Raw genomic sequence first — 56793 nt, forward strand, 5'->3', positions numbered from 1 at the left:
GATCATCTGATCGGGGCCTTCGGCGTTTCCGGGGTAGCCGGCCGTCCGGCCCTCTCGTTGGAAACAATGTCTTTCCCAGCCCGGCCGTATGGCCGGGCTTTGTCGTTCCATGGCCTTAGACGGCTCCGGTCAGGCGCGAGCGAGGTCGAGCAGATGGTGCGCCGCGGTCTTCGCGCCGTCGGTCCGGATCTCCCCGGCCAGCCCCGCCGCGTTGCTCGCGATGTCAGGCCACAGTGCTTCGCTCAAGGCCACGGTCAGGGATTCGGCCGTCGGGACACCGGGCGGGTGCGCGATGCCGATGCTCAGCCGGTGCACCCGCTGAGCCCAGTAGTACTGGTCATACATCTGAGGAACCACCACCTGGGGCGCACCTGCCAGGGCGGCCGCCGTCGTCGACAACACGTCCGAGCCGGGCTCGGCAGGCAGCAGGTCCGCCCAGCCCCGGGACAGGATCGCCCGCCGCCGGGTCGCCCTGGCCGCTTCGAGCATCGCCTCGGCCAGCCCTCGGGGAGCGCGGATGCTGCCGAAGCCGAAGTACACCGGCGGGTCCCCGGCGTCCAGGAACGCCGACAACTCGGGAGACAGGGGCCGGTGGTCGGGGAGCATCCACGCCCCGGTCTGCACGACCCCGCTGCCGGGCTCGGGCCACGGCCCGAGGGTCGGGTCGGCCGCCAGCAGGGGATGGTCGGCGAAGATGTGGCCGCGTACGTCGGACACGGGGGTAAGGCCCAGGGCGGTGCGGTGGTTGTTGAGCGCGGCTGCGAAGCCGGCCGTGAAGCGGGCGGCGTCTTGGTCCCACAGCGCCCGGTTGTCGCCGTCGACGGGCGGTCGGCCGGGGGAGGGGGCCGGCGAGTGGTGGACGGAGGGCAGGACGATCGGGCAGAAGGCCGTGAAGACGTATGGGATCTTCAGGACCTCGGCGACCGAGCGGGCGGCCACCTGGATGGCGGTGGCGGCCACGATGAGGTCGCAGTCCTTCGCGACCGCCATGACGGTCTCGAACTGGACCGTCACGGAGGCCTCGGCCAGGCGGCGGAGCTGCTCCGGCGACGGCGGCGTGGCGTTGGCGGGCGGAGTGGCGGCGGTCAGGGTGCGCAGCTCGGGGCCGATCGGGGTGACCGGCATGCCGAGGCTCTCGATCCAGCCTTGGAAGTCCGGTGGGACGCACAGGTGGACCTCCTGGCCGAGGGCACGGAGGTGCGTGGCGAGCGCCACCAGCGGCTGGACGTCGCCCCGTGAGCCGATGGTGGACAGCAGTACGCGCATGGGTGTCTTCCCCCTGGAAGTGGTTCGGGCCACCGATTGTGAGGGGTCACGGGGGTCTTGCGGCAAGCCGGGGCGTCCGCTATAGGTTGAAAGTGGCGGGGAGTATGAGGTGCCCCCGCAGTCTTCGCCTTCGGTGCTCATTCGGGCATTCCTGCATATATGGCGCTCCGGCGGGCATGGGTAGTCCCCATGATCCACGCAATTCGTCCGGGGGATCCGGTTGGTCACGCTCTGTGGTCGAAGTTCGTTGTCCAGCGAATTGATTCGGCGCTCGAATAATCCGTTTAGCGAATGCCGCATTTCCGCCACAATGGTGCTCATCGTCGATCTGGTTATCTGACCTTCCAGCAGGCGGAAGCTCGTCGGGTTACCCTTGAATGGCTGGTCGGTAAACGAATCTACGGTGCGGGCGCGCATGTCACGGGGCTACTGACGACCCGCGACAAAGAGAATCCCATGTATAGGCGTGTCGAGTCGCCATAAGAGAATGGTCGGTTAGCGTCCCTTGTGTCGGGACAAACCCGGAAAGGACGAAGCCGATGGGGGCAGTGCGCAAGGTAGCGACATACCTTGGCCTGGGCGGAGCCGAGCAATATTCGGAAGAGCCCTATGGGGAAGAGGAATACGACGACGATTGGATGCCGGCCTCCGAAAGGGCCGCGAAACGCTGGCAGCCGGCGGGCGAACCGTCGCGAATCGTGATGGTACGTCCGAGGAAGTACGACGACGCGCTCACCGTGGGCCGTCACTTCCGCGACGGCCACACGATCGTGATGGACGTCGCGACGATGTCGACCCTGGAGGCGACCAGAATGGTCGACTTCGCGGCCGGCCTCGCCTATGGCTGTGAGGGTCGCATCGAGCGGATCGCCGACAAGGTGTTCCTGCTCACGCCGTCGAACGTCGAAGTGACCACCGCTTAACGGTCACTTCGCCGAGCGGGTGGAGAGGCGACGCCGAGGCCTCTCACCACCCACCCCTCGCCGGCCCCTCCGCCGGCCGCACACGTACGTCCGTCCGACACCAGGGCATGTTCCGACCAGCCCCGACCGACCATTTCGACCCGGCTTGCGAAGGGATTCCGCAGGCCGGGTCTCTCATTTCCCCGGCCTTTTCCCGGAAAATCCGGATTCGCTTATCCGGCGCGTGGCCCGCGCTTCAGCAGTCGTCCCACTTCGGCGACGTCGGAAATCGCCTGGTCTCGGCGTGTTCTGGCCTCACGGGCATATTCGTGCAGGGCCCAGACCGCCGATGTGGCGAGTTCGTGGAGTTCGGCGACTTGGGCGTTGACCAACGCCAGATCGGCCTTCTCCCGGCCGCGGAACCGCCACAACAACCACGCCCCCAAAGCGCCCATTCCCACTCCGACGACCGCCAGGATCATCGAGAACACGAAACCGAGCGTGAAGACGACCAGGCCGCCGAGCGCGGCCAGATAGCCGGGCGTGGGTGAGGGCCGCCGGGGGATGTAGCCCGCCATTATGCGACGCTCCGCGTCGGCCATCGCCTCGCCGTCGGGGCCGTCGGGGCGCAGTGTGATCGAGTGGCCCAGGATCGGCAGCACCAGCGCCTCGGGCTGCTCGGCGTCGGTGCGGTCGGCGAGGTGTGCCGCGGCCGTGCTGATCGCGGGGGCCGCGACGTGGAGCGCGAGGGCGGCGAGGTAGGGGTCGGCGCCGGGCTTCAGGTCGTCGAGCAGGTGGCCGTTGAGCGAACTCAGCGGACCGTCGGCCTCGGGGGAGCCGACCAGGGCCGACAACACCGCCATCGGCTCGGTGTCGGGCCACACAGCGCGCGACTGGGGCAGCGCGCCCGTGGGCGGCGGTACGGAGGTGATCTCCTCGCAGCGGTGCCGGAGCCTGGCCAGCCGGGCCGCGGCCTGCACGGGGCCGCCCAGCGCCGGGATCTGGGCCAGCTCGGGGAAGTCGGCCAGCGACGGCGGGACCACCAGGCCCGGTTCGGCCGGCACGAGCGCCTTCAGCCACACGTCGTCGTCGTGGAGCACCTCGACCGCGTCGAGCTTGCGCAGCACGAAGATCTTCCCGGCCGGACCGTAGGCGCCGCGGGCGGCGGCCAGCCACAACGCGCGCTGGCCCGCCGTCACCGGGCGCTCGGAGGAAAGGTCGCCGAAGGCGGTGCCGAGCCACGAGGCGTGGATGCGGTCGCCGTGGCCGCAGACGGCTAAGGCCAGGCACAGGAACAGCGCCGTCTTGGCGCCGTCGAGCTGGGCCGCCTCCGACAGCGGCTCCATCGCGTCGTCGCCGCTGAGGATCAGCGCCAGAGCCCGCACGGCCGGGGAGAGCCAGTAGCCCGGGACGTCGATGGCCCCGGGCGGTGGCGGTGGCGCGCCGCCGTCGGCGGTGAGGTGGACGAGCAGCGCCTCGGCGTAGCGGTGCAGCTCGGTGGCGTCGGCGCTGCCGGACGACTCCGGCAGGGCTGTTACATCCATGCTCACGCGCTGACTCCCCCACGGCAGGTGGACGTCTGCTTTGCGTTCCGCAGACGCTCCCTTGACCGCGCCCACACTAGACGGCCGTGACCTGTTCGTGTTCTGAGGCGCGCCGATCCGTGGATTTCACATCCGCTCGGGCGCGGCGATCCCCAGGAGGTCGAGCCCCTGCAGCAGCACCCGGAGGGTGAGCTGCGACAGCGCGAGCCGTGACTGGCGCTCCTCCTCGGAGCCGGCCTTGAGCACCGGGCAGTTCTCGAAGAAGGTCGTGAACGCGCTGGCCAGGTCGAACAGGTAGGCGCAGAGGCGGTGAGGTTCGTTGCGCGCGCCCACCTCGGCGACGATCGGCCCGAAGCCCAGCAGTTCGAGGGCCAGGGCGCGTTCGGCCGGGTGGGTGATGACGATCGGGCCGTAGGAGGCGGCCGGGTCGTATCCGCCGCGCCGGAAGATGGAGCGGATGCGCGCGGTGGCGTACTGGAGGTAGGGGCCGGTGTTGCCGGTCAGGGCGAGCATGCGGTCGAAGTCGAAGACGTATTCGCTGTCGTGGCTGACCGACAGGTCGGCGTACTTGACCGCGCCCATGCCGACGGCGTGGGCGATCTCGGTGCGGGTGGCCTCGTCGTAGTCGCGGTCGCCCAGGACGGCGGCGGCCCGGGTCTCGGCCTCGTCGAGGAGTTCGAGCAGCTTGATGGACTTGCCGGCCCGGGTCTTGAACATCTTGCCGTCGCTGCCGAGCACGCTGCCGATCTGGATGTGCTCCGCCGAGACGTGGTCGGGCAGCCAGCCGGCCATCTTCGCCGAGGCGAACAACATCTGCATGTGGAGCGACTGGGTGACGCCGATGACGTAGAGGATGCGGTCGGCCTTCAGGTCCTGGACCCGGTAGCGCATGGTGGCCATGTCGGTGGTCGCGTAGCCGTAGCCGCCGTCGGATTTCCTGATCATGAACGGGAGCGGAGCGCCCTCGCGACCGGTGAAGCCGGGCGGGAAGACGCACAGCGCGCCGTCGCTGATCTCGGCGATGCCGCGTTCCTGGAGCTCGTCGCAGACCTGGGCGAGGGCGTGGTTGTACATGCTCTCACCGGCGATGTCGTCGTCGGTCAGGGTGACGCCGAGCTGGGTGTAGACCTTGTTGAAGTAGCGGACCGTGGCGTCCATGAAGATGCGCCACAGGCGCATCGTCTCGGGGTCTTCGGCCTGCAGGGTCACCACGCGGGCGCGGGCCCTGCGGTTGAACTCGGCGTCGGTGTCGAACTTGGCGCGGGCGGCCTGGTAGTAGTCGTTGCCGTTGCCGGCTTCGAGCTGCGCGACCGCGGCCTCCTCGCCGATGTCGAGGAGGTGCTCGATGAGCATGCCGAACGGGGTGCCCCAGTCGCCGAGGTGGTTCTGCCTGACGACGCGGTTGCCGAGATGCTCCTGTACGCGGACCAGCGCGTCGCCCACGACGGTGGTGCGCAGGTGGCCGACGTGCATCTCCTTGGCGGCGTTGGGCGCGGAGTAGTCGACCACGACCGTCTTCGACGGGAGCTCGCGCGCCACGCCGAGCCGGTCGTCGGTGAGCAGGGCGCCGGCCTCGGCGGCGATCCAGGTGTCGTGGAAGCGCAGGTTGAGGAACCCCGGGCCGCTCACCTCGACGGTGCCGGGCAGGTCGAGGTTGGCGGCGATCTCCTGGGCCACATCTCGCGGCGCGCGTCGGAGTCGCTTGGCCAGGCTCATCGCGACGTTCGCCTGGTAGTCGGCGAACTGGGAGGGCCTGATCAGCGGATCCTCGGCGGCGTATTCCTGGCCGAACGCGGTGGCCAGCGCCTGCTGGACACGCTCGGCGAGCACGAGTTGTGGGTCGGTCATACACAAAGCCTAGCGACGCGCAACCGCCGTCGTCGCCAGGGTTACCGCCGGTCGGAGAACCACAACCGGTGGGACCTGGGGATGGCCGCGATGCGCTCGCCGACCTTGCCGACGACCCCCTCCGCGGCCAGCCGGGCGGCCAGCTCGCAGGCGGCCGCGACGCCCTTGGCGCGGGAGGAACCGTGGGCGATCACCACGCAGCCGTTGAGGCCGAGCAGGACCGCGCCGCCGTGGGCCTCGGGGTCGAGGCGTTCGTAGAGGCCGCGCAGGCGGGGACGCTGGAGGAGGCCGCCGATCCTGGCCACGGCGCTGCCGTCGACGGCCTGGCGGAGCTGGCCGAAGGCGTAGCGGACGCTGCCCTCCATGGTCTTGAGCGCCACGTTGCCGGTGAAGCCGTCGGCGACGATGACCTCGACGCGGCCCGACAGCAGGTCGTGGCCCTCGACGTTGCCGGCGAAGTGGATGCCGGGGGCGGTCTCCAGCAGTTCGTGGGCCCGTTTGACGACCTTGTTGCCCTTCTCGGCCTCGGCGCCGATGGTGAGCAGGCCGACGCGGGGGTTGTCGTGGCCGAGGGCGGTGGCGACGTAGGCGACGCCCAGGTGGGCGAACTGCACCAGCATCTCGGGCTTGGCGTCGGCGTTGGCGCCCGCGTCGAGCAGGATCGTCGGGTGGGGGACGGTGGGCAGGGCGACCGCGATGGCGGGGCGCAGCACGCCCGGCTGGGTCTTGAGGCGCAGTTTGGCGGTGGCGACGACGCCGCCCGTCGAGCCCGCCGACACGACGGCGGACGCGTCGCCCCTCCTGACGAGGTGGCAGGCGACGGCGATGCTGGAGCGAGGGCGGCGGAGGCTGGCGAGCGCGCCTTCGTCCATGGAGATCGCCTCTTCGGCGCGGACGATGGGGATCTCGGAGGCGGCGCCGTACCGGGACAGGAGGTCGTGGAGCGGGCGGGGCTCGCCGACCAGCACGACCGGGACGCCGAGCTCCCTGACGGCCGCCACGGCCCCCGCCACGATCTGTTCTGGCGCGTGGTCGCCGCCCATGGCGTCGAGCGCGACCGGCGACGATACGGCCACAGCGCCATCCAATCGATCCGGGAATCTCAGTGAATGGTAGGCGGGGCGGGCTGATGCGCCGTCCGTCGGCTCGCGCTATCGGCGCAGATTCGAGTCCCACACCTTTCGGGACACGATGACCTTGGAGAAGGCCGCGTTGCCCGTCACCCGGATCACCGGGCCGTCGTCCTTCTCGCCGCCCGAGACGATGCGTTTGGCGAAGACCGCGTTGCCGTCGTCGATGACGTTGGCGTTGTCGGGCACCCGGATGATCACCTTGCTGAACGCGGCGCCGATGTCGACGGTGATCTCCCGGCCGGGCAGCACGGCGTCGCTCAGGTCGATGATCAGGGCGCCGAAGCGGGCCCGGAGCCGGAGGTGGCGGCCGGGCACCCAGCGGCCGTTCTTGATGACCTTGCTGAACGCGGCGGTGATGCTCTTGCGGCCGACGTCGGCCGGGGCGGCGTTCGCGATGGTGGAGGGCAGGTCTTCGGTGATGGGGACCAGTTCGCCCACGGTGACCGCGCCATAGGTGGCCTCAAGGCGGTCGGCGTGTTCGGCCGTGGTGAGGCGGCCGGTGGCCAGGCCCTCGGCGATGATCGCCGCGACCCGGTCACGGTCGGCGTCGGAGGCGCGCTGACCTGGGTCTTCTGTTGTCACATGTCTCAGATTACCCCTATTCGAGATATGTCGCGAGAGGGGAAATCATGACTACGGTCTTTACCAAATCCTGAATTCGGCTGTCGGGACGGTCCGATACCGGTATAGAGGATGCCCAGACGCCTGACAGGCCTCCTTGGTTTACACGAGATCGGAAAAACTACCGAGAAGGGAAGGCCGAGTGATCTTTAACGAGGGAACCCGCGGCTTCCGGGCTTACACGACGAAACATCTCGACGACCTGCTTCGCGAGAAGGCCGGGTTCGGCGAGGAGGCGCGGTTGCGGATCCGCGCGGTGGCGACGGTGCTGCCGTTCCGCACCAACGCCTATGTCGTCGAGGAGCTCATCGACTGGTCCGCGGTCCCGGACGACCCGATCTATCGGCTCGTCTTCCCACAAGAGGACATGCTGCCCGAAGCGGATGTCTCCCGTCTGGCGAACCTCATCAGGACGAACGCCCCGGTCAAGCAGTTGACCGCGGCGGCCAACGAGGTGCGCATGGGCCTCAACCCCCATCCGGCCGGGCAACTCGACCTGAACGTGCCCAAGATCGGCGACGAGCCGGTGCCGGGGATGCAGCACAAATATCCCGAGACCGTGCTGTTCTTCCCCAAGCAGGGGCAGACCTGCCACGCCTACTGCACCTACTGCTTCCGGTGGGCCCAGTTCATCGGCGAGCCCGACCTGAAGTTCGCCTCCGGCGACGTCGACGCCCTCGTCGGCTACATCCGCCGCCACCCCGAGGTGACGTCGGTGCTGTTCACCGGCGGCGACCCAATGATCATGGGAGAGCCGGTGCTGCGCCGTTACGTCGAGCCGCTGCTCGACCTGCCGCAGATCGACTCGATCCGCATCGGCACCAAGTCGCTGGCCTACTGGCCCGGCCGGTTCGTCACCGACCCCGACGCCGACGACACGCTCAAGCTGTTCGAGCAGGTGGTCAGGTCGGGCAAGAACCTCGCGTTCATGGCGCACTTCTCGCACCCTCGGGAGCTCGAACCCCAGGCGGTGGGTTCGGCGGTGCGGCGCATCCTGGACACCGGCGCCACGGTCCGGACCCAGGCCCCCCTCATCCGCACGATCAACGACGACGCGGCCACGTGGGCGCACATGTGGCGCCGGCAGAACGCGATGGGCATGGTGCCCTATTACATGTTCGTCGAGCGGGACACCGGGCCGCAGGACTACTTCGCGGTGCCCCTCGCCGACGCGTACGAGACCTTCAGAGACGCCTATGCCCAGGTCTCCGGTCTCTGCCGGACGGTCAGAGGGCCCTCGATGTCGGCCACCCCCGGCAAGGTCTGCGTCGACGGCGTGACCGAGATCAACGGGCAGCGGGTGTTCGTGCTCCACTTCATCCAGGCCCGCGACCCCGCCCTGGTCGGCCGTCCCTTCTTCGCCCGCTACGACCCCAGGGCCGTCTGGCTGACCGATCTGCGCCCCGCGTTCGCCGACCGGTTCCCGTTCGAGTCGGCGGCTCCGGTCGCGGCCTGACCCCAAGGAGACGGAAAACAATTGCCCTCGGCCCGGGAGCCGCGTTTACCGTGCCTTTCTCCCGGGCCGGATGTGAATTCCCATCATGTGCCGCCAAGTCGGGCGCCCTCCAGCCCTTCGGCGTTGTGACTCCCGGTCACCGGGCCGTTTCCCATGGTGATAGAAATTCGGCCTAGCCAATCGGCCGGCGCGAACCCGCGCCGGTTACGCGGGGGTTCTCGGTTCCCGTTCCCTGACCTGGGACGGGGCTCAGGAGGCATTTACATGAAGCGCATGATCAAGGCAGCACTCGTCGTCGCGACCTTTGGCGTCGCGGCTATGTTCGCCGCGCCCGCTCAGGCCGCGGACAACCCGATCTCGGGCCTGCTGGGCGGCATTCCGCTCGTCGGCGGCCAGCTCCCGGCCCTTCCGGGCGCCGACCTCGCCGGTGTCGCCGGCGCCGTGCCGGCCCCCGCCCCTGTCGCGGGCTGGAGCGAGCTGGTGCAGGCCACCCCGATGACCGCGCGCGGCAACGACGTCTCGACCCAGCTCGCCCCCGCGCTGGACGCCCTCACCGGCGCCGCGGGCCAGGTCGTCGGTGGGGCCGACCAGATCAGCGGTGCCAGCAAGGACCTGACCGGCTCGGCCACCCAGGTGAGCAAGGCCGCCCAGAACCTGTCGGGTGCGGTCAGGAACGTCGTCTCGGGCACCCGCTAAGTGCCTCTCGGACACGTTGGCGTGGCCACGTCAACGTTTCCGTACCTCTGACACATGAGAACGGCCGGTGCCTTCGGGAGGCACCGGCCGTTCTCAGTTTGCCCAGGGGCGCACCGACGTGCGCCTGGCGATCTGTGCCTGCAGTCTGGCCATCTGCCAGTGCAGTTCGATGAGCTGCTCGGTCAGCAGGGCAGGTGGAAGTTCAGACGGGTCTTCGTCGGCCAGATGATCGATGGCCGTCACCAGCTCACTCATCCCGCCCTCCCAGTGCATCGGCGTTCCTTAGATCGAATCCCCGTTCGAATCATAATGGAACACCGGGCGCAGCGGCATCAGCTTTCGTACACCGGTGCGATGAATCCCCGTGCGAGGGTGTGGGCGGTGATGTTGAAGCCCACCACGGCCGGGTTGGCGTCGGGGTCGACCCCGAGCTTGTCGGTGTCGAGGGCGTGCACCGCGAACAGGTAGCGGTGCGGCAGCCCGGGGGGAGGGGCGGCGCCGCCGTACTCCTTCAGGCCGTAGTCGTTCTTGGCGTGCACGGCGCCCTCCGGCAGCCCCGCGAAGCCGGGGCCGGTGCCGGCGCCCTCGGGGAGCTCGGTGACCGACGCCGGGATGTCGAACACGAGCCAGTGCCAGAAGCCGCTGCCGGTGGGGGCGTCGGGGTCGAAGCACGTGACCGCGAAGCTCTGGGTGCCCTCGGGGGCGCCCGACCACGTCAGGCGCGGCGAGACGTTCTCGCCGGAGAAGCCCCAGTCGTTGAAGACGTGGCGGTCGGGCAGCGTCGCGCCGTCGGCGAGCCCGGGGGCCTCGACGGTGAGCGCCGGGACCTCCGGCAGGTGGTCGTAGGGAATGGGTGCTGGCGTCGGCATGGCGCACTCCGCTCGGGATAGGTCGCGATCTTCCTGCGGGCCTATCCTCTACCACTCATGCCTTGTTGTAGGCGCCGATCACCTCGGTCGGGTCGCCGTCCATCTTGATCTTGCCCTTGTGCAGCCAGATGACCCGGTTGCAGGTCTCCTCGATGACGTCGAGGTTGTGGGCGACCAGGAAGACGGTGCCGGCCGACTCGCGCATCTGCATGATGCGCTTCTGGGAGCGCTTGCGGAACTCGCGGTCGCCGGTCGCCAGCGCCTCGTCGATCAGCAGCACGTCGTGGACCTTCGCCGACGCGATGGCGAACCGGAGACGGGCGCCCATGCCCGACGAGTAGGTGGACATGGGGAACTGGACGAACTCCCCGATGCCCGAGAAGTCGACGATCTCGTCGTACTTGGCCCGGACCTCCGAGGGCGTCATGCCCATCGCGTAGCAGCCGAGGGTGATGTTGCGCTCGCCCGTGAGCTCCTTCATCAGGGCGGCGTTCACGCCCAGGAGCGACGGCTGGCCGTCGGTGTAGACCGCGCCCGAATGGGGTGGCAGCAGGCCGGCGATGGCGCGCAGCAGGGTCGACTTGCCCGAGCCGTTGCGGCCGATGATGCCGATGGCGTCGCCGTGGCGGGCCACGAAGGAGACGCCCTTCACGGCGTGGACCTCGCGCATCTGCGGGCGGCCCTGACGCTTGACCAGCCGCAGCAGGGCGGTGGCGGCGTTGCCCTTCTCCTCGGCCGAGGTCGCGCCGTAGACCTTGTAGACGATGTGGAGGTCGTCGACGATGACGGTCGGAGTGCCGGTGGCCGACGACTTCTTGGTCGCCTCCTGCTCTTCGGCGGTCAACGGCCACACCCTTTCCATCGCCATCGGCTTCGCCTCAGCCACGTCCGTACCTCTCTTCGGCGCGCCAGAAGTACCAGAATCCGATGACAAGGGCGAACACGGCCCAGAATATGGCAGTCGTCCAGGCCCATTGGGGCGGGGTGTGGCCCTGGATGAGCAGGTCACGCATGAGCTCGATGTAGGCCGCGGCCGGGTTGAGCTCCATGATGTACTGCACGAACGCCAGGGACTCGGGCAGGTCGGCGACCCGGTCGGGGATGCTGAAGAAGACACCCGAGGCGTAGAGCCAGGTTCGCATGATGAACGGCAGCAACTGGTTCATGTCGCGGGCGAAGGCGCCGACGCGGGCCATGAAGAGGCTGGCCCCGATGTTGAAGGTGAGCTGGAGCAGCAGCGCGACCGGGATGAGCAGCCAGTAGAGGGTGAGCGGCTCCCCGGTGAGGAGCACGATGCCGATGAGCACCAGCATCGACCACAACAACTGCTGGAGTTCCTGCACCGCGTAGGCCAGGGGCAGCGCGGCCCGGGGGAAGTGGAGCGCCCGGATCAGCGACAGGTTGTTCGAGATCGACTTGGCGCCGCCGCTGACGGTCCGCTGGGTGAAGGTGAAGATGAAGACGCCGGTGATCAGGAAGGCCGTGTAGTTGGAGATGTCCTTCTTCTGATCGAGGATGACGCCGAACATCAGGTAGTAGACGCCGGCGTTCAGGAGCGGCGTGAGGAGCTGCCAGAGCTGGCCCAGCATCGACTGGCTGTATTTGGAGACGTTGCGCGAGGTCGCGTACTTGAGCACGAAGTGCCGGCGGGCCCAGAGTTGCCCCACGTAGAAAGGCAGGCTCGGGCGCGCGATCGCGCGACGGAGGCCGTGACGCTTGGCGAGCGCGGCCAGCGATTCCGTCGCTGCGCCGCCCTGCGCGTCCGCGACGGCGGAATCCGGCTGGCTCATGGCAAGGACTCTATTGGATGCTGGTGAACGAGAAGCCTGCGATGGTCATCCGTTGGCTCCTCGTGGGTTCGGGCGAAGCCGCCGGTGGCGGGGGTGCCACGGCTTGGTCAAAGGTAGCCCACCAGGTCCTGATATGGGGACAACGCCACGATCGGTACCGCAAAGGTCGTACCGTGGCTCCACCAGTACCGGGACATGTGTACCTTTGTGGGAGTTTTGGAGCCGTTTAAGAGGTTTGAGGCGACCTTCTTGGTATGCGTGTGACGCCCGACTGACGCACGTGTGACCGAACTGCAACGCAGCAGAGACAACACTGCGGTGTGTGGTGAGGGATGCTCGCGGACGACTGGCAGGGCGTCAGCTCGTTTGACCGTGTCTGCAAATCCGAGGTCCTCACGAGGGGCCGAGGGGGTGCCGGCCTGGACATCTCGCAGCTCAGCGCCAACGCCCATCCTTTGAGGGAGGATCTACTCACTATGCGCGTATTCAAGGGCGCACAGATCATCGCCGGCACTGCCGTGCTGGCGCTCGGCCTGGCCGCCTGTGGTGGCGGCGACGAGGCCCCCGACCCTGCCGCGGGTGGCGAGGGATCCGCCGCCGCGCCGATCGTCATTGAGATCGCCGAGCCGCAGCACGAGCTCGTCCCGGGCAACACCGCGGAGACCAGCGGCGCCGAGGTGCTCAACGCCCTGTTCATCGGCCTGGTCAACTACGACGCTGACAAGAAGCCGATCAACCAGATCGCCGAGTCCATCACCTCTGACGACCAGATCAACTGGACGATCAAGCTGAAGGACGGCTACAAGTTCCACGACGGCACGCCGGTCGACGCCCAGAGCTTCGTCGACTCCTGGAACTACACCGCCAACGGCGCCAACGCGTACGAGGCCAACTACTTCATGGGCTCCATCGCCGGCTACGCCGAGATGAACCCGGCCGACCCCGACGGCGACGGCCCGCAGGAGGCCCCCGCGGCCACCGCGACCACCCTTTCGGGTCTGAAGGTCGTCGACCCGCTGACCTTCACGGTCGAGCTGACCAACCCCTTCTCGGGCTTCCCGACGATGCTGGGCTACACCGCCTTCTACCCGATGCCCAAGGCCGCCTTCGGCCCTGACGGCAAGGTGACCGCCGCCTACGGCGAGTCGCCCATCGGCAACGGCCCCTTCAAGATGGCCAAGCCGTGGAAGCGCGGCGTCGAGACCAAGATCTCGCTGGTCCGCAACGACGACTACACCGAGGCCAAGGCCAAGGTCGAGGCCGTCGACTTCGCGATCTACACCGACCTGAACACCGCCTACCGCGACCTGCAGGCCGGCAACATCGACATCATGGACCAGCTCCCGGCCGAGGTCATCGCCTCCGCCAAGGCCGAGCTGGGCGACCGCTACATCGAGCAGCCCTCCTCGGGCATCGGCTACCTGGGCTTCCCGACCAAGGTCGGCGCCGACTACGCCAAGAGCCCCGAGCTGCGCAAGGCCATCTCGATGGCCATCGACCGCAAGACCATCACCGAGCAGGTCTTCTCCGGCACCCGTGTGCCGGCCGACGACTTCATCTCCCCGGTCGTCGCCGGTTACCGTCAGGGCGCCTGCGGCGAGGCCTGCACCTACGACCCGGTGAAGGCCAAGGAACTGTGGGACGCCAACGGCGGCGCGCAGGCCGGCACGATCGAGCTGGGCTACAACGCCGACGGCGGCCACAAGGAGTGGATCGAGGCCGTCGCGAACAACCTCCGCACCAACCTCGGCGTGAACGTCGAGCCGAAGCCGGTCGAGAAGTTCGCCACCATCCTCGACGACCTGGGCGCGGACAAGTGGAAGGGCCTCTTCCGGATGGCCTGGATCATGGACTACCCGTCGCCGGAGAACTACCTCAAGCCGATCTTCGCGGCCAACGCCAGCTCCAACTACTCGGGCTTCAACAACAAGGAGTTCGAGGAGCTGCTGAAGAAGGCCGACTCGGCTCCCACGGTCGAAGAGGGCATCGCCGCCTACCAGGCCGCTGACGACATCCTGCTGAAGGAACTGCCGTACATCCCGGTCTACTTCTACCAGACCAACGGCGCCTTCTCCTCGAACGTGAAGAACGTCAAGATCGACCCGTTCGAGCGCATCGACATCGTGAACGTCGAAAGGGCCTAAGACGGCATCCAACCCGGGCGGCCGAACCCCTTGAGCCGCCCGGGATGGACCTTCACTCTTGGGGCAGCCCTACTTGGTTGCAGTGGGGCTGCCCTTCGTCATGATCGGGAGACCGAATGGGCCGCTACGTTGTCAGGCGCCTGCTCCAGGCGATCCCTGTGCTGCTTGGCACCACGTTTCTCATCTTCACGCTCGTCTACTGGCTCCCCGGCGACCCCATCCAGGCTCTCGCGGGAGACCGGGCGGTCGACCCGGTGTTCCGGGCCACGATGCGTGAGATGTTCCACCTGGACGAACCCCTGGTAGTCCAGTACGGCTACTACGTCCAGGGCATCCTCTCCGGCGACTTCGGAACAACCTTCCGAGGGTTGCCGGTCTCGACCATTTTCGAGGGCAAGTTCCAGATCACCCTGAACCTGGCCATGACGGCCCTGGTGATCGAAGCGATCGTCGGCATCGGCCTCGGCCTCGTCGCCGCCCTGCGCCGCGGCAAGGCCGCCGACACGGCGATCCTCGCCTTCACGCTGCTGCTGGTGTCGATCCCGACGCTGGTCAGCGGCTTCGTGCTCCAGCTCGTGCTGGGGCTGCAACTGAAGACCTCCACGGGCATCGACTTCTTCCCCGTGGCCGGCACCTCCGAAGGCTGGCGCAGCTACCTGCTGCCGGGCATCGTGCTGGCCGGAACGTCGATCGCCTACCTGACCCGGCTGACCCGGACGAGCCTGATGGAGACACTGCGGGCCGACTATGTGCGGACTGCGGTCGCCAAGGGCATGCCGCGGCGGAGAGTGCTGGGCAGACACGCCCTGCGCAACTCGCTGATCCCGCTGGTCACCTATCTGGGCGCCGATCTCGGCACCCTGATGAGCGGCGCGGTGATCACCGAGACCATCTTCAACCTCAACGGCATCGGCCGCCAGCTCGTCGACTCGGTCTACTTGTCGGAGAACTCGGTGGTCGTCGGCATCGTGACCGTACTGGTGCTGATCTTCATCGCCGCCAACCTCGTCGTCGACCTCCTGTACGCCGTCCTCGACCCCAGGATCCGCTATGAGTGACACGCTCACCGAGCAGAAGCCCAAATCGGTCAAGCCGCCGAAGCAGAGGAAGCCGGCGAGCCTGTGGTCCGACGCGTGGTACGACCTGCGGCGGAGCAAGGTCTTCATCATCGCCGCCGTCATGATCGCGATCCTCGTGGTCATGTCGATCATTCCGGGTCTGTTCTCTTCGGTCAACGCATTTGATCCGAGCACGTGCGATCTGACCAAGGCCCGCCAGGGCGTGAGCGGGGCCCACTGGTTCGGCACCGACAACCTGGGCTGCGACACCTACTCGCGGGTCATCTACGGCGCCCGGATCTCGATCATGGTCGGCGTGTTCTCCACGCTGGTGACCACGCTCATCGGCGGCATCCTGGGCCTGCTGGCCGGGTTCTACGGCCGCTGGACCGACACGATCCTGTCCCGCGTCGCGGAGGTCTTCTTCGCGATCCCCTCGACCCTGGGCGCGCTGCTGATCCTGGCGCTCGTGGGCCGCGACAACGCGGGCATCTGGACCGTCGTGCTGGCCCTGTCGGTGCTCGCCTGGCCGATGGTGCTGCGCATCATGCGGGCGGCGGTCATGTCGGCCAAGAGCCAGGACTACGTCCTCGCGGCGAGGGCGCTGGGCGCCGGTCCCGGCCGGCTCATGAGCCGGCACATCCTGCCGAACGCCCTGGCGCCGGTGATCGTCGTGGCCACCATGAACATGGGCGTCTTCATCGCCGCCGAGGCCGCGTTGTCGTTCCTCGGCGTCGGCATCCAGTCGCCCGACATCTCGTGGGGTCTGATGATCGCCGACGCGCGCAACCGGTTCCTCCAGGCACCGGAGGCGCTGTTGTTCCCGGCCCTGTTCCTGAGCCTCACGGTGCTGGCGTTCGTCATGCTCGGCGACGCCGTCCGCGACGCTCTCGACCCGAAGCTTCGATAGGAGGGGTGGTCAGTGAAGAACCCGTCCGTCGACACGCACCTGCTTCCGGCCGACAGCGGCACGATCGGCACCGAGCCGCTGCTCGCGGTCGACAACCTGCACGTGGAGTTCTCCACGCGGCAGGGCGTGGCCCGCGCGGTCAACGGCGTGTCCTACGCGCTCAACGCCGGGGAGACCCTCGCGGTGCTGGGCGAGTCGGGCTCCGGCAAGTCGGTGACGGCCCAGGCGATCATGGGCATCCTCGACATGCCGCCGGCGCGCATCCCCAAGGGCGAGATCCGTTTCCGGGGGACCGACCTCCTCCAGTTGTCGGAGGCCCAGCGCAGCCAGATCCGCGGCCAGCAGATCGCGATGATCTTCCAGGACGCCCTCTCGGCGCTCAACCCGGTCTTCACCGTGGGCTGGCAGATCGCCGAGATGTTCCGCGTCCACAAGGGCATGTCGAAGAAGGCGGCCTACGCCAAGGCCGTCGAGCTGATGGACCGGGTCCGCATCCCGGCCGCCAAGCAGCGCGTCAACGACTACCCCCACCAGTTCTCCGGCGGCATGCGCCAGCGCATCATGATCGCGATGTCGATCGCGCTGGACCCCGAGGTGCTCATCGCCGACGAGCCCACGACCGCTCTGGACGTCACCGTGCAGGCCCAGATCATGGAGCTGCTGGCCGAACTCCAGCGCGAGAGCAACATGGGCCTGATCCTGATCACCCACGACCTCGGCGTCGTCGCCGACGTCGCGGACAAGATCGCGGTCATGTACGGCGGCCGCATCGTCGAGAACGCCCCGGTGCACGACATCTACCGCAACGCCGCGCACCCGTACACGAAGGGCCTGCTCGAGTCGATCCCCCGGGTCGACATGAAGGGCCAGGAGCTGTACGCCATCAAGGGCCTGCCGCCCAACCTGCTCGACATGCCGACGGGTTGTGCCTTCCACCCCCGCTGCCCGTTCCGCCAGGACGACTGCGTGACCGACGTCCCGGCGCTGCACGAGATCAGCGGCACGCGCAGCAGCGCGTGCCACTACTGGAGGGAGGTCCTCGATGGCACCGCAGGGTGACCCCATCCTCGAGGTCCGCGACCTGGTCAAGCACTTCCCGCTGACGCAGGGGATCGTGATGAAGCGCCAGATCGGCGCGATCAAGGCGGTCGACGGCGTCAGCTTCGACCTGCGCCGGGGCGAGACCCTCGGCGTGGTCGGCGAGTCGGGCTGCGGCAAGTCGACGCTGGCCAAGCTGCTGATGGCGCTGGAGAAGCCGACCTCGGGGTCGGTCAAGGTCAACGGCGAGCTCGTCGACGTCCACAAGGGCAGCAACCTGAAGCGGTTCCGGCGCAACATCCAGATGGTGATGCAGGACCCGTACACGTCGCTGAACCCGCGTATGACGGTCGGCGACATCATCGGCGAGCCCTACGAGATCCACACCGAGGTGGCGCCGAAGGGCGACCGCCGCAAGAAGGTGCAGGACCTGCTGGAGGTGGTCGGCCTCAACCCCGACCACATCAACCGCTACCCCCACCAGTTCTCCGGTGGTCAGAGGCAGCGCATCGGCATCGCCCGGGGGCTGGCGCTGCAGCCCGAGATCATCATCTGCGACGAGCCGGTCTCCGCGCTCGACGTGTCGATCCAGGCTCAGGTCATCAACCTGCTGGAGCGGCTGCAGTCGGAGTTCGGGCTGGCGTACATCTTCATCGCGCACGACCTGTCGGTGGTGCGGCACATCTCCGACCGCGTGGCGGTGATGTACCTCGGGAAGATCGTCGAGATCGGCAAGGACACCGAGATCTACGACAAGCCGAGCCACCCCTACACGCAGGCGCTGCTGTCGGCCGTGCCGGTGCCCGACCCGGAGGGCCGGGAGACGCGCGAGCGGATCATCCTCCAGGGTGACCCGCCGTCGCCGGCCAACCCGCCGTCGGGCTGCCGGTTCCGGACCCGGTGCTGGAAGGCGCAGGAGATCTGCGCCGTCGAGGAGCCGCTTCTCCAGATCCGTCCCGGTACGGACCACGAGAGCGCCTGCCACTTCGCCGAGGTCCACGACGTGGTGCACGCGTCGTAGGAAATCACCGTGAGTAATGGGAAAGGCCCCCGCTGGATCCAGGCGGGGGCCTTTTCGCAAGTGGCGCGTGAGAACTAGCGAACCGACACGGCGCTGACCGGCAGCAGGCCGGTGACGGAGCCGACGCCCGGGACGCTCGGGACCGAGGGCACCGGCAGGCCGGCGGTGGCGCCGCCGACGACCTGGCCGACCACGCCCGGCAGGCTCTTGACCAGGCCACAGACCGGCGCGAGCAGGGTGGCCAGCACGGGGAGGCCGGTGAGGTGCTCGGGCGACGACACGCACTGCGTGTTCAGCAGGTTCGTGACGGGCGTGTCGGCGTGCGCCATGCTGGCGGGGGCGACGACGACGAGACCAGCGGCGGCCGAGGTGACGACGATGCGGCGGATCATATGTGTTTCTCCCTGAGGTAAGTCCGGGCGGCTGAGCACGCGGATGACTACTCTGTGTAGTCAGAGACATGTCTACCCGGTCTTTCGTAAGGGGAGGACCCCCCATCCGGTCAGGGAGCGGCAAGGAAGCCGCAATGGTCAGGCGCGAAGCGCCAGCCTCGCCACCAACGCGGCGACAAGGAGCAACAGGGCAGACCAGATCAAGGGCCCCAAACCGGTAGATTCCGAAGGGCTCGCGACGCTCGCCTGCCGGGGTCGCGCCACCATCGCCGCCCGCCGGGGCGCCCCGGCCACCAGCAGCGCCCGCCGCGCGTTGGCCACCCGGTGCCCGTAGGCGTCGTCGCGCCGCCCCGTGTTGTGCCACACCGCGCCTTGGAGGATCGCCCGGCGCACGTCGCTCACGCCCATGCCCGGATGCCGGGCCTTCACGAGGGCGGCGATGCCCGCCACGAACGCGGCGGCCGAACTGGTGCCGTCGCCGACCACATAGGAGCCGTGGGCGTCGGCGCTGACGATGCCGGTGCCGGGAGCGGTCACCGAGACGTAGCCGCGCCGGTTGGAGAAGGGCGCCGGGGCGAGCCTCTGGTCGACCGCGCCGACCGCGATCACCCCCGGGTAGGCGGCCGGATAGGTCGGCCGGTTGGCTCCCGCGCCGTCGTTGCCGGCCGACGCCACCAGGACCACACCCTTCGACAGGGCGTAGCGGACCGCCGCCGCCTCGTCGGCGTTGCCCTGGTAGCTGCCGTCGGCGCCGCCGAGAGACATGCTGACCACGTCGGCCCCGTGGTCGACGGCCCACCGGATGCCCGCGGCGACCGCGCCCCTGACCCGCCGCGCGACGTGAGGGTCGGCGCGGGCCGGGTCGTGGGTCTCCAGGGTCACCCGGATCGAGAGCACCGTCGCGCGGGGGGCCACCCCGACCACCCCGAGGTCTCCGCCGGGGCCGTGGCCGCGCCCGGCGATCAGGCCGGCCATCGACGTGCCGTGATGGCCGATGCGGGTGGTCCCGGCCCCCGTCAGGTCGGGACCCTCGACGACCGCGCCGGCCAGGTCGGGGTGGCGGGCGTCGACGCCGGTGTCGAGGACGGCCACCGTGACGCCCTCGCCCCGGCTGAGCTCCCATGCGGCCGGTACGCCCATGACCTCCAACGGCCACTGCCGCTCCCGGGCCGCCGCCCCCGCGTCGTCGCCGAGCGCGGGGGGCACGACGACGAATCCGGCGAGCAGGCAGACCGCGGCAAGCAGCACGAACGGCTTGGCCAGGAAGGTCACGGCGGCCTATTCTGGCACGCTCACGCCCGCGAATCTGACCTTTCCGTGAACATTCAAATACAGTGCGTTATGTCCGGGCGGGAGAAAGACGTACGTGCGCACCCGGCGGCAGGCCCAGCCGCTGGGCGGCGTCGCCGGCGTTGACGGCCACGGCCACCAGGCCGGCCGAGTCGGTGAAGGCCACCAGGTCGCCCGGCGGAACCGCGGCGAACGTGTCGCGGTAGGGCACGGCGAGCTGGCGGCGGCCCAGCCAGACCGCCAGGGTGTCGCCGTCGCGCACGCCGAGGAAACCGAGGTCCGCGGCGGTGATGGAGAGCTGGACGTTGCCGTGGCGGTCGACCGACAGCACCTCGCCCTCGCACGCGCCGTCGCGCAGCCGGGAGGTCGGCTCGGGCAGCGTCACCAGCTCGCGCGGGGGGATGGGAGTGCCGAGCCCGGCCAGTTCGCGGCCCGCCACCACGTGGGCGGCGACCGGGCAGAAGATGTCACGCCCGTGGAAGGTCCGGGACACCGGCTTGAGCCAGACGTCCTCGTTGGTCAGCTCGTAGGCCCCGGTCGCGCCGCCGACGGCGTGCACCGCCCACGAGAGCACCCCGTTGTCGGGCCCCACGAACACCCGCCCGCCCGCCTCGATCGCGACCGCTCGGCGGGTGCTCGACCCCACCGACGGGTCGACCACCGCGATGTGCACTCCACGGGGCAGGTAGGGGATCGTCTGGGCGAGGATCGCGGCCCCGCGCCGCACGTCGCCCGCCGGGACGAGATGGCCGACGTCGATGATCCGGGCCTCGGGGGCGATGCCGGCGATAACGCCGTGACACGCGGCCACGAAACCGTCTTCGAGACCGTAGTCGGTCAGGAGAGTGATAACAGGCGTCACACCTGGTGACATTACGTTGCCGCCCCGGAAGATGGCGACAGTTAGCATGGCCCGTGTGGACGGTCTCTCCCCTCAAGACAGGGACATCCTCGCGTTCGAGGGCGGCTGGTGGCGTCACCCGGGGGCGAAGGAGCAGGCGATCAAAGACACCTTCGGCATGTCCACCACCCGCTACTACCAGGTGCTCGCCGGTCTGATCGACCGCCCCGAGGCGCTGGCCGCCGATCCGGCGCTCGTCAACCGCCTGCGCGAGCGCCGCGACGCCCGCCGCCGTGGACGCGGCCGGTCGGTCTGAGTTCAGATCGCGTTAACCTGCGATTGACAGAGTGACCATCGCGCGACGAAAGGGGCGAAACGTGGGGGACATGCCGGACGTCCGGACCGAAAGCGGCCGGGCCGGCCTTGAGGCGATGGTGAACGACCCGGGCGGCGCGGTCATCGGCCTCGACTTCGACGGCACCCTGTCCCCGATCGTCGCCGACCCCTCCGCCGCCTGGATCCACCCCGCCGCGCCGGCCGCGCTGATCCGGCTGGCCGAGGTGGTGCGCCGCGTCGCGGTCGTCACCGGCCGCCCGCCGGGCACCGCGCTCGCCCTGGGCGACACCCCCGACGGCCCCGACCTGGTCGAGGTCCCGGGCCTGGTCATCCTGGGGCAGTACGGCATCGAGCGCTGGGAGGGCGGGGAGATCACCTCCCCGCCGCCGCCCGCCGGGCTGACGAGGATCCGCGCCGAGCTGCCCGGCCTGCTGGCGGGCCACGAGGGCGTGACGATCGAAGACAAGGGGCGCGCGCTGGCCGTCCACACCCGCGGTTGTCCCGACCCCGACGCGGCGCTGGAGGCGCTGCGTCAGCCGCTCGGCGAGCTGGCCGCCGCCAACGGGCTGGTGGTCGAGCCCGGCCGCAAGGTGCTGGAGCTGCGCGGCCCCGGCGTCGACAAGGGCAAGGCGCTCAAGGAACTGCTCATCGCCGAGCGGGCCCGCTCGGTCATGTTCGTCGGCGACGACCTGGGCGACCTGGCCGCCTTCGAGGCGGTCGCCTCGGTGAACATCCCGGGTGTGCGGGTCTGCTCCGGCTCCGCCGAGGTGACCGCGCTGGCCGAGCAGGCCGACGTCGTGGTCGACGGGCCCGACGGCGTCGTGGCGTTCCTGGAACAGGTCCTCAAGTCGATTGCAAGCCGCGAGCAGTAGCGTCGGCGCCATGATCTCCAGAACACTGGCGGTGGCCGCCGCCGGCCTGACGCTGGCGGCACTCGTCCCCTCCCCGGCCGCCGCCGCTGCCCCCGGCACCAAATCGGTCCACCTGCGCAACGGCCTCACCGTCAAGATCCCGGCGACCTGGAAGGTCTACAAGGTCGCCAAGGACTACACGCGGGTGGTCACCGGCGCCTGCCCGACCGCGGGCACCAGGAACTTCGGCTACCGCGACTCCGGGTGCCGCAGCTTCTGGGTGTTCGGCCCGGCCGCGATCAGGGTCGGCCACGAGACCTTCAACGCCTACGAGCCGAGCCGCCCCTACAGCCCGGCGACCGACGTCGGCCCGTGCGTCTATGACAAGAAGTTGTGGATGGGCTCGTTCAAGACCAAGCCCGTCGTCAAGGGCTACCGGCTCGTCGGCGCGGGCCACAACGCCCACTACCGCGAGTGGAAGGGCAGTTGCATGTACGGGCCGCCCAAGTACGATTTCGCGGGCGGTTTCACCCAGCGTGAATGGTATCTGCCGACGTCCAAGATCCTGATCGTCGACCAGTGGAAGACGCCGGGCCTGGCGTCCATCCTCAGAAACTCGACCTGGAACTGAGCAGGCCGCCGGCCGCGAGGCCGAGCAGCGCGGGGGCCAGCAGGAACGCCGCGTGGGTGCCGAAGGCGTCACCGAGGGCGCCGAGCACGAACGGCCCGGTGCCCGAGCCGACCCCCGCCCACACCGACGCGATCCCGCTGGCCTGGTCGGGCCGGCCGCCCGAGGTCTCGATCATCCGGGTCAGGCCCAGCGGGAACAACATGCCGATCCCGGCGCCGCTGATCGCCAGGCCGATGTAGCCGACGGCCACGACGGTCGTCGACCAGAAGATCGCCCAGCCGACCAGGGAGACGGCCATGGTGCCGAGGAAGACCTGCCAGACCGGGTAGCGCAGGGTGAGCGCGGCGCCGCCGAATCGTCCGGCGGCGATGCCGCAGAGCATGGCGGTCAGGCCGGTGGCCGCCTCGGCCAGGGTCAGGCCGGTCCGCTGCGAGAACAACTCGGCGGCGAAGAGGTTGAAGGTGAACTCGGTGGCCACGCAGCAGAGCAGCACCGCGCCGGCGAAGTGGAAGCGCCAGCTGAAGGGCTTCTTCGTCCGGGCCGCCGCGTGCTCGGCCGGGGCCTCGGGGAACCAGTTGCGGCCCATCGTGAACGCGAGCACGGCGGTGGCCACGACCGGGATGAACATGGCCGCCCGCCAGCCGAGCACCGACTCGGCCAGCAGGCTGAACGCGTAGGTCGCCGGGATGCCCGCGAGCACGCCGACCGCGTTGGCCTCGCTGATCGACGCCGGTCCGGCCGGGCCGTGGTGGTCGCTGAGGGCGGCCATGGAGACGTACAGGGCGATGGCGGCGAAGCCGCTGGCGATGGTGTAGCCGGCCAGGGTGAACGGGAGTGTCTGGCCGAGGCCCACCAGCAGCATGCCGGCGTTCATGCCGCCGATCCCGATCCATACGGCGGCGCGCCGGCCGTGGCGGCGGGTCAGCCAGGGCAGCGCCAGGCCGGTGAGGATGCTGCCGACGGCCATGCCGGTGCCGTGGAGCCCGGCGACCGCCTGGGTGACGCCGAGTTCGGCGCGCAGGGTGGGGAGCGCCGACGAGAGACCGTAGAGGTAGGTGGCGAAGGTCGCCAGCATCAGGTAGACGAACCAGGTGGGCCGGTCCCTCGTGAACGTGATCGCAGGCGTGGACACCGGCATTTCCCCCGATATGAATCGTTATATGGGGAACCGTACAACGTCACGTCAGGGCGGCCAACTGGTCGGCGAACCACCGCTCCGGAGGCAGCGCGGTGGCCGCCCGGCGCAGCCGTGTGCAGCGTTCGGCCCGTTCCTTGTCGGGCATGACCAGGCCTTCGTGCAGGGCCGCGGCGGTGCCCGAGACGTCGTAGGGGTTGACCAGAAGCGAGTCGGGGCCGAGCTCGGCCGCCGCGCCCGCCTCGCGCGAGAGCACCAGCACGCAGCGCGGCGACAGGATCGGGCCCTCTTTGGCGACCAGGTTCATGCCGTCGCGGATCGGGTTCACCAGCAGCACGTCGGCCATCCGGTAGGCGGCCAGGGAGCGCGGATAGTCGTCTTGCATGTTGAGGATCAGCGGGTCCCAGTCGTCGGTGGCGTACTCGTCTTCGATCTCCTTGGCGCAGCGCTGCACGGCCGCGGTGTATTCGCGGTATTCGGGCAGGTCGTGGCGCGAGGGATAGGCGAAGGCCAGATGGACGACCTTGCCGTGCCACTCGGGATGCTCGGCCAGGAACTCGCGGTAGGCGAGCATGCCGCGCACGATGTTCTTGGACAACTCGGTGCGGTCGATGCGCACGATCAGCCGCCGGTCGCCCACCTGCTCCTTTATCGCCAGCATGTGCGACTCGACGTCGGGCTCGAAGGCGCGGGCCACCAGCGCGTCGCCGTCGACGCCCAGGGCGTGCACCCCGATCCGGGTGAGGCGGCCCTCGAACTCCACCGTCTTCGCGGCCCGGTCGACCCGGGCGTCGAGCACCGCCTCGCAGCAGTCCATGAACGCCGCCGCCCACCGGTCGGTCAGGAACCCGGCGTGGTCGGCGCCCAGCACGCCCTGGAGGATCTCGGCCGCGATGCCGTCGGGCAGCAGCGAGAAGTACTCGGGCGGGGCCCACGGGGTGTGGGAGAAGTGGGCCACCCGCAGGTCGGGCCGGTCGACGCGGAGCATCGCCGGGGCCAGCGTCAGGTGGTAGTCCTGGATCATCACCTTCGCGCCGTGGGCCGCCTCTTCGGCCAGGGCCAGCGCGAACGCGCCGTTGTACTCGCGGTAGGACTCCCACTCGCGGTGGAAGCGGGTGTCGAAGGTGGGCGCGAACGGGGTGTTGTAGAGCAGGTGGCTGACGAACCAGAGGGTGGAGTTGGCGACCGCGTTGTAGGCCCGGTGGAAGACGGCCGGGGCGATGTCGAGCATGCGTACCGGACCGGTGTCGTAACCCGCGCGGTCGATGCGGCCCTCGGGGGCGAGCCGGACCGCGCTGCGGTCGCCGTCGGTGAGCGCGGCGCAGACCCACAGATGGTCGTCACCCCGGGCGACCTCTGACAATCCGGACACCAGACCGCCGCCGCCTCTCCGCATCGTCAGCGCGCCGTCATCCGAGAGGATGAACGAGACGGGCCCGCGGTTGGAGGCGATCAGCGTTGAACTCACGGTGGGCACACCCCAGATGGCCGGAGGACTAAGGAAAGATGTCGTCGGCAATAGGATGTCAGGAAACCCCCGGCCGCCGAAGAATCGGGGCAGTCAATGCCGCTTGACGAGACCACCGAGGAACTGGCCCGCACCGCCGCCACCGGCGACCACGTCGCCCTCGGCGAACTGCTGCGCCGCGTCGAACCCGACGTGCTGCGCCACTGCGAACGCCTGCTCCCCTACCGCCAGGACGCCGAAGAGGCCTGTCAGGACACGCTGCTCGCGGTGGCCCGCAACATCGGCCGCTTCGAGGGGCGCTCCCGGTTCTCCACCTGGCTCCACATCGTGACCGCCAACTGCGCCCGCACCACCTACCGCACGCTCAAACGGCGCGCGGCCGAGCAGTCGAGCGACGAACTGGCCGAGCAGCGGCCCGACCCCCACCGGGTCAGCGTGATCGCCGGCGCCCGGCTCGACCTGCTCGACGCCATCGAGGCGCTGGAGGCCGAAAAGCCCGATCTGGCCCGCGCGCTGGTGTTGTGCGACATCGTCCAGCTCGACTACTCCGACATCGCCGCGCAGCTCGGCATCCCGCTCGGCACCGCCAAGAGCCGCATCCACCAGGCCAGGAAGCACATCCAGGCCTCGCTCGGTGACGGTTATCTCGGTAGATGAGATGCCGATTCGGACTCTGAGGGGCCCGAGGTACAGTTTTCAGGACAACTGAATATTTGCTCATCCAGAGGGGTGGAGGGACCGGCCCTGCGAAGCCCCGGCAACCCTTCCGACTCAACTCGCTACGGGGCGAGGCCGGTCGGAACAGGTGCCAATTCCGGCCTGTGATCAAGGCGGTCGCAGGCGAAGATGAGGGAAAGGCCTCGCTTCATGGCGCTCAACCACGACTTCGGACCCGCCGTCGCCCTCTCCTGCCGCGAGTGTGGCGCCCGTTACGACCTCGGCCCGATCTTCGCCTGTCAGGACTGTTTCGGGCCACTTGAGGTGGCGTACGACTTCGGGACCGTCAGCCGCGAGGACATCGCCGCGGGCCCGGCCAACATCTGGCGTTACCGGGCGCTGCTGCCCGTGCCGGCGAACGTCGCCGACAAGCCCAACCTCCAGCCCGGCTGGACCAAGCTCCACCACGCCGGGAACCTCGGCGCCGAGCTCGGGCTGCGCGACCTCTACGTGAAGGACGACTCGGGCAACCCGACCCACTCGTTCAAGGACCGCGTCGTGTCGATCGCGGTCGAGGCGGCCCGCAACTTCGGGTTCACGACGCTCTCCTGCTCCTCGACGGGCAACCTCGCGGGCGCCGTCGGCGCCGCCGCCGCGCGGGCCGGGCTCGACTCGTGCGTGTTCATCCCGTCGAACCTCGAAGAGGCCAAGATCGTCGTCGCCAGCGTGTACGGCGGCAGGCTCGTCGGCATCGAGGGCACCTACGACGAGGTCAACCGCTTCTGCTCCGAGCTCATCGGCGACCCGCTGGGTGAGAAGTGGGGCTTCGTCAACGTGAACCTGCGGCCCTACTACGCCGAGGGCTCCAAGACCCTGGCCTACGAGATCGCCGAGCAGCTCGGCTGGCGCATCCCCGAGCAGATCATCATCCCGATCGCCTCGGGCTCCCAGCTCACCAAGATCGACAAGGGCTTCAAGGAGCTCATCGCGCTCGGCCTGGTGGAGGACACCCCCTACAAGATCTTCGGCGCGCAGGCCGCCGGGTGCTCGCCGGTGTCGGCCGCCTACAAGGCCGGGCACGACGTCGTCCGCCCGGTGAAGCCCGACACGATCGCCAAGTCGCTGGCCATCGGCAACCCGGCCGACGGGCCCTACGTGCTCGACATCGCCCGGCGGACCGGCGGCGCCGTGGAGGACGTCACCGACCCCGAGATCGTCGCCGCGATCCGCCTGCTGGCCCGGACCGAGGGCGTGTTCGCCGAGACGGCGGGCGGCGTGACGGTCGGGGTGCTGCGCAAGCTCACGGAGGCCGGGGTGATCGACCCCGACGCCACCACGGTCGTCCTCAACACGGGCGAGGGGCTCAAGACCCTCGACGCCGTCCAGTCGGAGGCCCGCCCGACGGCTGTCATCCGTCCGTCTCTGGACGCCTTCCGTACCGCTTTCGCCAACTGAACTAACGGTTCGTTAAGGAGAGTCAACAATGAGTGTTTCTGTGCGGATTCCGACGATTCTCCGTACGTACACGGGGGGCGCGGCCGAGGTGGCCGGCGAAGGGGCGACGCTGCGCGAGGTGTTCGAGAAACTCGACGCCGACTACCCCGGCATCGGGGCCAGGATCCTCGATGAATCGGGCAAGGTGCGGCGTTTTGTCAACGTCTACGTCGGAGAAGAGGACGTCCGATTCTCCGAAGGTTTGGACACTCCAACCCCTGCGGGGGTACAGATTTCGGTGATCCCCGCCGTAGCCGGAGGGTGACCTTCCGCAGCCTTTCCCACACCCACGTACTCCTACAGTGCGTGGGTGTTTCTATGTTTACCTGCACTTCTATCGTTATCGAAGCTTAATGAGTGCCATGGCATATGGTGCAATTCTCAACCAACCAATCTCTAACCGAAAAAGAAGCCCTCTCGCTTTGGGCGAACGACAGCGAGTCAGGGGCCGATTGACTCTGTTGTCCCACGCCTTGCCATGTGTATGGTCGAGAACGATCGACGTGGCCGGGCGCTGTGAACCTGCCCTTAAAGGGGCGTCACTCTTCCGGTGCGAAAGGTCACGGACCCAGCGGTGGAATGGGCGGGTCCGTTGCCAGGCCCAGCAAGAGGAGTCGGAAAGTGGCGCAGGGCACCGTCAAATGGTTTAACGCGGACAAGGGCTACGGCTTCATCGCGGTAGACGGTGGTAAGGACGTTTTCGTCCATTACTCGGCAATCATGATGGACGGCTACAAGGCCCTCGAGCAGGGCCAGCGTGTCGAGTTCGACATCACGCAGGGACAGAAGGGCCCGCAGGCGGAGGCTGTCCGGACCGTCTGATCCCCCGACCGCGAACCTTTTCGGCCACTCCCGCGTGAGCGGTTGAGAAGGGATCGGCTGTAACCCCCAACCCCACAACCCCAGCGACCTGGAACCCGGCTCGCAGCCTGCGGGCCGGGTTTCTGCTGCCCGACCTCGCCTGACCTGCCCCTCCCGGTCTTCGGCTTGCACTCGCGTGGGTAGAGTGCTAAACAGTTGGTTGGCACTCCCCGGCCGGGAGTGCCAACAACACGGATCGAGGCGATGGGGCCTGCCAAGGGTGTGCGGGCCTTGCCGTCGCGGGCGTCGGCTCGGTCCCTCTTTTCGAAGCCACCCTCTACTGGGAGGTCCAGCCTTATGGCAGCCAAGATGATCGCGTTTGACGAGGACGCCCGGCGCGGTCTCGAGCGCGGCATGAACCAGCTCGCCGACGCCGTCAAGGTGACCCTCGGCCCCAAGGGCCGAAACGTCGTGCTGGAGAAGAAGTGGGGCGCCCCCACCATCACCAACGACGGTGTCTCGATCGCCAAGGAGATCGAGCTCGAAGACCCGTGGGAGAAGATCGGGGCCGAGCTCGTCAAGGAAGTCGCGAAGAAGACCGACGACGTCGCGGGTGACGGCACCACCACCGCCACCGTGCTCGCCCAGGCGCTGGTGCGCGAGGGCCTGCGCAACGTCGCCGCCGGCGCCAACCCGATGTCCCTGAAGAAGGGCATCGAGGCCGCGGTCGAGCGCGTCAGCGAGGAGCTCTCCAAGCTCGCGAAGGACGTCGAGACCAAGGAGCAGATCGCCTCCACCGCCTCGATCTCCGCCGGTGACGTCGAGATCGGCGAGCTCATCGCCGAGGCGATGGACAAGGTCGGCAAGGAAGGCGTCATCACCGTCGAGGAGAGCAACGCCTTCGGGCTCGAGCTTGAGCTCACCGAAGGTATGCGCTTCGACAAGGGCTACAACTCGGGCTACTTCGTGACCGACCCCGAGCGCATGGAGGCGGTCCTGGAGGACCCCTACATCCTCGTCGTCAACTCGAAGATCTCCGCCAACAAGGACCTGCTGCCGCTGCTCGACAAGGTCGTGCAGGCCGGCAAGCCGCTCCTGATCATCGCCGAGGACGTCGAGGGCGAGGCCCTGGCGACCCTGGTCGTGAACAAGATCCGCGGTCTGTTCCGCTCGGTGGCCGTCAAGGCCCCCGGCTTCGGCGACCGCCGCAAGGCCATGCTGGGCGACATCGCCACGCTGGCCGGCGGCCAGGTCATCTCCGAGGAGATCGGCCTCAAGCTCGAGTCGACCACGCTCGACCAGCTCGGCCGCGCCCGCAAGGTCGTCGTCACCAAGGACGAGACCACCATCGTCGACGGCGCCGGTGACGCCGAGGCGATCGCGGGCCGGGTCAACCAGATCCGCGCCGAGATCGACAACACCGACTCCGACTACGACCGCGAGAAGCTCCAGGAGCGCCTCGCCAAGCTCGCCGGCGGCGTCGCCGTCATCAAGGCGGGCGCGGCCACCGAGGTCGAGCTCAAGGAGCGCAAGCACCGCATCGAAGACGCCGTCCGCAACGCGAAGGCGGCCGTCGAAGAGGGCATCGTCCCCGGCGGTGGCGTGGCCCTGCTGCAGGCCTCGGCCAAGGCGTTCGACAAGCTGGAGCTGTCGGGCGACGAGGCGACCGGCGCCGCGATCGTGAAGAAGGCGCTTGAGGAGCCCCTGAAGCAGATCGCCGTCAACGCCGGCCTTGAGGGCGGCGTCGTGGTGGAGAAGGTCCGCAACCTGACTCCGGGTGAGGGCCTCAACGCCGCGACCGGCGAGTACGTCAACATGTTCGACTCGGGCATCATCGACCCGGCGAAGGTGACGCGCTCCGCGCTGCAGAACGCCGCTTCGATCGCGGCCCTGTTCCTCACCACCGAGGCCGTCATCGCCGAGAAGCCGGAGAAGAACCCGGCTCCCGCGGGCGGCGGCATGCCCGGCGGCGGAGACATGGACTTCTAAGTCCATCTCGCACCACAGATGAGGCGGTCCCTTCCGGGGCCGCCTTCTTCTGTTTCAGAAGTGCCGCACCCAACGGCCCCACTGTTCCTGCAGGACGTATCCGGTCGCCGCCCAGGCGGGGTGGGCTTCGGTGTTGTCGTGCAGGACCATCGCGTCGACGCGGAACGCGCCGAACGCCTGGAATCGCTCCTCGGCGGCCGTGATGAGCTGCCGGGCGATGCCCCTGCGGCGGGCTTCGGGCGCGACCGCGAGCCGGTAGAGGTGGGCCCGCCAGCCGTCCCAGCCGGCGATGACGGTGCCGGCGACGACGCCGTCGAGTTCGTACACGAGCAGCGCCTCGGGGTCGCGCTCGATGAGCGCGGCCACCTTCGCGGGGTCGTCGTGGCGGTCGGTGCCCTCGGCGGCGGCGACCCAGAACTTCAGGATCGCCTCGACGTCGGCCAGGGTGGCGGGGCGGATCACAGCGCCTCCGGGAGCGGCTTGGCGTGCACCACGGTCAAGGTGGTGACCGCTCGGGTCAGGACGACGTAGAGGCGGGCCAGGCCCCTCGGTTCGGCGTCGACGATGTCGGCCGGTTCCGCCACCACGACGTGGTCGTACTCGAGACCCTTCGCCAGGCCCGCCGGCACGACGAGCACCCTCGCGCCGTCGCCGTCGGGGCCCAGGACCGGCGCGCCCAGGGCGGTCGCGACGGCCTCGGCGTCGGCGTCGCGGACGATGACGCCCACCGAACCCTCGCCCGCGGCGCTCACGGCGTCTCTCACGGCACCGAGGACATCGGAGGTCTCCACCAGCCTCAGGGATCCCGCGCCGGGACGCAGCGAGCGCGGCGCGGCCAGTTCGGGGGCGATGCCGGGGAGCAGGCGGGCGGCGTAGTCGAGCACCTCGCGCGGGACGCGGAAACCGAGGGTCAGCTCCGTCACCAGACCCTCGGCGAAGCCGAGATGCGTCAGCACGGTCTGCCACGAACGCGCCGACCACGGCGTGGTGCCCTGCGCGAGGTCGCCCAGGATGGTCGCCGAACCGGTCCGGCAGCGGCGGCCGAGCGCGCGCAGTTGCATCTCCGACAGGTCCTGCGCCTCGTCGACCACCAGGTGGCCGTGGGAGGGGGTGCGGTCCATCAGGTCGGCCAGCTCGTCGAGCAACGCTCCGTCGGCGCCGCTCCACTTCGCGCTCTTGTGGGACTTGTAGGGCTTCGTCCAGAGAAGCGCACTCTGCTCCTCGGGCGTCAGGTCGTCCTTGGCGGCCCTGGCCAGGAACTCCGGGTCGGCCAGCAGCCGGAAGAGCACCTGTTCCGGCACGAGCTTCGGCCAGACCTGGTCGACGACGGCCTTGACCGGCTTCGAGCGCGCCACCGCGTCCTGCACCCGGTCGTCGGGCGACTCCCCGCGCCGTTCCATCTGCACCAGCACCTGGTGGGCCAGCCGCTGGGCCAGCGTCGCCCGCCCGGGGTTGTAGCGGGTGGCGCCCCGCAGCGCGGCCACGATCTCGCGCACCTCGTAGTCGGCCACGCGGTAGCGGTTGGCCCCCTTGGTGACCAGCACCCCCTCGACCGGCTTCACCACGTGGAGCCACAACGCGCGCTTCAGCACCCGCGCCATCCGCGCGTCGCCCTTGACCGCCGACACGGCGGGTTCCTCGGGGTGGGCGTGCTCTCCCAGGATGCCCGCCACGGTCGTCTGGTCGACCTTCACCTCGCCGAGCGCGGGCAGCACCGAGGAGATGTAGGACAGGAACGCGCGGTTAGGGCCCACGATCATCACGCCGGCGCGAGACAATTTCTCGCGATGGGTGAACAGCAGATAGGCCGCGCGGTGCAGACCCACCGCGGTCTTCCCGGTGCCCGGCGCCCCCTGGACGCACACGGTCACGCCGAGGTCGGCGCGCACGATCTCGTCCTGGTCGGGCTGGATCGTCGCCACGATGTCGCGCATCGGGCCGGTGCGCGGGCGCTCGATCTCGTCGGTCAGGATGCGCGAGGGGCCGAGGTCGCCGCCGTGGGCCAGGTCCTCGTCTTCGAACGCGGTGAGCTCGCCACCCTGGTAGCCGAACCGGCGACGCCGGTCGACGCCCATCGGCTCGGCCGGGCTGGCCTGGTAGAACGCCCGCGAGACGGGCGCGCGCCAGTCGATCACGAGCGCCCGGCCGCCGCCGTCGTGGACGTGCCTGCGGCCGACGTACAGCACCGGCGGGAGGTCGTCGGCGCCGTCGCGGTCGAGGCGGCCGAAGAACAGCGGAGTGTCGGGGTGGTCGGCGAGCGCCGCGACGCGCTGGTCGAGCAGACCCTGGAGCACCTGCCGGGAGACCCAGTCGCCGGCCATGTCCGACGACAACGACTGCGCGTGCTCCCGCATGGCGCGCAGGGCCGCCCGCGACTCGTCGAGGTGCCGCCGTTCGTCCGCGAGGTCGTCGGCTGGCGGTATGTCGGGGGCGAGGGTGTGCTGGGGCATGACGGAGTGCCTCCTGCCGGAGTGGTTCGGGTGGGCGAACGGGCCAGCTTAGTCGGCCCTCCGGGCCAGGCCAAAAGGTTTATGGGCCGACTGACTCGCGTCGTGGCTGGGTAGGGCAGCAGAGGTGTTCCGTGGCCCGATCCCGCTCCCGCCCGCGCTGCCCGCCGCCGTCATGGTGCTGCTCGCCGCGCTCTGGGGTCTTTCCGTGTACGCGGGCTGGGGTCTGGAGGCGTTCTGCGCCAGCGGCGAACCGGCCGACGACTGCGGCGGCCGCATGGCCCTCGTGACGGCCGTCTCGTCGTTGTTCGCGGTCGTCGCGACGGCGCTCACGATCGGCGCGTGGTTGACCTGGCGCGCGCGTCTTCTCGTGTACGCAATCGCCGCATGGATGGGCGCGGAAGGCGTACTATTCGTCGGAGGTCTGGTCGCGCAGTAATCTCGCGAATACCCTCCGAAGTCTTAATCAATCGGTATGGGAAAAGCCCTAGAAAGGCGCGGCAAATCAGGTGATTGCCCAGGACAATGGGGGTATGCCCGAACCTGGGCGTTGATGCCATCTTTGGCTGTGGGGGCCAAGGGCGCGAGGGGGTGATGAGGTTGTCTCGGGCCTACGGAATTTCGTGGACTTAAGCATGTTTTCTAAGTGGACCCGGCGGGAGTTGTCCCGCCGGGTCTTTTGTTTACGCCAAGACGTCGTCGGCGTCGATGATCTGGTAGGCGTAGCCCTGCTCGGCCAGGAAACGCTGCCGGTGGGCGGCGAAGTCCTGGTCGACGGTGTCGCGGCTGACGATGGAGTAGAACCGGGCGCCCCCGCCGTCGGCCTTCGGCCGCAGCACCCGGCCGAGGCGCTGCGCCTCCTCCTGGCGCGACCCGAACGTGCCCGACACCTGGATGGCGACCGCCGCCTCCGGCAGGTCGATGGAGAAGTTCGCCACCTTCGACACGACGAGGACCTGCAGCTCCTTGTCGCGGAACGCCTGGAACAGCCGCTCGCGCTCCTTCACCTTGGTCTCGCCCTTGATGACCGGCGCGTTCAGGTGCTCGCCGAGTTCGTCGAGCTGGTCGATGTACTGCCCGATGACCAGGATCTGCTCGCCGGCGTGCTTCTTCACCAGCGCCTCGGTGACACGCAGCTTCGACGGCGTCGTGGCGGCGAACCGGTAACGCTCGTCGGTGTCGGCCATCGCGTAGGCGAGCCGTTCGTCGTCGCGCAGCGTCACCCGCACCTCGACGCAGTCGGCCGGGGCGATGTAGCCCTGGTTCTCCATCTCCTTCCAGGGCGCGTCGTAGCGCTTCGGGCCGATGAGGGAGAACACGTCGCCCTCGCGGCCGTCTTCGCGCACCAGCGTGGCCGTCAGGCCCACCCGGCGGCGTGCCTGGAGGTCGGCGGTCATCCGGAAGATGGGGGCGGGCAGGAGGTGGACCTCGTCGTACACGACCAGACCCCAGTCGCGTGCGTCGAACAGCTCCAGATGCCGGTAGACGCCGCCGCGCTTGGACGTCATCACCTGGTAGGTCGCGATGGTGACCGGGCGGATCTCCTTCTTCGTCCCGGTGTATTCGCCGATCTCGTCTTCGGTCAGGCTGGTCCGCTTGATCAGCTCGGTCTTCCACTGGTGGACGCTCACCGTGTTGGTGACCAGGATCAGCGTGGTCGCCTGCGCGTGGGCCATGGCCGCCGCGCCGACGATCGTCTTGCCCGCGCCGCACGGCAGCACGACCACGCCCGAGCCGCCGTGCCAGAACGCGTCGGCGGCCTCCTTCTGGTAGGGCCGCAGCGACCAGCCCTCTTCAGTGAGGGCGATCGGGTGGGCCTCGCCGTCGACGTAGCCGGCCAGGTCTTCCGCCGGCCAGCCGAGCTTCAGGAGAAGCTGCTTGATGTTGCCGCGCTCGCTCGGGTGGACGGCCACCGAGTCGCCGCCGAGCCGCTCGCCGACCATCGGCTGCACCTTCTTGGCGCGCAGCACCTCTTCGAGCACCGCCCGGTCGTTGCTGGTCAGCACCAGCCCGTGGACGGGGTGCTTCTCCAGGCGCAGCCGCCCGTAACGGGCCATCGTCTCGGCGACGTCGACCAGCAGCGCGTGGGGGACGGGGTAGCGGCTGAACCCGATGAGGGCGTCGATCACCTGCTCGGCGTCGTGCCCGGCGGCCCGCGCGTTCCAGAGGGCGAGCGGGGTGACGCGGTAGGTGTGGACGTGCTCGGGCGCGCGTTCGAGCTCGGCGAATGGCGCGATGGCCCGTCGGCACTCGTCGGCGCGCTCGTGGTCGACTTCCAGCAGCAGGGTTTTGTCGGACTGGACGATGAGCGGCCCGTCGTTCACGGGTGGAGCCCCCTAATCAGTTGACGTCGGCGACGCCGGTGATCCGGTGGAGTACGAAGCGGTGGATGGCCGCCCTCGTCTCGTCGTACGCCGTCAGGTAGCCACCCTCTATCCTCGCGGGTTCGAGGATCCGGCTCGTGGCCTGACCTTGTGAGTCTAGGTAACCGATCCAAACCCGGGAGCCCTGCTTGATGGCCTCCTGGAGCGCCGAGATCGTCGCCGTCGCCGGGGTGCGGGGGACCGCGCCGCCCGGTTGGCTCGCCGGGACGGGCCGCGACAACAACGCGTGGTCACCGGCCCGCAGGGCCCTGATCGCCGCCGTCACCACCTCGGCCTCCGGCGCGAGCAGCCCGTTGACCTGCCGGACCGGCTGCGCCTCGGTACGCCGGGCGTCGGCCCGGGTGATCAGCACGTCGCCTTCGAGCGACTCGGCCACCGGCGCGTAGCCCATCGAGCGCAGCGAGTCGAGCATGGTCGCCCGCGACGCCTTGGACACCAGCACGGTCGGCGCCAGCCGCCGCATCCGCAACACCCCGGCCCGCCGGTCGGCCAGCAGTTCGTCGAGCACCGCCGGGTCGTCGCACCGCAGATAGGACGACGCCGACCCGACCCGCAGCCGGCCGTGCCGCCGGGCGACGTCGGTCACCAGGTAGGTCAGCGGTTGCGGCACCGGCGTGGTCGAGTGGCGGGCCAGCATCGCGAGGATCTCCTCGGCGCTCTGCCCGGCGTCGAGCACCCGCCGGATCGAAGCCTCGGCGAACCGGTAGACGGTCGCGCCGCCCTTCGACTCGACGTCGGCCGCCAGCCCCAGCCACCGGTCGAGCTCGCCGGTCAGCGGCCCGGGGGCGACGGCGGTCAGGTCGGCCTGGAGCACCACGTGGTCGACCGGTTCGGGCAGCAGTGGCGCCAGCAGGTCGGCCGCCTTCACGCCGGTGAGCACCGCCCTGCCGTGGGGCGACATGACCCCGAGCCCGGTCAGCCCCATGACCTCGGCCTCGCGCAGCGCGAACTCGGCCAGCCGGGCCAGGTGGGCGCCCCGGCGGCGGGGGCGTTCCCAGGTCAGCCGGGCCAGCACCGATTCCTGGGACGGCGCGAGCTCGGTCGCGGCGACGACCGTCAGGACCCGGCGGCGGATCTCGGCGGCGGCCCCCCGGCGCAGGTCGGGGTGGAGCACGTTGAGCAGCCGGTCGCGGTCGTCGCGGCCGCCCGCCAGGCCCGGCACCCGGTCGAGGGTCAGCCAGGCCCGCGCGACGGCCTCCCAGCGGTCTTCGGTCTGGCGGGCCCGCCACAGGTCGTAGGAGAGTGTCGGCAACCACTCGGCGTCGGCCGGGCCGCCGGTCGCGACCAGCCCGGCCGCGTGGGCGACCTCGATGACCAGGGCGGCCGTCCATTCGGGCACGTCGAGCTGCTGGGCCGCGCGCCGCAGGTCGCGGATCGCCAGGCCGCCCGTGCGCAGCACCCCCGGCGGGTCGACGCTCCAGATCTCGCAGAGCTCTTCGACGGACCGTACGAAAGTGAAGGCCTGACCGGCGGCGGTGCGTGCGGCGAGGTCGGCGCGGCGGGTGGCGCCCTCCAGCGGCGGCGCGGCCGGCGACAGGTCGCGGTGGAGGCGGTCGTCGCGCAGCACCAGCCCGACCTCACGCGGCAGCGTCACCGTGTCGTCGCCGATCGCGCCGAGCAGGCCCCGGGCCAGCAGTTGCTCGATGGGCGACTGGGCGGTCTCGACCGACACCTCGCGCCGGGCGTTGGGCACCCGCCCCGACGACGGCCCCCAGGCCAGTTCGTCGAGCGCCGCGCGGGCCTGCGGGCCGACCTGCGCGATCAGCTCGCGGACGGCACGGGGATCGGCCAGCGTGATCGCGCGCTCGTCGTGGCGGAACACGCGGGCCGCCGGCTGGCCGAGCCCGGCGGGCGGGTCGAGCGCCTCCTGCACGCCGGGGGCGAGCCTGCGCTCGCCGTCGATGAGCGCCATCTCGGTCAGCGTGGCCAGCGCCCGGCCGATCGCCTCGTCGGTGCCGGGCGCGTCTTGGGTGGCGCGGTGGATCGCCGCCGGCAACTCGTCGGGCGGGAAGACGACCAGGGTCTCGGCCACCGCGAGGGTGAAGCCGTCGAGCCGGTCGAGGGCCCGGCCGACCGCGGACGGGGTTCCGGCTCGTGCCGCCAAACCCGGCACATTCGCCGGAACCGGGGTGATCAGCTCAGGCCGGGACATGGCGAGGACGCGCAGTTGCTCGTCGCTCCGGCTGCGCAGCCACTCGGTGAACCCCTCGCTCATCCTTTCCATCGTAGGAGCATGCATGGACTGCCCCGCTGGGGCACTATGACGGAGTGATCGAGCGAGCCGACCAGCTCGTGCTGGAATTCGTGAGCCGGGTGGCCGACGCCGCCCACGGCCGGATGCGCCCCGAGGAACGCCTCGATTACGTCCGGCGGGTCCGCGAACGGGTCGACCAAGAGCGCAAAGGCGACGAGAACCCCAAATCGGTCGCCCGCCTCCTGGCCCGTTTCGGCACCCCGGAGGACATGGTCGACCGCGAGGTCCGCCGCTTACGCGGCGAACCCCCGCCGGAGCCCCCGGCCCAGCAGACCCGCCCGATGAGCGCCCTGCGCCGGTCGTTCCCACCGGGATCGGGCCTCCGCCTACCGGGTTCAGGGGGGTCGGGCCTGTCACGTTCGGGCCAGCCGGGCGCGGGCCGGTCCGGTTCAGGCTCGGCAGGGTCGGGCCGGTCGGCTGCGGGCCGTTCGGGGGCAGGACCGTCGGGCTCAGGCCAGCCGCGACCAGGCCAACCGGGTTCGGGCCGGCCTGAGTCAGGTTCGTCGCGATCTGGCCCCCCGCGATCGGCGTTGCCGCAGCCGGTCGTGATCAGTCCCACGCGCCGGGTCTGGCGGGCCGGAGCGCCAGGGGGCCGGTTGGTGCCGCGGTGGCGGCGGAGGCCGGCGTCCGACGCGTGGTCGATCTTCCACGGGCATCGCCGGGAGGTCGTGGCGCTGGCCCTGCTGGCGTCGGCGGCGTTGCTGGTGCCGATCAGGTTCCCGGCGGTGGTGATCTTCCCGGTGCCGGGGATCGTGTGGGCCGTCGGCGCGGTCGTCACGTTGTCGTGTCAGGGGTGGAACATGCCCGACCGGCTCGCGGGGCTGGGGGCGCCCGCGCTGGCCTGGATCTTCGGCGGTGGGATCCTCGCGCTGACCGGGCCGGGGCGCACCTCCGTCGAGGGGCTGCTAGCGCGCTTCAACGAGGTCGCCGGCGTCGCGTTCATCGTCGGCACCGCCGCCGGGCTCACGTGGTTGCTCTACCGTCTCTTCGACCCACCCGTCTCCACACACGCCCGGCGGTAGCAGGCCGAGCGCCAGCCTGATCCAGGCCGACACGAACCGGTCGGTGGCCACCCGGCCGGGGGCCTCTCCGGTGGTGTACTCGATCAGCCGGTAGTTGATGATCGAGCCGCCCAGCACCGAGCCGACCCCGGCCCAGTCGACCTGGGCGTCGAGGTATTCGGGCTGGCAGGCGAACCACTCGGTGAGCGCGTCGAACATGGGCTGCAGCAGGCCGGCGGTGACCACCGCGACCAGGTCGGGGAACTGCGACAGGTCGCGGAAGAAGACCTGCGCGAGCATGCGTTCCTCGTCCATCTTGCCGAGACCCGCGCGGCACATCGCGGCCAGCCGGACCTCTATCGGCTCGGTCTGGGCCACGTCGAGGCTGATCTCGTTGCGGGCCGCCCGGTCGGCGACGGCGGCGGCGAGGACCTCGTACTTGGACTTGAAGTGCCGGTAGAGGCCGCCGGCGCCGGGGGACAGGCCGGCGGCGGCCTCGATCTCGGCCACCGAGGTCGCGTTGTAGCCGCGCTCGGCGAACAGCCGTAGCGCCTCCTCGATGATGCGACCCCGTGTGCTCATCTGTACCTCCCGAGAGGGACAGCGTAGACCGCCCAGCTATAAAAGGAAGATCCACTTCGCGGCGGATCGCGCGCTTTGGCATCCTTGATCCGTGCACAGCATGGGGATCAACGTCGGTTTCGACCTCGACCTGACGCTCGCCGACACACGCGCGGCGATCGCGGCCGTCTACGAGGCGCTGGTGCCGTCGCTCAGCACCCCCATCGACATCGACGTCGCGGTGTCGCGGATCGGCTGGCCGCTGGAAGACGAACTGGCCCAATGGCTGCCGGTCGACGAGATCCCGGCCGCGGTGGCGCTCTATCGCTCCCTCTACCCGGGCATCGCGCTGCCCGCCACCGTCGCCATGCCCGGCGCCCACGAGGCCCTGGCGGCCGTCCGCGCCGTCGGGGGCCGGATCATCGTGGTCACCGGGAAGAACCCGCGTGACGCCCGGCGCACGGTCGACGCGCTCGGGCTCGACGTCGACGACGTCGCCGGGTCGGTCTTCGGCGCCGACAAGGGCGCCGCCATCGCCGCCTTCGGGGCGGCGGTCTATGTGGGCGACCACGTGGCCGACGTCGAGGCGGCCCGCGCGGGCGGCGCGATCAGCGTGGCGGTCGCGACGGGCGGCTGCACCCCCGCGCAACTGGCCGAGCGGGGCGCCGACGTGGTCGTCGGCGACCTCACGGAGTTCGTCTCCTGGTATGCCACCCGGACGTCGATTCCCGCGTAATTTGACGGGCTTTCGGCGGTCACCCGGGAGCCCTAGTGGGCATAACCTACATCCATTCCCTTCCACGACAGTTTGAACGAGGTCACTCCTGTGCCCAGCGGCAAGGTCAAGTGGTACGACGAAACCAAGGGTTTCGGTTTCCTCACCCGCGACGACGGCGGTGAGGTCTTCGTGCATTCATCCGCGCTGCCCAAAGGCGTGGAAGCCCTCAAGCCCGGCCAGAAAGTCGAGTTCGGGGTCGCCGAGGGGCGGCGCGGCCAGCAGGCGTTGTCGGTCAGGGTGCTGGAGCAGCCCCCGACCCTGGCGAAGGCGCCGCGGCCGAAGGGGAAGCGCAAAAAGCCCGACGAAATGGTCGTCATCGTCGAAGACCTGATCAAGCTGCTCGACGAACTGTCGACCTCGTCCTACCAGAAGGGCAAACTCCCCGAGCCCGCCCACGCGAAGAAGGTCGCGACCGTGATTCGCGCAATTGCCGACGACATTGATGCCTAAAAGGGATTTGTCAGCGGTTTCGTGTCCCCCGTCGCGGCCGGTGGCTGAGCCACCGGCCGCAATGGCACCGTGACCGCGGTCGACGTGCTCATGACCTTCCGCTGACGGCGCGTGACCAGCAGCCAGACCAGCGAGACCGCCAGCAGGGTCGCCATCACCGCCAGCCCGGCCGTGCCCTGCGCGAACAGCGACAACATCAGGCCGATCAGGCCGCCGAACACCCACGCGATCTGGAGCAGCGCCTCGACCACCCCGAAGGTCGACGACCTGACCTCCTCGCCGATCTCCCGCTGCACGATCGCGTCGAGCGCCAGCTTGCCCAGGCCCTGCGCGAACGCGCCGATGAGGGCGACCGCGACGGCCGTCCACAGACTGAAGAAGAAGGCCGTCACGACCGTGGTGATCGTGGTCAGCGCCAGCGTCGACAACACGATGAGCTGCGGCGAGTAGGACTTCACCCACGACGCCACGGCCGCGCCGAACAGGCCGCCGCCCCCGGCCGCCGCCGCGAGCAGGCCGAGCGTGATCTCGGGGGCCAGGCCCGGCAGGTGCTCGTCCTGGACGAGGAACAGAAGGAAGAAGACCAGGAACCCGGCCTGGATGCGGATCGCCGCGTTGGCCCGCATCGACTCGGCCACGATCGGCCCGACGTTCAGCAGGGCCCGCACGCCCGGCGGCTTCGCGGTCTCCTCCTCGTCGGGGGAGTCGACGTGGCGGGGCAGCCTTATCGCCACCACCCCGGCCACCAGGAAGAGCACCATCGCTATCCGCAACACCCATTCGGCGCCCAGCCAGGCCACCAGACCGGCCCCCAGACCGGCCGCGCCACCGGCGGCGACCAGCGCGAACAGGGCCACCCGGGCGTTTGCGGTGACCAGCCCTATGTCGGCCGGCAACACGCTCGGCATGATCGCCGCCCGGGACACGTTGTAGGCCTTCGACAACACCAGCACCGCCAGGGCGGCCGGGAAGAGCGAGAGCGTGTCGCCGTAGACGACGCTGGAGGCCATGCCCCAGCAGAGCAGGCCGCGCGCGAACAGGGTTCCGGCGATGACGTAGCGGCGGCCCGACCGGAAGCGGTCGAGCACCGGGCCGACGAAGGGGGCGACGACGGTGAACGGCACCATCGTCACCAGCAGATAGAGGGCCACCTGGCCGCGTGCCTGCCCGACGGGCATGCCGAAGAACAGCGCCCCCGCCAGCGAGACCGTGATGAACGCGTCGCCCGCGCTGTGCACCGCGGTGACCTCGATGAGACGGCCGAGGCCGGTTCGGTCGGCGCCCTTCGCGTGGGTCAGCCGGCGGCTGGCCCGCCCGACACCGGCGGCGCCGCGGCCGATCGACCGGCCGGTCCTGGCGGTCGCGGACATGACTGCGCGGCCCGCGTCACGGACCTTGCCCCAGGCACCCGCCACCCCATCTGCTCCTCTCGTGTCGAATTTCCAGTCTTACCGACGCACTTGGGTGCTGTCCGCTCCGGAGGAGGGTGAAAATCGCTCCTCAGGTAGGTGAAAATGGAGTGTGAGCCGTACCCGCGTGAGAACCCCCGCCGCTGACCAGGCCTGCGCCGCCGCCGTCGACCTGGCTCGCTCCGCGGCCGAGGAGATGGCCAGGCCGGGCGAGGTCGGCGAACACCTGGGATTCGACGCGGAGGGTGACCGGGTGGTCACCCACTACTTCGCCTGTCTCGATCGAGCATACGAGGGCTGGCGCTGGGCGATCACAGTGGCCCGCGCTTCGCGTGCGAAGTCCGTCACCGTCAGTGAAACCGTGCTGCTGCCCGGCAAGGGCGCCCTGCTGGCGCCGACCTGGGTGCCGTGGAGCCGCCGTCTGCGCCCCGGCGACCTGGGTCCCGGCGACCTGCTGCCGGCCGAGGCCGACGACGACCGGCTCGCGCCCGGCTTCACGGCCGACACCGACCCCGACGACGAGACCGACCACCAGATGCTCTTCGAATACGGTCTCGGCCGGGCTCGGGTGTTGTCGGCCATCGGCCGCGACCTGGCGGTCAACCGCTGGCACAGCGGCGAATCCGGCCCCGACTCGCCGCTCGCGACGGCGGCCCCCGCCCAGTGCTCCACCTGTGGTTTCTACTGGCCCCTCGCCGGCGCGCTGCGTCTGGGCTTCGGAGTGTGCGCCAACGAGTTCGCCCCCGACGACGGTAAGGTCGTCGCCGCCGACCACGGCTGCGGCGCCCACTCCGAGGCGGCCCCCGCGCCGTCGGCGGCGGGCGAGGCGCCACAGCCGATCCTCGACGACCTGGGCTACGACCCCATGCCGGAAGGCTGACCTCCCTTTACTCCCGGAAGCGTGTGATGAACGACTTCTTCGGCACCACCCGCATGCGTGAAAACGTCCTCGCCGCCTGGACGGCCTCGCCGGCCAGGTTCCGCGAGGACGCCAATGCCGAGGAGGATTTCGCCCTCGGCGGCTACCGCGACCGCCTGATCGTCGAGCTGGCCCAGAACGCCGCCGACGCCGCGCTGCGCGCGGGGGTGCCCGGCCGGTTGCGGCTGACCCTGCGCGAGGGCGTGCTCGAGGCCGCCAACACCGGCGGGCCGCTCGACGCCGCCGGGGTCGAGGGCCTGTCGACGCTCCGGGTCTCCGGCAAGCGCGACGAGGCCGGTGCGGCCGGGCGGTTCGGCGTCGGCTTCGCGGCCGTCGTCTCGGTCACCGACGAACCCGCCGTCGCCTCCCGGGCGACCGGCGGGGTGCGCTGGTCGCGCGTGCTGACCACCGAGCTGGTCGCCGCGATCCCCGCGCTGGAGGCCGAGCTGGCCGGGCGTGAGGGCCACGTGCCGCTGCTGCGGTTGCCGTTCCCGGCCGAGCTGACCGTGCCCGAGGGCTTCGACTCGATCGTGCGGCTGCCGCTGCGCGACGCCGCGGCCGAAGACGCCGTCCGGCGGATGCTCGAAGAGACCAGCCCGGCGCTGCCGCTGGTCATGCCCGCGCTGTCGGCCATCGACATCGAGGTCGACGGGGTCTGGCGCAGCGTCACCGCCGCCGGGTGGCACGTCGTCGAGGCGTCGGGCGAGTTCACGCCCGAGCAGGTGGGCGACCTGTTCGCCGACCGGCCGACCGAGGAGCGGGCGCGTCCGTTCTGGCAGGTGCGCTGGGCCGTCCCGATCGCCGGGGCGGTGGCCCACGGGCAGGCGCGCGCGTGGGGCGACCAGGCCCGGCGCGACGGCGAGGCGCTGCCGCTGCCGAAAGACGTGCCGTCGTCGGTGCACGCGCCGACGCCCTCCGACGAACCGCTCGACCTGCCCGCCCTGCTGATCGCCACGTTCCCGCTGGCCACCGACCGGCGTCACGTCGCGACCGGGCCGCTGACCGACTTCCTGGTGCGCCGCTCGGCCGAGGTCTACTGCGACCTGCTGCGGTCGCTGCCGCGTACGCCCCGGCTGCTCGATCTGGTGCCGCAGGTGCTGGCGAAGGGCGAGCTCGACGCGGCGATCCGGGGCGAGATCCTCGCCCTGCTGCCCGACCTGCCGCTGCTGCCCGCGATCTCGCCGCCCGAGGAGCCCTCCGAGCGCTACGCCGAGATCGTCAACGCCCGGCGCGCGGCCGACGGGCTGGTGCCGGTCTCCTTCGCCGAAGACGACGAGCTGGTCATCGCCGGGCGCGACGCCCGCGTGGTGGCCGGGCCCGGCGAGTTCCTGACGATGGTGGCCGACATGGTGCCCGGCCTGCTCCCGGCCGGATGGCCGGTGCGCCACCACGCGCTGCCCGGCCTGGGCATCCGCAAGGTCGAGCTGGCCGACGTGATCGACATGCTGACCGGCGACGCCGTGAAGGACCGCGAGCCGGCCTGGTGGCGGGCGCTCTACCAGGTGCTCCCGGCCGACGACCTCGAAGCGATCGGGGCGGTCGGGGTGCCGCTGGCCGACGGGCGGCTGGTGCGGGGCGCCCGGGGCACGCTCGTCATGACCGACGGCGAGAAGGCGCTGGACGCGGCGCTGCTGGCGCCGCTGGGCCTGCGGATCGTCCACCACGACGCCGCCCACCCGCTGCTGCTGCGGCTGGGGGCGGCCGAGGCGACGCCGCGGACCGTCCTCGACGATCCGCTCACCCACGCCGCCGTCACCGAGTCGGCCGGGTCGGCCGACCCCGAGCCGGTCGCGCAGGCGGTGCTGGCCCTGGTCGACGCCGCCGGGCTGGCCGCCGGCGAGGCGCCCTGGCTGGCCGCGCTGGCGCTGCGCGGCGCCGACGGCGAGGTCTACGCCGCCGGCGACCTGCTGCTCGAAGGCGGCGACCTGGCCAGGCTGATCGACCAGGAGGCCCCGTTCGCGGCGCCCGACCTGGTGGAGAAGTTCGGTTCGCGGGTGCTGGCCGCCGCGGGCGTGCTCGACGGGTTCGCCGTGGTCAACGACGCCGACGTGGTCCTCGACCCCGACGACTGCGACCACGACCTCGACCGTGAAGACGAGTGGCTCGACGCGGTCCTCGACCTGCTGCCCGACCTCGACGTGCCGCCGGTGGCGCGCGAGTTCACCGCCGTGCGCGACCTCGAATACGTCGCCGACTGGGCCGCCGCGCTGCCGCTGCTGGCCCGGCCGCCGCTGCGTGCCGCGCTGCAGCCGATGCGGGTGGTCGCGAACGGCGAGGTCCACGAGGTGCCCTCCTACACCGGCTGGTGGCTGGCCCACCACCCGGTGATCGACGGGAAGCCGCCGACCTCCCTGCGGCTGCCGTCGGCCGACCCCCTTCTCTTCGGTCTGTACGCCGACGCGCCCCCCGTCGCCGACGAGGCCGCCCTCACGATGATCGGGGTGCGCTCCACCCTGGCCGACCTGCTCGCCTCCCACGGCGGCCCCGAGGAGCTGCTCGACCTGATGGCCGACGCCACGCGGCCCGTCGACCGGGCCCAGCTCCGCGCCCTGTGGAAGGCGCTGGCGGAGGTCAGCCCCGAACGGGTGAGCCCTCCTGCGGCGGTCCGGGCGGTGCAGAACGGCGAGATCGTGGTCGCCGACGTCGACGGAGAGCTGGAGCCGGTCGTCGTCGAGGCGCCCGACCTGCTCGCGCTGGTGGCCGACCGGCCGCTCGTGCTGGTCGGGTTCGACCAGGCCGAGGCGTTGTCGGAGGTGCTCGACCTGCCGCTCGTCGGCGAGGTCGTCACCGGCGACGTCACCTCGTCGGGCGAGGAGACCCCGGTTCCCCCGCAGGTGCGCAGGCTGCTGCCGGGGACGCCCGGTTCGTACGTGCGGCATGAGGAGCTGCTCGTCGACGGCAGGCCGGTGCCGTGGCGGTTCTTCGAGGGCCGGGTGCACGCGTCCGGTGTCGAGGGGCTGGCGCGCGGGCTGGCGTGGGCGGCCGGGCAGTGGGGCGACCGGCTCGCGGTCGAGGCGCTGCTGCGTGATCCCGACCGGGTTCCGCTGCTGCTGGCCGAGGCCGACCTCGACGGCTGAAACACTGCCAGGGTGGAACGTCACCTGATCAGTCACATCGCGCACACCGACCACCCCATCGCCGCTCCGGTGAGCGGTCAGACCGTCACGCGCATCCTGCGCCGGGCCAAACTCGGGGCCCAGCCGCGTGTCCTCGACATCGGCTGCGGCCACGGGGTCTGGACGCTCCGCGCCCTGGCCATGCACGAGGACGCCACCGCCGACGCGGTCGACGTGCACCGCGAGGGCCTGGAGTCGTGCCGGATCATGGCCGAGCGGCAGGGCCTCGACCACCAGCTCACCCTGCACCACACGCCGGCCGCCGACTACCGCAACGGCCTCTACGACCTGGTGATGTGCGTCGGCGCGACGCACGCCTACGGCGGTCTGGTGGAAACCGCCAACGCCGTCAAGCAGCACCTCAAGCCGGGCGGCCTCGCGCTGATCGGGGAGGGCTTCTGGGAGGTCCCGCCGAACGCCGAGACGCTGATCACGCTGGGCGCCGAACCGGGGGAGTACGCCGACCTGGCCGGCACCGTCGAACGCGCCGAGAGCGCGGGCTACGCGACGGTCTACGCCTACACCAGCGAACTGTCCGAGTGGGACGACTACGAGTGGTCGTGGACCGGCAGCCTGCTGCGCTGGGCGGTCGACCATCCCGGCCCCGACGGCGACACGGCGCGGGCGGCGGCGCTGGCCCACCGCGACATGTGGCTCAAGGGCTACCGGGGGGTGCTGGGTTTCGTGACGCTCCTGCTGAAGCGGACGAACTGATCTTCCGATCGCGCCGGCGGACGAACCAGAGCCCGAAGAAGCCCATGCCGATCCCGGCCACGCAGGTCCACGAGTACCAGCTCTGGTCGGGCCGGACGATCAGCAAGACGATGAGGGCGATCGCCCACACGACGATGCCGACCGTGATCGTCGCGGAGTCGTTGGTCTTGAGGGGCTCTGGATCGGGCCGCCGCTGCTGGGTCACCCTGTCAGCCTAAACGTCACCCTAAATCCGGCAGGTCACAACTGGCCCACGTGAGATTCGACGCGGGTCGCGTACGAAACCGCAACGAAAAAGTCACGTCGGCGACCTGGGTCTTTTCCCTGGTGGTAAGGGGTGTCACTCTGCGCACGTGAGTGACGTCAAAACCCCCCAAAGCAGTAGTTTCCTCGACACCTACTTCAAGATTTCGGCTCGGGGCTCGTCGGTCGGCGCGGAGGTTCGTGGTGGTCTGGCCACGTTCTTCACGATGGCCTACATCGTCGTGCTCAACCCGATCATCCTGGGCTTCGTCCAGGACGCCGACGGCCAGTTCCTCGGCGACGGGTCGGCTCCGAACCTGTCGCTGATCGCCGTCGCGACCGCGCTGGTGGCCGGCCTGCTGACCATTCTGATGGGCGTGGTGGCGAACGTGCCCTTCGCCCTGGCGGCGGGTCTGGGTCTCAACGCGTTCGTCGCCTACGGCATCGCCTCCCAGGTCTCCTGGGAGGACGCCATGGGCCTGGTCGTCCTCGAAGGCCTGGTCATCCTGGTGCTGGTGCTGACCGGGTTCCGGACGGCCGTCTTCCACGCCATCCCGGCGAGCCTGAAGACCGCGATCTCGGTGGGCATCGGCCTGTTCATCGCGCTCATCGGCTTCGTGGACGCCGGGTTCGTGCGCAAGACGGCCGCCCCGGCGCCGCCTCTGGAGCTGGGCATCGGCGGCGGGCTGACGTCGTGGCCGATCCTGGTGTTCGTGGTCGGCCTGCTCGGCACCGCGCTGCTGGTGGCGCGCAAGGTGAAGGGCGCGATCCTGATCGGCATCGTCGGCGCGACGATCTTCGCGATCGTCGTCCAGGCGATCGGGAACATCGGCCCGGCCGTCGACGGCGACAAGACCAACGCGCAGGGCTGGGGCCTCAACGTGCCCGCGCTGCCGGGGCTCGACCAGATCTTCGCGCTGCCCGACTTCTCGCTGATCGGCCAGTTCAGCCTGTTCGGGGCGTTCACCAAGTTGTCGGTCGTGCTGGCCGTGCTGCTGGTGTTCACGCTGCTGATCACCGACTTCTTCGACACGATGGGCACCATCGTGGGCGTCGGCAAGCAGGCGGACCTGGTGCAGGCCGACGGCACGCTGCCGAAGACCAAGGAGATCCTCCTGGTCGACTCGATCGCCGCCGCCGCCGGTGGCGCCGCGTCGGTGTCGTCGAACACGACCTACATCGAGTCGGCCTCGGGTGTCGGCGAGGGCGCGCGGACCGGGCTCGCCTCGGTGGTGACCGGGCTGCTGTTCCTCGCGTCGATGTTCCTCGCGCCGCTGGTCAACATCATTCCGTACGAGGCCGCGGCGCCCGCGCTGGTGGTGGTCGGCTTCCTGATGATGACCTCGATCCGGGAGATCGACTTCACCGACCTGGAGATCGCGATCCCGGCGTTCTTCACGATCGTGCTGATGCCGTTCACCTACTCGATCGCCAACGGCATCGGGGCCGGGTTCATCACCTATGTGCTGATCAAGGCGGCGAAGGGCAAGGCGTCCGAGGTGCACCCGCTGATGTGGCTGGTGGCCGTGCTGTTCACGATCTACTTCGCGCTCGGCCCGATCAAGATTCTCTTCGGCTTCTGAAACTTTCAACTATCTGCCGATAGATTGCTGGATCTCCGCAGGACTCCCCGCGTCGCACGGCTGGCTCATTGACCGCGTTTTGCGGCCAATTCTAGCCTTCCGTGCGACACGGGAGTTACCGAAAAGTTTCGGAACAGGAGATCCAGTGCGTACCTTCAAATGGCGATCTCTGGCGGCGGCGGCCTGCGCCCTCGCCACGGCCGCCGCGACGGTGCTCGTCGCCACGCCGGCCTCGGCCAGCGCGGCGTTGCGTGTGCACGCCCAGGCGCGCGGCAAGTTCATCGGCACCGCTCTGGCGACCTCGCCGCTGGCCAACGAGACGGCGTACCGGAACATCGCGGGCAGCGAGTTCAACCAGATCACGGCCGAGAACGCGATGAAGTGGAGCGACACCGAGCCGAACGACAACCAGTACACGTTCTCCGGGGCCGACCAGATCGTCAACTTCGCCACCGCGAACAACCAGCAGGTGCACGGCCACACCCTCGTCTGGCACCAGCAGACCCCCGGCTGGGTGCAGGGGCTGTCGGCCACCAACATGCGCAACGCCATGAACGATCACATCGCGACGGTCGTGGGCCGCTACGCCAACAACCCCACGGTCGTCTCGTGGGACGTGGTGAACGAGGTGTTCGAGGAGAACGGCAGCTTCCGCTCGTCGTTCTGGTACAACACGCTGGGCTCCGGCTTCATCGCCGACGCCTTCCGCGCCGCCCGCGCCGCCGACCCCGACGCCCGGTTGTGCATCAACGACTACAACGTCGAAGGCATCAACGCCAAGAGCACCGCGATGTACAACCTGGTCTCGCAGCTCCGGTCGCAGGGCGTGCCGGTCGACTGCGTCGGCTTCCAGTCGCACCTCTCCACCCAGTACGGCTTCCCGAACGACCTCCAGCAGAACCTCCAGCGCTTCGCCAACCTCGGTGTGCAGGTCAGGATCACCGAGCTCGACGTCCGCATCCAGGGTTCGCGCACCTCGGCCAAGGACACCCAGCAGGCGACCTACTACAGCAACGTGGTGAACGCCTGTCTCGCCGTCACGGCCTGCGCCGGTGTGACGATCTGGGGCTTCACCGACAAGTACTCGTGGGTCCCGGACACCTTCCCGGGTGAGGGCTTCGCGCTGATCTACGACAACAACTACTCGCAGAAGCCGGCGTACACGGCGGTCCACAACGCCCTCGACAACGGCAGCACGACCGACACGACACCACCTTCGACACCGGGCGCCCCGACCGCGTCCGGCGTCACCTCGTCGGGCGCCACCCTGTCGTGGACGGCCTCGACCGACTCGGGCGGCTCGGGTCTGGCCGGATACAACGTCTACAACTCCTCCGGTACGCAGATCGCCACGTCCACCACCAACTCGGTGACCCTGACGGGCCTGTCGGCCAACACGGCCTACACGGTCTACGTCCGGGCGAGGGACGGCGCGGGCAACCTGTCGTCCAACTCGACCTCCACCACCTTCACCACCACGGGCGGCACCAGCGACACCACGGCCCCCACCACCCCCGGCACCCCCACAGCCTCCAACATCACCTCGTCTGGGGCCACCCTGTCGTGGACGGCCTCGACCGACTCGGGCGGCTCGGGCCTGGCCGGGTACAACGTCTACAACTCGGGCGGTACGCAGATCGCGACGTCCACGACGAACTCGGTGGCCCTGACCGGGCTGTCGGCGTCGACGGACTACACGGTCTACGTCCGGGCGCGGGACGGCGCGGGCAACCTGTCGTCCAACTCGCCCTCGGTCACCTTCACCACCACGGGCGGCACCTCCGGCGGCTGCTCGGCCACCGGCACGGTGCAGACCCAGTGGGGCGGCGGGTACGTCGTCCAGCCGGTGACCGTGACTAACGGCAGCTCCGCGCGCACCTCGTGGACGGTGACCTTCACCCTGCCCTCCGGCCACACCATCGTCGGCTCCTGGAACGCCACCCTCACGGTGTCCGGGAACACGGTGACGGCCCGCAACGCCGCCTACAACGGCAACCTGGGCTCCGGCGCCAGCACGACGTTCGGCTTCCAGGTGGCGCGTCCCAACAGTGACACCTCGACGGCGTCGGGATACACCTGCGCCTGATTCTTGACCCGGGCACGGCCTCCCGCGGGGGCCGTGCCCGGCCTTTTCGGGGAAGGTATCCCTGAGCAGGAATGCCAAGGTGTGCCATATAGTTAGCAAAGGTAATGACTCATGCTAACGAATCCTCAGAACACGGATCCGGCTGCGAACCTGCGCAGCGACGCCGGTCTGGCGTCCGCGCTGCGCGTGTCGCTGGCCCGGCTGACCCGTCGCCTGCGCAAACAGGCCGTGGGTCACATCCTGACGCCCACACAGCTCGCGGCCCTGGCCGCCGTCGAGCGGCACACCACGATGACCCCCGGCGAGCTGGCCGAGCACGAGAAGGTGCAGCCGCCCTCGATGACCAGGGTGGTCACCCATCTGGAGGAACGCGGCCTGCTGACCCGCTCCCCCCACCCCACCGACCGTCGTCAGGTGACCCTGTCGGTCACCCCGGCGGGCGCCGCCCTGCTCAAAGAGGAACGCCGCCGCAAGGAGGCCTGGCTGGCCCAGCGCCTCGGCGAGCTGACGGCGGAGGAGAAGGCGACCCTGCGCCGGGCCGCCCCCATCCTGGAAAAGCTCTCCCAAATGTGAGAAGGCTGCGGACGGCGGCCGACCTGGCGAAGTGGACGGGTGCCGGGCCGGTTCGGGAGCCCGGCCCAGCCCTGATCGACGAAGCCGGAGACGGACTGAACGGCGGTAGCGTCTCGGACGGGCGCCCGGAGCCGGGCCCGGATGTGCTCTTGGCGGCCGAGACGCCGTCTCCGGCGCCCGAGGCCGCCGGTGGCACGTCGGAGAAGTCCGGCATGTTCCGGTCGTTGCGGAACCACAACTACCGGCTGTTCCTGTCCGGCAGCGTCGTCTCCAACGTCGGGACCTGGATGCAGCGCACCGCCCAGGACTGGCTCGTGCTGAGCCTGACCGGTGGGTCGGGCACGGCGCTCGGCATCACGGTGGCGCTCCAGTTCCTGCCGATCATGCTGTTCGGGATGTGGGGCGGCGTGCTGGCCGACCGGTTCCCGAAGCGGCCGCTCCTGATGACCGCTCAATCGCTGATGGCGGCCCTCGCGCTGGCCATGGGTGTGCTGACCGTCACCGGGCACGCCGAGGTCTGGCACGTCTACGTCATGGCCTTCACGCTCGGGCTGCTGGCCTGTGTCGAGGTGCCCACCCGGCAGTCGTTCGTGGTCGAGATGGTCGGCCGCGACGACCTGTCCAACGCCATCGCCCTCAACAGCTCCTCGTTCAACCTGGCCCGCGTGGTCGGCCCGGCCGTCGCCGGGCTCCTGATCAACTGGCTGGGCGGCACCGGCCCGCTGTTCCTGGTCAACGCCCTCACCTTCGCCTTCACCATCGGCGGCATGCTGCTGATGCGGACGTCCGAACTGCGCACCCCCGAGCCGGTCAAACGCGGCAAGGGGCAGGCCAGGGAAGGCGTGCGATACGTGATCGGGAAGCCGGAACTGCTGCTGCCGGTCCTCATGGTCGGCTTCGTCGCGGTCTTCGCGCAGAGCTTCACCACGTCGATCGCGCTCATGGCGACCGAGGTGTTCGACGCGGGGGCGTCGGCGTTCGGGATCGGCAGCAGCGCGTTCGCCATCGGCGCGGTCGTGGGGGCGCTGCTGGCGGCCCGCCGGGTCACCCCGTCGCGGCGGATGATGGTCGCCGCGGGCGTCGCCTTCGGGGCCGCCCAGATCGCGGCGGCGGTCACGCCGGCGTACTGGGCCTTCCTGATCGTGCTCGTCCCGGCCGGCCTGGCGATGATCACCGTGCAGACCATGGCCAACTCGACCCTGCAGCTCGGGGCCTCCAGCGAGATGCGCGGACGGGTGATGGGGATCTACGTTCTCGTCTTCACCGCCGGCGCTCCGATCGGCGCCCCGCTGATCGGGTGGATCGCCGAACTCGCCGGGCCGAGGGTCGGGATCATGGTCTCCGGCCTGCTCAGCCTGACCGGGGTGGCGCTGGCCGTGTTGATCACCCGGCTGGTCGCGGCGCGTAGGGCCGTGGCCCTGAACCCGGCCACCGCACCGATCGCGGTCTGAGGATGGTCAGTGGCACCCCATGGGCTTGGCTAGGCTCGACGGCGTGGACCGTCCCCGCCGCTGGCTGCTGCCGACCGTGCTCGGCCTGCTGATGCTGCTCGTCGTCGTGGGCGCGCTCGTTTGATGGCCGCGCCTCCGGCGCGGCGGCCGGGGCGCTCAGATCCGACGCCTTCCCTCGTCGCTCCGGTTCGCTTCGCTCACCTGCGCTCCTCAGTCCAGGCGTCGGCGCGCCCCGGCTCACCCGTAACGGGAGAGGTCCGGTGCGGCGGGTCGCCGCACCGGACCTTCCGCTACCAGGCGTAGGCCTCGGGGGCGGTGCCGCCGGGGCCGGGGAAGATCTCGTCGATGCGGGCCAGGGCCTTGTCGTCGAACTTGATCTCCAGGGCGCGCAGGGAGCCGTTGAGCTGGTCGGCGGTGCGGGGGCCGATGATGGGCGCCGTGACGGCCTTCTGGTGGAGGAGCCAGGCGAGGCCGGCGTTGGCCGGGTCTTCGCCCAGGTCGTCGCAGAAGGCCTCCCACTGCTCGATCTGGGGGCGGACCTTCTCCAGGCTCTGGAGCATGTCCTCGGTGGCGCTGCGGCCCTTGTCGATCTTCCTGAGTACGCCGCCGAGCAGGCCGCCGGCCAGGGGGCTCCACGGGATGACGCCCAGGCCGTAGTCCTCACAGGCCGGGAGCACCTCCAGCTCGACCGAGCGCTCCAGCAGGTGGTACTTAGACTGCTCGCTCACCAGGCCGAGGAAGTTGCGGCGGCGGGCGGTCTCCTGGGCCTTGGCGATGTGCCAGCCGGCGAAGTTCGACGAGCCGACGTAGAGGATCTTGCCCTGCTGACGCAGGACCTCCATGGCCTCCCAGAACTCCTCGAACGGGGTGTTCCGGTCGACGTGGTGGGCCTGGTAGACGTCGATGTAGTCGGTCTGCAGGCGCTTCAGCGAGGCGTCGCAGGCGCGGCGGATGTTCAGCGCCGAGAGGAACGTCTCGTTGGGCCAGTCGCCCATCGAGCCGTAGAGCTTGGTGGCGATGACGGTCTTCTCACGGCGGCCGCCGCCCTGGGCGAACCACCGGCCGATGATCTGCTCGGTGACGCCCTCTCCCTTCACCCATCCGTAGACGTTGGCGGTGTCGAAGAAGTTGATGCCCAGCTCATGGGCGCGATCCATGATCGCGAAGGAGTCCTCCTCCGACGTCTGCGGGCCGAAGTTCATCGTGCCCAGGCAGAGCTTGCTGACCTTGAGTCCGGTACGACCGAGCTGCGCGTAGTCCATGCTTCCACCTTAGGAACCTGGAGTGGACTCCAGGCCAGCCCTCTCACGCACGCCGGGGCGCGCCGACGCCTGGACTGAGGAGCGCAGGTGAGCGAAGCGAACCGGAGCGACGAGGGAAGGCGTCGGATCTGAGCGCCCCGGCCCGCCGCGCCGGAGGCGCGGCCATCAAACAGGGCAGGATGTGTCCATGGGGTGGACATTTCGGGGGTTCGGGCTCGCCTTGCTGGTCGTGGTCCTGTGGGCGGTTCCGGCGCACGCCGGCGACGACGAGCTCTTCGAGTTCACCGATCCCCGGATCACCGAGTCGAGCGGCCTGGCCGTCTCGCCGACGCACCCGGGGATCGTCTACACCCACAACGACAGCGACGCCGGGGCCGTCTTCTACGCCGTCGACTCCTCCACGGGGCGGACCAAGGCGGCGTACACGATCGCGAACGCCGAGGCCCGCGACTGGGAGGGCATGGCGGCCTACCGTGATCCGTCGGGGCGCGGGGTGTTGTTCTTCGGCGACATCGGCGACAACCTCGATGGGGCGTGGCCGGACATCTCCGTCTACAAGGTGACCGAGCCGGCCCGGTTGCGCGGCGGGACCGTCTCGGCGGTGAGATACCGGTTCCGGTACGCCGACCAGGCGCGGAACGCCGAAGGTCTCATGGTCGACCCCCGCACGGGCCGTCTTTACGTGGTGACCAAGGAGTTCGACGGGCGCGTCTACGCCGCCCCCAAGCAGTTGCGGACCGACCGGGTCAACGTGCTGAAGCACGTGGGATCCGCCCCGACCATGGCGACCGACGCGGCCTTCGCGCCGGACGGGTCGAGTTTCGTGATCCGCACCTACTTCTCGGCGACCCTCTACCGGAAGATCGACGAGGAGATCTCGGGGGTGGCGATGCCCATGCTGCGGCAGGCGGAGTCGATCACCTACACGGCCGACGGGAAGTCGCTGCTGACCGGGTCGGAGGGCGAACGCAGCCCGGTCGTGCGGGTGCCGTTGCCGGAGAGCGCCGTGCCCAGCCCATCGCCCACGCCGAAGGCCGCCGACGTCCCCACCGCGAGCCCGGCGGCGCGGCCGGTGGCCTCCGAGTCGCAGGGGCCGGACACGGGGCTCATGATCGCATTGTGGCTGGGCGTGGCGGTGGGGGCGGTGGGGATCATCGTCGGCATCGCGCGCTGGGCCGGGCGATAGGCCTTTTGTCAGCCACATACCGGGATACTCACCGCGAATTGAGTAGGTGCTCCATAGCGCCCACGAGGGGTTGAGCGGGATCGTTCCCGTATGCACTCCGCCGGCTCTCCTGCCTGCCCCGACTGCGGCGCCCCGCTGGACGGGTCACCCCGCCGATGCCCGGCCTGCGAGCTTCCGCTCCACGGCCCGGTCGCGGCTGAGTTGTGGCAGCTCGACCTCGCCCTGAACGAACTACGGGGGCGCGAGGCCCGGCTGCTCGGCAGGAGGGCGGAGTTGCTGACCGCGCTCCGCGCCGCAGGAGAGCACCAGCCCACCGGCGGTTGGGCCGGGGGAGCCCAAACGCCGGTGGGCGGCCCGGCGCCCGCCGGTTTCCCGGGGAGCGTGCCCCCGAAGCGGGAGATGTCGCCCTCCGCAGTCCGCAACCTGCTGCTCGGCCTCGGCGGGCTGCTGCTCGTCGTCGCGGCGTTCGTGTTCACGATCGTGAGCTGGGGTTCCGTGGGGATCGGGGGGCGGGCGGCGATTCTGGCCGGGTTCAGCGCGTTGACCTTCGCGGCGCCCTTCCTGCTGGTCAGGCGCAATCTCAAAGCGACCGCCGAGACGGTCGCGATCCTCGGGCTCGCGCTGTTCCTGCTCGACGGCTACGCCGCCTACCAGGTCTGGTTCGAGCCGAGGGTCGACTCGTTGCCGTACACGGCGGTGCTGATCGCGCTGGCGGCGGGGTTGTTCGCGCTCTATGGCGGCTACGCCCGGTTGTCGCTCCCGGTCCCGATCGCCGTCGGGCTCGCCCAGTTCCCGCTGATCGTCTTCGTCGCCGACGAGACGGCCGCGCACGCGGCCGGGGCACTCATCCTGACCGCCGCGTTCGACGTCGCCGTCCGGGCCCGGACCCGGGGGAAGGTCGCGCTGGTCGGGCTGATCGCCACGTGGGTCATCGGCACGTACATCGCCTTCTTCCAGTCCACGGCCCATCCCGACGACCTGGCCTGGTCCTTCGCCTACGCCGTCATCCTGGCCGTGGCCGCCGCCGAGGCGGCGTTCATGGCGCGCGGGGCGAAGAAGTTCCCGCTGGTCCCGATCGTCGGGGGCGTCGTCGCGGGGGTGTGCGCGGTGCGGGCGCCGCTCGCGGTGGTCCTGCCGATCGAATGGGTCGTCCTGGTCGCCCCCGTCGCCGCCGCGATCTTCGCGCTGGGGCTGCGCGGCCAGGCCAGGACCGCGGCGCTGGTCGTCGGGGCAGTGGCGTCGATCGGGGTGGTCGCGCCGGTGGTGACCGTGCTGAGCGGGCCTCTTGAGCAGGCGCACGGGGTCGTCTGGTCCGGCGGGCTGAGCGCGGGCGCGGGGGACTATCTCGCCCGTTCGGCCTGGGCTCCGGGCGGGCCCGATCTGGTGCTGGTCGTGCTGGTCACGGTCGCGCTGGCGCTGACCGTCAAGTGGAAGATCGTCGCGGTCGTCTCGGGCGCGGTGGCCGTCGCGTTCGTGCCGCCCGTGTTCGACCTGCCCTATCCGGTCATGATCGCGGTGTTGCTCGCGATGACCGTCGGGGCCGCCAGAGTGATGCATCCGTCGTATGCCCGGCTCGCGCTGGGGATCGGCGTGGTCGCCCTGCTGTGGGGGCTGATCAGTGAGACCGGCACGCTGGTCGTGCTCGCCGTGCTGGCGCTGATCGCGGCGTGGGTCGCGTACCGGGACGAGAAGATGCGGGTCTGGGCCGCCAACGTGGCTGTCGTGCTCGCCGGGGGGTTCGCGGTGGCGGTCTGGCTGGCGGCCGGCCAGCAGGCCCGGTTCCTGCCGTTCGTGCTGCTCGCGGTGGCCGCCTCGGCCGCGCCGTGGCGGTCTACCGAGATCGGGGGCGCGCTGGCCGGGCTGGCGGGGCTGGCTCTCGTACCGGATCTGAAGACGTTCAGTCTCGCCGCCGCCACGGCGGGGGTGATCGCCGCAGGGGTCTCGCTGCGGAAGGGGCGGGGAAAGGCCGGCTACCTCGCGACCGCGCTGCTGCTGCTCGCCTCGTGGTCGCGGCTCTACGCCGAGGACGTCACCCTCGTCGAGGCCTACACCGCGCCGTTCTCGGTGGTGCTGCTGGTGATCGGATGGTGGAAGGCGCGGGCCGGGTCGTCGTGGCGGGCCTACGGCGCGGGGTTGACGTTCACGCTGCTGCCCAGCCTGTTCGTGCTCTACGACCAGCCCGAAGGGTGGGTCAG

General features: G+C 70.0%; 52 protein-coding genes and 1 riboswitch (1 of these 53 only partly in view). Of the genes, 30 read left to right on the forward strand and 22 right to left on the reverse strand.

Features of this window, described 5'->3' with window-relative positions; genetic code table 11:
• Nucleotides 1-129 precede the first annotated feature (129 nt).
• Complete coding sequence (locus AW273_RS06295) at nucleotides 130-1266, reverse strand: glycosyltransferase (protein ID WP_062346189.1); 1137 nt, start codon at nucleotides 1264-1266, stop codon at nucleotides 130-132.
• A gap of 539 nt (nucleotides 1267-1805) precedes the next feature.
• On the opposite strand from AW273_RS06295, the gene AW273_RS06300 reads away from it, so the two are divergent.
• On the forward strand, nucleotides 1806-2189 hold the full coding sequence (locus tag AW273_RS06300; protein ID WP_030452194.1) for a cell division protein SepF: 384 nt from the start codon (nucleotides 1806-1808) through the stop codon (nucleotides 2187-2189).
• Nucleotides 2190-2401: 212 nt separating this feature from the next.
• Here the strand turns inward: AW273_RS06300 and AW273_RS06305 are convergent, their stop codons facing one another.
• The 4 genes from AW273_RS06305 to AW273_RS06320 all read right to left on the reverse strand — a co-directional run bounded on the left by AW273_RS06305 (nucleotide 2402) and on the right by AW273_RS06320 (nucleotide 7275).
• Nucleotides 2402-3712 carry a hypothetical protein gene (locus AW273_RS06305; protein ID WP_232327113.1) on the reverse strand — a complete coding sequence of 437 codons (1311 nt, stop codon included), beginning with the start codon at nucleotides 3710-3712 and terminating at the stop codon, nucleotides 2402-2404.
• Nucleotides 3713-3838: 126 nt separating this feature from the next.
• The gene (gene argS / locus AW273_RS06310; protein WP_062346191.1) at nucleotides 3839-5560 is read right to left on the reverse strand and encodes an arginine--tRNA ligase; all 1722 of its coding nucleotides are present in this window, start codon (nucleotides 5558-5560) and stop codon (nucleotides 3839-3841) included.
• Nucleotides 5561-5601: 41 nt separating this feature from the next.
• A complete protein-coding gene (plsX, locus tag AW273_RS06315) occupies nucleotides 5602-6603 on the reverse strand; it encodes a phosphate acyltransferase PlsX (RefSeq protein ID WP_062346742.1) in 1002 nt (333 codons plus the stop codon).
• Nucleotides 6604-6711: 108 nt separating this feature from the next.
• Nucleotides 6712-7275 carry a DUF1707 SHOCT-like domain-containing protein gene (locus AW273_RS06320; protein WP_062346193.1) on the reverse strand — a complete coding sequence of 188 codons (564 nt, stop codon included), beginning with the start codon at nucleotides 7273-7275 and terminating at the stop codon, nucleotides 6712-6714.
• Between the two features lie 181 nt (nucleotides 7276-7456).
• Here AW273_RS06320 and AW273_RS06325 point away from each other — a divergent pair, with 181 nt between their 5' ends.
• On the forward strand, nucleotides 7457-8770 hold the full coding sequence (locus AW273_RS06325) for a KamA family radical SAM protein (RefSeq protein WP_062346195.1): 1314 nt from the start codon (nucleotides 7457-7459) through the stop codon (nucleotides 8768-8770).
• A gap of 264 nt (nucleotides 8771-9034) precedes the next feature.
• A complete protein-coding gene (locus AW273_RS06330; protein ID WP_062346197.1) occupies nucleotides 9035-9466 on the forward strand; it encodes a hypothetical protein in 432 nt (143 codons plus the stop codon).
• A gap of 93 nt (nucleotides 9467-9559) precedes the next feature.
• On the opposite strand, the gene AW273_RS37780 is transcribed toward AW273_RS06330, so the two are convergent.
• From AW273_RS37780 to AW273_RS06350, 4 genes are all read right to left on the reverse strand, one after another.
• On the reverse strand, nucleotides 9560-9721 hold the full coding sequence (locus AW273_RS37780; RefSeq protein WP_232327115.1) for a hypothetical protein: 162 nt from the start codon (nucleotides 9719-9721) through the stop codon (nucleotides 9560-9562).
• 77 nt (nucleotides 9722-9798) lie between these two features.
• Nucleotides 9799-10335, reverse strand: a complete 537-nt coding sequence (locus AW273_RS06340; protein WP_062346201.1) for a YbhB/YbcL family Raf kinase inhibitor-like protein — start codon at nucleotides 10333-10335, stop codon at nucleotides 9799-9801.
• Nucleotides 10336-10390: 55 nt separating this feature from the next.
• Nucleotides 10391-11197, reverse strand: a complete 807-nt coding sequence (locus AW273_RS06345; protein ID WP_083949590.1) for an ABC transporter ATP-binding protein — start codon at nucleotides 11195-11197, stop codon at nucleotides 10391-10393.
• A 16-nt stretch (nucleotides 11198-11213) separates the two neighbouring features.
• On the reverse strand, nucleotides 11214-12125 hold the full coding sequence (locus tag AW273_RS06350) for an ABC transporter permease (RefSeq protein WP_062346203.1): 912 nt from the start codon (nucleotides 12123-12125) through the stop codon (nucleotides 11214-11216).
• A 476-nt stretch (nucleotides 12126-12601) separates the two neighbouring features.
• Here AW273_RS06350 and AW273_RS06355 point away from each other — a divergent pair, with 476 nt between their 5' ends.
• From AW273_RS06355 to AW273_RS06375, 5 genes are all read left to right on the forward strand, one after another.
• Complete coding sequence (locus AW273_RS06355; protein WP_062346205.1) at nucleotides 12602-14269, forward strand: peptide ABC transporter substrate-binding protein; 1668 nt, start codon at nucleotides 12602-12604, stop codon at nucleotides 14267-14269.
• 116 nt (nucleotides 14270-14385) lie between these two features.
• Complete coding sequence (locus tag AW273_RS06360) at nucleotides 14386-15327, forward strand: ABC transporter permease (RefSeq protein WP_062346207.1); 942 nt, start codon at nucleotides 14386-14388, stop codon at nucleotides 15325-15327.
• Entirely contained in the window at nucleotides 15320-16237 is a 918-nt protein-coding gene (locus AW273_RS06365) for an ABC transporter permease (RefSeq protein ID WP_062346209.1), read from the forward strand. Before AW273_RS06360 ends, AW273_RS06365 begins: the two co-directional genes overlap by 8 nt.
• Nucleotides 16238-16249: 12 nt before the next feature.
• Complete coding sequence (locus AW273_RS06370; protein WP_062346217.1) at nucleotides 16250-17296, forward strand: ABC transporter ATP-binding protein; 1047 nt, start codon at nucleotides 16250-16252, stop codon at nucleotides 17294-17296.
• Nucleotides 17280-18296, forward strand: coding sequence for an ABC transporter ATP-binding protein (locus AW273_RS06375; protein WP_062346219.1), 1017 nt, complete (start codon nucleotides 17280-17282; stop codon nucleotides 18294-18296). Before AW273_RS06370 ends, AW273_RS06375 begins: the two co-directional genes overlap by 17 nt.
• Before the next feature lie 74 nt (nucleotides 18297-18370).
• On the opposite strand, the gene AW273_RS06380 is transcribed toward AW273_RS06375, so the two are convergent.
• The 3 genes from AW273_RS06380 to AW273_RS06390 form a co-directional block, all read right to left on the reverse strand.
• The gene (locus tag AW273_RS06380) at nucleotides 18371-18688 is read right to left on the reverse strand and encodes a hypothetical protein (RefSeq protein ID WP_062346221.1); all 318 of its coding nucleotides are present in this window, start codon (nucleotides 18686-18688) and stop codon (nucleotides 18371-18373) included.
• 138 nt (nucleotides 18689-18826) lie between these two features.
• Entirely contained in the window at nucleotides 18827-19960 is a 1134-nt protein-coding gene (locus AW273_RS06385) for a S8 family serine peptidase (RefSeq protein ID WP_062346223.1), read from the reverse strand.
• A 67-nt stretch (nucleotides 19961-20027) separates the two neighbouring features.
• Nucleotides 20028-20840 (reverse strand): SAM hydrolase/SAM-dependent halogenase family protein, encoded by an 813-nt coding sequence (locus AW273_RS06390; protein WP_232327119.1) that lies wholly within the window; start codon nucleotides 20838-20840, stop codon nucleotides 20028-20030.
• Nucleotides 20841-20886: 46 nt separating this feature from the next.
• Here AW273_RS06390 and AW273_RS06395 point away from each other — a divergent pair, with 46 nt between their 5' ends.
• From AW273_RS06395 to AW273_RS06405, 3 genes are all read left to right on the forward strand, one after another.
• Entirely contained in the window at nucleotides 20887-21135 is a 249-nt protein-coding gene (locus AW273_RS06395) for a DUF3263 domain-containing protein (protein ID WP_369409028.1), read from the forward strand.
• Between the two features lie 70 nt (nucleotides 21136-21205).
• The gene (otsB, locus tag AW273_RS06400; RefSeq protein ID WP_062346230.1) at nucleotides 21206-22027 is read left to right on the forward strand and encodes a trehalose-phosphatase; all 822 of its coding nucleotides are present in this window, start codon (nucleotides 21206-21208) and stop codon (nucleotides 22025-22027) included.
• A 10-nt stretch (nucleotides 22028-22037) separates the two neighbouring features.
• On the forward strand, nucleotides 22038-22637 hold the full coding sequence (locus AW273_RS06405; protein ID WP_157555602.1) for a hypothetical protein: 600 nt from the start codon (nucleotides 22038-22040) through the stop codon (nucleotides 22635-22637).
• Here AW273_RS06405 and AW273_RS06410 read toward each other — a convergent pair.
• Together AW273_RS06410 and AW273_RS06415 are read right to left on the reverse strand one after the other, a co-directional pair.
• Nucleotides 22615-23769 carry an MFS transporter gene (locus AW273_RS06410; protein ID WP_198168030.1) on the reverse strand — a complete coding sequence of 385 codons (1155 nt, stop codon included), beginning with the start codon at nucleotides 23767-23769 and terminating at the stop codon, nucleotides 22615-22617. The two genes, AW273_RS06405 and AW273_RS06410, sit on opposite strands and share 23 nt — an antisense overlap.
• Before the next feature lie 46 nt (nucleotides 23770-23815).
• Entirely contained in the window at nucleotides 23816-25240 is a 1425-nt protein-coding gene (locus tag AW273_RS06415) for an alpha,alpha-trehalose-phosphate synthase (UDP-forming) (RefSeq protein ID WP_083949592.1), read from the reverse strand.
• 96 nt (nucleotides 25241-25336) lie between these two features.
• Between AW273_RS06415 and AW273_RS06420 the strand changes: the two genes are divergently transcribed.
• The 5 genes from AW273_RS06420 (at nucleotide 25337) to groL (ending at nucleotide 30181) form a co-directional block, all read left to right on the forward strand.
• Nucleotides 25337-25897, forward strand: coding sequence for an RNA polymerase sigma factor (locus AW273_RS06420; RefSeq protein WP_030452171.1), 561 nt, complete (start codon nucleotides 25337-25339; stop codon nucleotides 25895-25897).
• A gap of 57 nt (nucleotides 25898-25954) precedes the next feature.
• Nucleotides 25955-26093: riboswitch (SAM riboswitch) on the forward strand.
• Between the two features lie 14 nt (nucleotides 26094-26107).
• Complete coding sequence (gene thrC / locus AW273_RS06425; protein ID WP_232327121.1) at nucleotides 26108-27352, forward strand: threonine synthase; 1245 nt, start codon at nucleotides 26108-26110, stop codon at nucleotides 27350-27352.
• Nucleotides 27353-27380: 28 nt separating this feature from the next.
• Nucleotides 27381-27656, forward strand: coding sequence for a MoaD/ThiS family protein (locus AW273_RS06430; protein ID WP_062338680.1), 276 nt, complete (start codon nucleotides 27381-27383; stop codon nucleotides 27654-27656).
• Between the two features lie 356 nt (nucleotides 27657-28012).
• Nucleotides 28013-28213, forward strand: a complete 201-nt coding sequence (locus tag AW273_RS06435; protein ID WP_030452168.1) for a cold-shock protein — start codon at nucleotides 28013-28015, stop codon at nucleotides 28211-28213.
• A 336-nt stretch (nucleotides 28214-28549) separates the two neighbouring features.
• Nucleotides 28550-30181: a chaperonin GroEL gene (gene groL / locus AW273_RS06440; RefSeq protein ID WP_030452167.1), complete on the forward strand. Its 1632-nt coding sequence runs from the start codon at nucleotides 28550-28552 to the stop codon at nucleotides 30179-30181.
• Between the two features lie 54 nt (nucleotides 30182-30235).
• On the opposite strand, the gene AW273_RS06445 is transcribed toward groL, so the two are convergent.
• Both AW273_RS06445 and AW273_RS06450 read right to left on the reverse strand, forming a co-directional pair.
• Nucleotides 30236-30643, reverse strand: coding sequence for a GNAT family N-acetyltransferase (locus AW273_RS06445; protein WP_062346238.1), 408 nt, complete (start codon nucleotides 30641-30643; stop codon nucleotides 30236-30238).
• Nucleotides 30640-32631: a HelD family protein gene (locus AW273_RS06450; RefSeq protein WP_062346240.1), complete on the reverse strand. Its 1992-nt coding sequence runs from the start codon at nucleotides 32629-32631 to the stop codon at nucleotides 30640-30642. Before AW273_RS06450 ends, AW273_RS06445 begins: the two co-directional genes overlap by 4 nt.
• Before the next feature lie 124 nt (nucleotides 32632-32755).
• Between AW273_RS06450 and AW273_RS06455 the strand changes: the two genes are divergently transcribed.
• Nucleotides 32756-33067 carry a hypothetical protein gene (locus AW273_RS06455; protein WP_062346243.1) on the forward strand — a complete coding sequence of 104 codons (312 nt, stop codon included), beginning with the start codon at nucleotides 32756-32758 and terminating at the stop codon, nucleotides 33065-33067.
• A gap of 244 nt (nucleotides 33068-33311) precedes the next feature.
• On the opposite strand, the gene AW273_RS06460 is transcribed toward AW273_RS06455, so the two are convergent.
• Complete coding sequence (locus tag AW273_RS06460) at nucleotides 33312-34952, reverse strand: DNA repair helicase XPB (protein ID WP_062346245.1); 1641 nt, start codon at nucleotides 34950-34952, stop codon at nucleotides 33312-33314.
• A 16-nt stretch (nucleotides 34953-34968) separates the two neighbouring features.
• Nucleotides 34969-37227, reverse strand: a complete 2259-nt coding sequence (locus tag AW273_RS06465) for a helicase C-terminal domain-containing protein (RefSeq protein ID WP_062346247.1) — start codon at nucleotides 37225-37227, stop codon at nucleotides 34969-34971.
• A gap of 53 nt (nucleotides 37228-37280) precedes the next feature.
• Here AW273_RS06465 and AW273_RS37010 point away from each other — a divergent pair, with 53 nt between their 5' ends.
• Entirely contained in the window at nucleotides 37281-38288 is a 1008-nt protein-coding gene (locus AW273_RS37010; protein ID WP_157555603.1) for a hypothetical protein, read from the forward strand.
• On the opposite strand, the gene AW273_RS06475 is transcribed toward AW273_RS37010, so the two are convergent.
• Entirely contained in the window at nucleotides 38172-38849 is a 678-nt protein-coding gene (locus AW273_RS06475; protein ID WP_063909863.1) for a TetR/AcrR family transcriptional regulator, read from the reverse strand. The genes AW273_RS37010 and AW273_RS06475 overlap by 117 nt on opposite strands.
• A 100-nt stretch (nucleotides 38850-38949) precedes the next feature.
• Here AW273_RS06475 and AW273_RS06480 point away from each other — a divergent pair, with 100 nt between their 5' ends.
• Nucleotides 38950-39564 (forward strand): HAD family hydrolase, encoded by a 615-nt coding sequence (locus tag AW273_RS06480; RefSeq protein ID WP_062346251.1) that lies wholly within the window; start codon nucleotides 38950-38952, stop codon nucleotides 39562-39564.
• A 90-nt stretch (nucleotides 39565-39654) separates the two neighbouring features.
• The gene (locus tag AW273_RS06485) at nucleotides 39655-40056 is read left to right on the forward strand and encodes a cold-shock protein (RefSeq protein ID WP_030452159.1); all 402 of its coding nucleotides are present in this window, start codon (nucleotides 39655-39657) and stop codon (nucleotides 40054-40056) included.
• Here the strand turns inward: AW273_RS06485 and AW273_RS06490 are convergent.
• Complete coding sequence (locus AW273_RS06490; protein WP_232327123.1) at nucleotides 40053-41471, reverse strand: MFS transporter; 1419 nt, start codon at nucleotides 41469-41471, stop codon at nucleotides 40053-40055. The genes AW273_RS06485 and AW273_RS06490 overlap by 4 nt on opposite strands.
• Before the next feature lie 106 nt (nucleotides 41472-41577).
• Here AW273_RS06490 and AW273_RS06495 point away from each other — a divergent pair, with 106 nt between their 5' ends.
• The 3 genes from AW273_RS06495 to AW273_RS06505 are packed head-to-tail and all read left to right on the forward strand — an operon-like array spanning nucleotide 41578 to nucleotide 46214.
• On the forward strand, nucleotides 41578-42345 hold the full coding sequence (locus AW273_RS06495; protein WP_062346253.1) for a DUF3027 domain-containing protein: 768 nt from the start codon (nucleotides 41578-41580) through the stop codon (nucleotides 42343-42345).
• Between the two features lie 26 nt (nucleotides 42346-42371).
• Complete coding sequence (locus tag AW273_RS06500) at nucleotides 42372-45461, forward strand: sacsin N-terminal ATP-binding-like domain-containing protein (RefSeq protein WP_062346255.1); 3090 nt, start codon at nucleotides 42372-42374, stop codon at nucleotides 45459-45461.
• A gap of 12 nt (nucleotides 45462-45473) precedes the next feature.
• Nucleotides 45474-46214: an SAM-dependent methyltransferase gene (locus AW273_RS06505; protein WP_062346257.1), complete on the forward strand. Its 741-nt coding sequence runs from the start codon at nucleotides 45474-45476 to the stop codon at nucleotides 46212-46214.
• Here AW273_RS06505 and AW273_RS39280 read toward each other — a convergent pair.
• On the reverse strand, nucleotides 46156-46320 hold the full coding sequence (locus AW273_RS39280) for a hypothetical protein (protein WP_369409033.1): 165 nt from the start codon (nucleotides 46318-46320) through the stop codon (nucleotides 46156-46158). The genes AW273_RS06505 and AW273_RS39280 overlap by 59 nt on opposite strands.
• Between AW273_RS39280 and AW273_RS38430 the strand changes: the two genes are divergently transcribed.
• The 5 genes from AW273_RS38430 to AW273_RS06525 all read left to right on the forward strand — a co-directional run bounded on the left by AW273_RS38430 (nucleotide 46259) and on the right by AW273_RS06525 (nucleotide 52150).
• Entirely contained in the window at nucleotides 46259-46432 is a 174-nt protein-coding gene (locus AW273_RS38430; protein ID WP_232327124.1) for a hypothetical protein, read from the forward strand. The two genes, AW273_RS39280 and AW273_RS38430, sit on opposite strands and share 62 nt — an antisense overlap.
• Nucleotides 46433-46567: 135 nt before the next feature.
• Nucleotides 46568-48040, forward strand: a complete 1473-nt coding sequence (locus AW273_RS06510; protein WP_062346258.1) for an NCS2 family permease — start codon at nucleotides 46568-46570, stop codon at nucleotides 48038-48040.
• A 145-nt stretch (nucleotides 48041-48185) separates the two neighbouring features.
• Nucleotides 48186-50126, forward strand: a complete 1941-nt coding sequence (locus tag AW273_RS06515; RefSeq protein ID WP_063909864.1) for an endo-1,4-beta-xylanase — start codon at nucleotides 48186-48188, stop codon at nucleotides 50124-50126.
• 111 nt (nucleotides 50127-50237) lie between these two features.
• Nucleotides 50238-50699 carry a MarR family winged helix-turn-helix transcriptional regulator gene (locus AW273_RS06520; RefSeq protein WP_062346260.1) on the forward strand — a complete coding sequence of 154 codons (462 nt, stop codon included), beginning with the start codon at nucleotides 50238-50240 and terminating at the stop codon, nucleotides 50697-50699.
• Nucleotides 50700-50848: 149 nt separating this feature from the next.
• Complete coding sequence (locus AW273_RS06525) at nucleotides 50849-52150, forward strand: MFS transporter (RefSeq protein ID WP_232327126.1); 1302 nt, start codon at nucleotides 50849-50851, stop codon at nucleotides 52148-52150.
• A gap of 290 nt (nucleotides 52151-52440) precedes the next feature.
• Here the strand turns inward: AW273_RS06525 and AW273_RS06530 are convergent, their stop codons facing one another.
• On the reverse strand, nucleotides 52441-53412 hold the full coding sequence (locus AW273_RS06530; RefSeq protein ID WP_062346262.1) for an aldo/keto reductase: 972 nt from the start codon (nucleotides 53410-53412) through the stop codon (nucleotides 52441-52443).
• Nucleotides 53413-53599: 187 nt separating this feature from the next.
• Here AW273_RS06530 and AW273_RS06535 point away from each other — a divergent pair, with 187 nt between their 5' ends.
• Both AW273_RS06535 and AW273_RS06540 read left to right on the forward strand, forming a co-directional pair.
• Nucleotides 53600-54598 (forward strand): hypothetical protein, encoded by a 999-nt coding sequence (locus AW273_RS06535; RefSeq protein WP_062346264.1) that lies wholly within the window; start codon nucleotides 53600-53602, stop codon nucleotides 54596-54598.
• Between the two features lie 90 nt (nucleotides 54599-54688).
• Nucleotides 54689-56793 carry the 5' portion of an SCO7613 C-terminal domain-containing membrane protein gene (locus tag AW273_RS06540; protein ID WP_157555604.1) on the forward strand. 268 nt of this gene lie beyond the right edge of the window, so 2105 of the gene's 2373 nt are visible here — the first part of the coding sequence; it begins with the start codon at nucleotides 54689-54691; the stop codon falls past the right edge of the window.

It is taken from the genome of Herbidospora yilanensis (assembly GCF_001570565.1).
GTDB classification, from domain to species: domain Bacteria; phylum Actinomycetota; class Actinomycetes; order Streptosporangiales; family Streptosporangiaceae; genus Herbidospora; species Herbidospora yilanensis.

What these genes read in the sequence shown, in the direction of transcription:
- AW273_RS06295 (WP_062346189.1), bottom strand. Translation starts at nt 1,266, where the DNA reads ATGCGCGTACTGCTGTCCACCATCGGCTCACGGGGCGACGTCCAGCCG.
- groL (WP_030452167.1), top strand. Translation starts at nt 28,550, where the DNA reads ATGGCAGCCAAGATGATCGCGTTTGACGAGGACGCCCGGCGCGGTCTC.
- AW273_RS06380 (WP_062346221.1), bottom strand. Translation starts at nt 18,688, where the DNA reads ATGATCCGCCGCATCGTCGTCACCTCGGCCGCCGCTGGTCTCGTCGTC.
- AW273_RS06535 (WP_062346264.1), top strand. Translation starts at nt 53,600, where the DNA reads ATGGGGTGGACATTTCGGGGGTTCGGGCTCGCCTTGCTGGTCGTGGTC.
- AW273_RS06500 (WP_062346255.1), top strand. Translation starts at nt 42,372, where the DNA reads ATGAACGACTTCTTCGGCACCACCCGCATGCGTGAAAACGTCCTCGCC.
- AW273_RS06305 (WP_232327113.1), bottom strand. Translation starts at nt 3,712, where the DNA reads ATGGATGTAACAGCCCTGCCGGAGTCGTCCGGCAGCGCCGACGCCACC.
- AW273_RS06405 (WP_157555602.1), top strand. Translation starts at nt 22,038, where the DNA reads ATGATCTCCAGAACACTGGCGGTGGCCGCCGCCGGCCTGACGCTGGCG.
- AW273_RS06340 (WP_062346201.1), bottom strand. Translation starts at nt 10,335, where the DNA reads ATGCCGACGCCAGCACCCATTCCCTACGACCACCTGCCGGAGGTCCCG.
- AW273_RS06520 (WP_062346260.1), top strand. Translation starts at nt 50,238, where the DNA reads ATGCTAACGAATCCTCAGAACACGGATCCGGCTGCGAACCTGCGCAGC.
- AW273_RS06465 (WP_062346247.1), bottom strand. Translation starts at nt 37,227, where the DNA reads ATGAGCGAGGGGTTCACCGAGTGGCTGCGCAGCCGGAGCGACGAGCAA.
- AW273_RS06365 (WP_062346209.1), top strand. Translation starts at nt 15,320, where the DNA reads ATGAGTGACACGCTCACCGAGCAGAAGCCCAAATCGGTCAAGCCGCCG.
- AW273_RS06300 (WP_030452194.1), top strand. Translation starts at nt 1,806, where the DNA reads ATGGGGGCAGTGCGCAAGGTAGCGACATACCTTGGCCTGGGCGGAGCC.
- AW273_RS37780 (WP_232327115.1), bottom strand. Translation starts at nt 9,721, where the DNA reads ATGAGTGAGCTGGTGACGGCCATCGATCATCTGGCCGACGAAGACCCG.
- AW273_RS06395 (WP_369409028.1), top strand. Translation starts at nt 20,887, where the DNA reads ATGGCCCGTGTGGACGGTCTCTCCCCTCAAGACAGGGACATCCTCGCG.
- AW273_RS06450 (WP_062346240.1), bottom strand. Translation starts at nt 32,631, where the DNA reads ATGCCCCAGCACACCCTCGCCCCCGACATACCGCCAGCCGACGACCTC.
- argS (WP_062346191.1), bottom strand. Translation starts at nt 5,560, where the DNA reads ATGACCGACCCACAACTCGTGCTCGCCGAGCGTGTCCAGCAGGCGCTG.
- AW273_RS06350 (WP_062346203.1), bottom strand. Translation starts at nt 12,125, where the DNA reads ATGAGCCAGCCGGATTCCGCCGTCGCGGACGCGCAGGGCGGCGCAGCG.
- AW273_RS06430 (WP_062338680.1), top strand. Translation starts at nt 27,381, where the DNA reads ATGAGTGTTTCTGTGCGGATTCCGACGATTCTCCGTACGTACACGGGG.
- AW273_RS38430 (WP_232327124.1), top strand. Translation starts at nt 46,259, where the DNA reads ATGCCGATCCCGGCCACGCAGGTCCACGAGTACCAGCTCTGGTCGGGC.
- AW273_RS06530 (WP_062346262.1), bottom strand. Translation starts at nt 53,412, where the DNA reads ATGGACTACGCGCAGCTCGGTCGTACCGGACTCAAGGTCAGCAAGCTC.
- AW273_RS06345 (WP_083949590.1), bottom strand. Translation starts at nt 11,197, where the DNA reads ATGGAAAGGGTGTGGCCGTTGACCGCCGAAGAGCAGGAGGCGACCAAG.
- AW273_RS06420 (WP_030452171.1), top strand. Translation starts at nt 25,337, where the DNA reads ATGCCGCTTGACGAGACCACCGAGGAACTGGCCCGCACCGCCGCCACC.
- otsB (WP_062346230.1), top strand. Translation starts at nt 21,206, where the DNA reads ATGCCGGACGTCCGGACCGAAAGCGGCCGGGCCGGCCTTGAGGCGATG.
- plsX (WP_062346742.1), bottom strand. Translation starts at nt 6,603, where the DNA reads ATGGGCGGCGACCACGCGCCAGAACAGATCGTGGCGGGGGCCGTGGCG.
- AW273_RS06360 (WP_062346207.1), top strand. Translation starts at nt 14,386, where the DNA reads ATGGGCCGCTACGTTGTCAGGCGCCTGCTCCAGGCGATCCCTGTGCTG.
- thrC (WP_232327121.1), top strand. Translation starts at nt 26,108, where the DNA reads ATGGCGCTCAACCACGACTTCGGACCCGCCGTCGCCCTCTCCTGCCGC.
- AW273_RS06355 (WP_062346205.1), top strand. Translation starts at nt 12,602, where the DNA reads ATGCGCGTATTCAAGGGCGCACAGATCATCGCCGGCACTGCCGTGCTG.
- AW273_RS06330 (WP_062346197.1), top strand. Translation starts at nt 9,035, where the DNA reads ATGAAGCGCATGATCAAGGCAGCACTCGTCGTCGCGACCTTTGGCGTC.
- AW273_RS06375 (WP_062346219.1), top strand. Translation starts at nt 17,280, where the DNA reads ATGGCACCGCAGGGTGACCCCATCCTCGAGGTCCGCGACCTGGTCAAG.
- AW273_RS06480 (WP_062346251.1), top strand. Translation starts at nt 38,950, where the DNA reads ATGGGGATCAACGTCGGTTTCGACCTCGACCTGACGCTCGCCGACACA.
- AW273_RS06475 (WP_063909863.1), bottom strand. Translation starts at nt 38,849, where the DNA reads ATGAGCACACGGGGTCGCATCATCGAGGAGGCGCTACGGCTGTTCGCC.